General features: G+C 39.1%; 46 protein-coding genes and 22 tRNA genes (1 of these 68 running past the window's edge). 37 read left to right on the top strand and 31 right to left on the bottom strand.

Translation table 11 applies throughout. The features are described 5' to 3' along the window. The 3 genes in view from ybeY to miaB are tightly spaced (at most 50 nt apart) and all read right to left on the bottom strand, a layout consistent with a single transcriptional unit that may run on beyond the window. Positions 1 to 447, bottom strand: the 5' portion of a protein-coding gene (gene ybeY / locus QL995_RS05390) for an rRNA maturation RNase YbeY (RefSeq protein ID WP_002958542.1). 12 nt of this gene lie to the left of the window's left edge; the window shows 447 of its 459 coding nt (coding positions 1-447); it begins with the start codon at positions 445 to 447; its stop codon lies off the left edge, out of view. A gap of 4 nt (positions 448 to 451) precedes the next feature. Further along, positions 452 to 1,510 carry a PhoH family protein gene (locus QL995_RS05385; protein WP_290293551.1) on the bottom strand — a complete coding sequence of 353 codons (1,059 nt, stop codon included), beginning with the start codon at positions 1,508 to 1,510 and terminating at the stop codon, positions 452 to 454. Between the two features lie 50 nt (positions 1,511 to 1,560). Next, positions 1,561 to 3,009 carry a tRNA (N6-isopentenyl adenosine(37)-C2)-methylthiotransferase MiaB gene (gene miaB / locus QL995_RS05380; protein WP_010554713.1) on the bottom strand — a complete coding sequence of 483 codons (1,449 nt, stop codon included), beginning with the start codon at positions 3,007 to 3,009 and terminating at the stop codon, positions 1,561 to 1,563. A 169-nt stretch (positions 3,010 to 3,178) separates the two neighbouring features. On the opposite strand from miaB, the gene QL995_RS05375 reads away from it, so the two are divergent. Both QL995_RS05375 and QL995_RS05370 read left to right on the top strand, forming a co-directional pair. Beyond that, entirely contained in the window at positions 3,179 to 4,435 is a 1,257-nt protein-coding gene (locus QL995_RS05375; protein WP_290293547.1) for an FAD-dependent monooxygenase, read from the top strand. 154 nt (positions 4,436 to 4,589) lie between these two features. Continuing rightward, positions 4,590 to 6,173: a bifunctional diguanylate cyclase/phosphodiesterase gene (locus tag QL995_RS05370; protein WP_007585601.1), complete on the top strand. Its 1,584-nt coding sequence runs from the start codon at positions 4,590 to 4,592 to the stop codon at positions 6,171 to 6,173. 41 nt (positions 6,174 to 6,214) lie between these two features. On the opposite strand, the gene QL995_RS05365 is transcribed toward QL995_RS05370, so the two are convergent. From QL995_RS05365 to lolB, 16 genes are all read right to left on the bottom strand, one after another. Further along, positions 6,215 to 6,289: transfer RNA gene (locus tag QL995_RS05365), tRNA-Gln, on the bottom strand. A gap of 39 nt (positions 6,290 to 6,328) precedes the next feature. Continuing rightward, positions 6,329 to 6,413: transfer RNA gene (locus QL995_RS05360), tRNA-Leu, on the bottom strand. 71 nt (positions 6,414 to 6,484) lie between these two features. Then, positions 6,485 to 6,559 (bottom strand) — tRNA-Gln (locus QL995_RS05355). Positions 6,560 to 6,597: 38 nt separating this feature from the next. After that, a tRNA-Leu gene (locus QL995_RS05350) sits at positions 6,598 to 6,682 on the bottom strand. A 71-nt stretch (positions 6,683 to 6,753) separates the two neighbouring features. Next, positions 6,754 to 6,828 (bottom strand) — tRNA-Gln (locus tag QL995_RS05345). Between the two features lie 38 nt (positions 6,829 to 6,866). Beyond that, a tRNA-Leu gene (locus tag QL995_RS05340) sits at positions 6,867 to 6,951 on the bottom strand. A gap of 90 nt (positions 6,952 to 7,041) precedes the next feature. Then, a tRNA-Met gene (locus QL995_RS05335) sits at positions 7,042 to 7,118 on the bottom strand. Between the two features lie 5 nt (positions 7,119 to 7,123). Further along, positions 7,124 to 7,198, bottom strand: a tRNA-Gln gene (locus QL995_RS05330). Positions 7,199 to 7,237: 39 nt separating this feature from the next. Then, positions 7,238 to 7,322: transfer RNA gene (locus QL995_RS05325), tRNA-Leu, on the bottom strand. A gap of 47 nt (positions 7,323 to 7,369) precedes the next feature. Next, a tRNA-Met gene (locus QL995_RS05320) sits at positions 7,370 to 7,446 on the bottom strand. A gap of 333 nt (positions 7,447 to 7,779) precedes the next feature. Next, the gene (gene ychF, locus QL995_RS05315) at positions 7,780 to 8,871 is read right to left on the bottom strand and encodes a redox-regulated ATPase YchF (RefSeq protein ID WP_007583951.1); all 1,092 of its coding nucleotides are present in this window, start codon (positions 8,869 to 8,871) and stop codon (positions 7,780 to 7,782) included. A gap of 53 nt (positions 8,872 to 8,924) precedes the next feature. After that, positions 8,925 to 9,509: an aminoacyl-tRNA hydrolase gene (gene pth / locus QL995_RS05310; protein ID WP_007583954.1), complete on the bottom strand. Its 585-nt coding sequence runs from the start codon at positions 9,507 to 9,509 to the stop codon at positions 8,925 to 8,927. Between the two features lie 19 nt (positions 9,510 to 9,528). Then, on the bottom strand, positions 9,529 to 10,140 hold the full coding sequence (locus QL995_RS05305) for a 50S ribosomal protein L25/general stress protein Ctc (protein ID WP_008171830.1): 612 nt from the start codon (positions 10,138 to 10,140) through the stop codon (positions 9,529 to 9,531). A 149-nt stretch (positions 10,141 to 10,289) separates the two neighbouring features. Further along, a complete protein-coding gene (locus tag QL995_RS05300) occupies positions 10,290 to 11,237 on the bottom strand; it encodes a ribose-phosphate pyrophosphokinase (RefSeq protein ID WP_007583957.1) in 948 nt (315 codons plus the stop codon). Between the two features lie 88 nt (positions 11,238 to 11,325). Further along, positions 11,326 to 12,183, bottom strand: coding sequence for a 4-(cytidine 5'-diphospho)-2-C-methyl-D-erythritol kinase (ispE, locus tag QL995_RS05295; protein ID WP_165725704.1), 858 nt, complete (start codon positions 12,181 to 12,183; stop codon positions 11,326 to 11,328). 2 nt (positions 12,184 to 12,185) lie between these two features. Beyond that, positions 12,186 to 12,773: a lipoprotein insertase outer membrane protein LolB gene (lolB, locus tag QL995_RS05290; protein ID WP_290293540.1), complete on the bottom strand. Its 588-nt coding sequence runs from the start codon at positions 12,771 to 12,773 to the stop codon at positions 12,186 to 12,188. An 83-nt stretch (positions 12,774 to 12,856) separates the two neighbouring features. On the opposite strand from lolB, the gene hemA reads away from it, so the two are divergent. From hemA to QL995_RS05220, 14 genes are all read left to right on the top strand, one after another. Further along, positions 12,857 to 14,113 carry a glutamyl-tRNA reductase gene (gene hemA / locus QL995_RS05285; protein ID WP_010554718.1) on the top strand — a complete coding sequence of 419 codons (1,257 nt, stop codon included), beginning with the start codon at positions 12,857 to 12,859 and terminating at the stop codon, positions 14,111 to 14,113. 7 nt (positions 14,114 to 14,120) lie between these two features. After that, the gene (gene prfA, locus QL995_RS05280; protein WP_007583962.1) at positions 14,121 to 15,206 is read left to right on the top strand and encodes a peptide chain release factor 1; all 1,086 of its coding nucleotides are present in this window, start codon (positions 14,121 to 14,123) and stop codon (positions 15,204 to 15,206) included. 2 nt (positions 15,207 to 15,208) lie between these two features. Further along, complete coding sequence (gene prmC, locus QL995_RS05275) at positions 15,209 to 16,048, top strand: peptide chain release factor N(5)-glutamine methyltransferase (protein ID WP_010554719.1); 840 nt, start codon at positions 15,209 to 15,211, stop codon at positions 16,046 to 16,048. A gap of 54 nt (positions 16,049 to 16,102) precedes the next feature. Next, on the top strand, positions 16,103 to 17,647 hold the full coding sequence (locus QL995_RS05270) for a response regulator (protein WP_007583964.1): 1,545 nt from the start codon (positions 16,103 to 16,105) through the stop codon (positions 17,645 to 17,647). Between the two features lie 29 nt (positions 17,648 to 17,676). Further along, the gene (locus QL995_RS05265; protein ID WP_007583965.1) at positions 17,677 to 18,051 is read left to right on the top strand and encodes a SirB2 family protein; all 375 of its coding nucleotides are present in this window, start codon (positions 17,677 to 17,679) and stop codon (positions 18,049 to 18,051) included. 149 nt (positions 18,052 to 18,200) lie between these two features. Further along, the gene (locus QL995_RS05260) at positions 18,201 to 19,028 is read left to right on the top strand and encodes a tetratricopeptide repeat protein (RefSeq protein ID WP_007583966.1); all 828 of its coding nucleotides are present in this window, start codon (positions 18,201 to 18,203) and stop codon (positions 19,026 to 19,028) included. 14 nt (positions 19,029 to 19,042) lie between these two features. Further along, positions 19,043 to 20,296: a DUF819 family protein gene (locus QL995_RS05255; RefSeq protein ID WP_007583967.1), complete on the top strand. Its 1,254-nt coding sequence runs from the start codon at positions 19,043 to 19,045 to the stop codon at positions 20,294 to 20,296. A gap of 9 nt (positions 20,297 to 20,305) precedes the next feature. Continuing rightward, positions 20,306 to 21,160 (top strand): 3-deoxy-8-phosphooctulonate synthase, encoded by an 855-nt coding sequence (gene kdsA, locus QL995_RS05250; RefSeq protein WP_007583968.1) that lies wholly within the window; start codon positions 20,306 to 20,308, stop codon positions 21,158 to 21,160. Positions 21,161 to 21,281: 121 nt separating this feature from the next. Beyond that, positions 21,282 to 22,184, top strand: a complete 903-nt coding sequence (locus QL995_RS05245; RefSeq protein WP_002958561.1) for a transcriptional regulator GcvA — start codon at positions 21,282 to 21,284, stop codon at positions 22,182 to 22,184. Between the two features lie 2 nt (positions 22,185 to 22,186). Continuing rightward, positions 22,187 to 22,822, top strand: a complete 636-nt coding sequence (locus QL995_RS05240; protein ID WP_165725707.1) for an alpha/beta family hydrolase — start codon at positions 22,187 to 22,189, stop codon at positions 22,820 to 22,822. 19 nt (positions 22,823 to 22,841) lie between these two features. Continuing rightward, positions 22,842 to 23,210 (top strand): DUF423 domain-containing protein, encoded by a 369-nt coding sequence (locus QL995_RS05235; RefSeq protein ID WP_007583972.1) that lies wholly within the window; start codon positions 22,842 to 22,844, stop codon positions 23,208 to 23,210. A 17-nt stretch (positions 23,211 to 23,227) separates the two neighbouring features. Then, a complete protein-coding gene (gene rlmM, locus QL995_RS05230) occupies positions 23,228 to 24,313 on the top strand; it encodes a 23S rRNA (cytidine(2498)-2'-O)-methyltransferase RlmM (protein WP_290293513.1) in 1,086 nt (361 codons plus the stop codon). 16 nt (positions 24,314 to 24,329) lie between these two features. Then, the gene (locus QL995_RS05225; protein ID WP_290293510.1) at positions 24,330 to 27,638 is read left to right on the top strand and encodes a hypothetical protein; all 3,309 of its coding nucleotides are present in this window, start codon (positions 24,330 to 24,332) and stop codon (positions 27,636 to 27,638) included. Position 27,639: 1 nt separating this feature from the next. Then, complete coding sequence (locus tag QL995_RS05220; protein WP_197112243.1) at positions 27,640 to 28,161, top strand: hypothetical protein; 522 nt, start codon at positions 27,640 to 27,642, stop codon at positions 28,159 to 28,161. An 83-nt stretch (positions 28,162 to 28,244) separates the two neighbouring features. Here the strand turns inward: QL995_RS05220 and cysZ are convergent, their stop codons facing one another. Beyond that, positions 28,245 to 28,973 carry a sulfate transporter CysZ gene (gene cysZ, locus QL995_RS05215; RefSeq protein WP_024591607.1) on the bottom strand — a complete coding sequence of 243 codons (729 nt, stop codon included), beginning with the start codon at positions 28,971 to 28,973 and terminating at the stop codon, positions 28,245 to 28,247. 294 nt (positions 28,974 to 29,267) lie between these two features. Between cysZ and QL995_RS05210 the strand changes: the two genes are divergently transcribed. The 6 genes from QL995_RS05210 (at position 29,268) to speB (ending at position 37,350) form a co-directional block, all read left to right on the top strand. Further along, positions 29,268 to 31,520 carry an EAL domain-containing protein gene (locus tag QL995_RS05210; RefSeq protein ID WP_290293848.1) on the top strand — a complete coding sequence of 751 codons (2,253 nt, stop codon included), beginning with the start codon at positions 29,268 to 29,270 and terminating at the stop codon, positions 31,518 to 31,520. A gap of 343 nt (positions 31,521 to 31,863) precedes the next feature. After that, the gene (locus QL995_RS05205) at positions 31,864 to 32,325 is read left to right on the top strand and encodes a GNAT family N-acetyltransferase (protein WP_007583982.1); all 462 of its coding nucleotides are present in this window, start codon (positions 31,864 to 31,866) and stop codon (positions 32,323 to 32,325) included. A gap of 233 nt (positions 32,326 to 32,558) precedes the next feature. Beyond that, entirely contained in the window at positions 32,559 to 33,428 is an 870-nt protein-coding gene (locus tag QL995_RS05200; protein ID WP_007583983.1) for an MYG1 family protein, read from the top strand. A gap of 77 nt (positions 33,429 to 33,505) precedes the next feature. Then, on the top strand, positions 33,506 to 33,838 hold the full coding sequence (locus tag QL995_RS05195; protein ID WP_007378102.1) for a YnfA family protein: 333 nt from the start codon (positions 33,506 to 33,508) through the stop codon (positions 33,836 to 33,838). 671 nt (positions 33,839 to 34,509) lie between these two features. Then, the gene (gene speA, locus QL995_RS05190) at positions 34,510 to 36,423 is read left to right on the top strand and encodes a biosynthetic arginine decarboxylase (protein ID WP_290293500.1); all 1,914 of its coding nucleotides are present in this window, start codon (positions 34,510 to 34,512) and stop codon (positions 36,421 to 36,423) included. A 3-nt stretch (positions 36,424 to 36,426) separates the two neighbouring features. Then, positions 36,427 to 37,350, top strand: a complete 924-nt coding sequence (gene speB, locus QL995_RS05185; RefSeq protein ID WP_007583987.1) for an agmatinase — start codon at positions 36,427 to 36,429, stop codon at positions 37,348 to 37,350. Positions 37,351 to 37,405: 55 nt separating this feature from the next. On the opposite strand, the gene QL995_RS05180 is transcribed toward speB, so the two are convergent. The 3 genes from QL995_RS05180 to QL995_RS05170 are packed head-to-tail and all read right to left on the bottom strand — an operon-like array spanning position 37,406 to position 39,932. Further along, positions 37,406 to 37,804, bottom strand: a complete 399-nt coding sequence (locus QL995_RS05180) for a DoxX-like family protein (RefSeq protein ID WP_290293496.1) — start codon at positions 37,802 to 37,804, stop codon at positions 37,406 to 37,408. Next, a complete protein-coding gene (locus QL995_RS05175) occupies positions 37,791 to 38,813 on the bottom strand; it encodes a M48 family metallopeptidase (RefSeq protein WP_197101627.1) in 1,023 nt (340 codons plus the stop codon). The genes QL995_RS05180 and QL995_RS05175 overlap by 14 nt, the downstream gene beginning before the upstream one ends. A gap of 9 nt (positions 38,814 to 38,822) precedes the next feature. Beyond that, positions 38,823 to 39,932 (bottom strand): YjgN family protein, encoded by a 1,110-nt coding sequence (locus QL995_RS05170; RefSeq protein ID WP_165721407.1) that lies wholly within the window; start codon positions 39,930 to 39,932, stop codon positions 38,823 to 38,825. 394 nt (positions 39,933 to 40,326) lie between these two features. Between QL995_RS05170 and QL995_RS05165 the strand changes: the two genes are divergently transcribed. The 10 genes from QL995_RS05165 (at position 40,327) to msrB (ending at position 52,221) form a co-directional block, all read left to right on the top strand. After that, positions 40,327 to 40,530 carry a DUF1656 domain-containing protein gene (locus QL995_RS05165; RefSeq protein WP_008171772.1) on the top strand — a complete coding sequence of 68 codons (204 nt, stop codon included), beginning with the start codon at positions 40,327 to 40,329 and terminating at the stop codon, positions 40,528 to 40,530. Between the two features lie 5 nt (positions 40,531 to 40,535). Continuing rightward, a complete protein-coding gene (locus QL995_RS05160) occupies positions 40,536 to 41,396 on the top strand; it encodes an HlyD family secretion protein (protein ID WP_007584004.1) in 861 nt (286 codons plus the stop codon). Between the two features lie 10 nt (positions 41,397 to 41,406). After that, positions 41,407 to 43,443 carry an FUSC family protein gene (locus tag QL995_RS05155; RefSeq protein ID WP_290293482.1) on the top strand — a complete coding sequence of 679 codons (2,037 nt, stop codon included), beginning with the start codon at positions 41,407 to 41,409 and terminating at the stop codon, positions 43,441 to 43,443. A 75-nt stretch (positions 43,444 to 43,518) separates the two neighbouring features. Beyond that, a complete protein-coding gene (locus QL995_RS05150) occupies positions 43,519 to 44,250 on the top strand; it encodes an RNA methyltransferase (RefSeq protein WP_290293479.1) in 732 nt (243 codons plus the stop codon). Positions 44,251 to 44,318: 68 nt separating this feature from the next. Next, positions 44,319 to 47,720: an AAA family ATPase gene (locus QL995_RS05145; protein ID WP_290293476.1), complete on the top strand. Its 3,402-nt coding sequence runs from the start codon at positions 44,319 to 44,321 to the stop codon at positions 47,718 to 47,720. Positions 47,721 to 47,794: 74 nt separating this feature from the next. Beyond that, entirely contained in the window at positions 47,795 to 48,562 is a 768-nt protein-coding gene (gene zipA / locus QL995_RS05140) for a cell division protein ZipA (RefSeq protein ID WP_197152314.1), read from the top strand. An 80-nt stretch (positions 48,563 to 48,642) separates the two neighbouring features. Then, on the top strand, positions 48,643 to 50,661 hold the full coding sequence (ligA, locus tag QL995_RS05135; RefSeq protein WP_290293471.1) for an NAD-dependent DNA ligase LigA: 2,019 nt from the start codon (positions 48,643 to 48,645) through the stop codon (positions 50,659 to 50,661). 10 nt (positions 50,662 to 50,671) lie between these two features. After that, the gene (locus tag QL995_RS05130) at positions 50,672 to 51,190 is read left to right on the top strand and encodes a DUF2919 domain-containing protein (protein ID WP_290293469.1); all 519 of its coding nucleotides are present in this window, start codon (positions 50,672 to 50,674) and stop codon (positions 51,188 to 51,190) included. Between the two features lie 2 nt (positions 51,191 to 51,192). After that, on the top strand, positions 51,193 to 51,633 hold the full coding sequence (locus tag QL995_RS05125) for a hypothetical protein (RefSeq protein WP_007584019.1): 441 nt from the start codon (positions 51,193 to 51,195) through the stop codon (positions 51,631 to 51,633). 147 nt (positions 51,634 to 51,780) lie between these two features. Then, positions 51,781 to 52,221, top strand: a complete 441-nt coding sequence (msrB, locus tag QL995_RS05120; RefSeq protein ID WP_007584021.1) for a peptide-methionine (R)-S-oxide reductase MsrB — start codon at positions 51,781 to 51,783, stop codon at positions 52,219 to 52,221. Between the two features lie 4 nt (positions 52,222 to 52,225). On the opposite strand, the gene QL995_RS05115 is transcribed toward msrB, so the two are convergent. The 8 genes from QL995_RS05115 to QL995_RS05080 form a co-directional block, all read right to left on the bottom strand. Continuing rightward, a complete protein-coding gene (locus QL995_RS05115) occupies positions 52,226 to 53,872 on the bottom strand; it encodes a tetratricopeptide repeat-containing response regulator (RefSeq protein ID WP_024591593.1) in 1,647 nt (548 codons plus the stop codon). Positions 53,873 to 54,395: 523 nt separating this feature from the next. Then, a tRNA-Val gene (locus QL995_RS05110) sits at positions 54,396 to 54,471 on the bottom strand. A gap of 56 nt (positions 54,472 to 54,527) precedes the next feature. Further along, positions 54,528 to 54,603 (bottom strand) — tRNA-Val (locus tag QL995_RS05105). A gap of 149 nt (positions 54,604 to 54,752) precedes the next feature. Next, a tRNA-Val gene (locus tag QL995_RS05100) sits at positions 54,753 to 54,828 on the bottom strand. Between the two features lie 49 nt (positions 54,829 to 54,877). Continuing rightward, positions 54,878 to 54,953: transfer RNA gene (locus QL995_RS05095), tRNA-Val, on the bottom strand. Between the two features lie 153 nt (positions 54,954 to 55,106). Next, a tRNA-Val gene (locus QL995_RS05090) sits at positions 55,107 to 55,182 on the bottom strand. A gap of 160 nt (positions 55,183 to 55,342) precedes the next feature. Continuing rightward, a tRNA-Val gene (locus QL995_RS05085) sits at positions 55,343 to 55,418 on the bottom strand. 152 nt (positions 55,419 to 55,570) lie between these two features. Continuing rightward, positions 55,571 to 55,646 (bottom strand) — tRNA-Val (locus tag QL995_RS05080). 1,131 nt (positions 55,647 to 56,777) lie between these two features. Here QL995_RS05080 and QL995_RS05075 point away from each other — a divergent pair. From QL995_RS05075 to QL995_RS05055, 5 genes are all read left to right on the top strand, one after another. Then, positions 56,778 to 56,853: transfer RNA gene (locus QL995_RS05075), tRNA-Ala, on the top strand. A 37-nt stretch (positions 56,854 to 56,890) separates the two neighbouring features. After that, positions 56,891 to 56,966: transfer RNA gene (locus QL995_RS05070), tRNA-Glu, on the top strand. A gap of 144 nt (positions 56,967 to 57,110) precedes the next feature. Then, positions 57,111 to 57,186 (top strand) — tRNA-Glu (locus QL995_RS05065). Between the two features lie 93 nt (positions 57,187 to 57,279). Then, positions 57,280 to 57,355 (top strand) — tRNA-Glu (locus QL995_RS05060). A gap of 93 nt (positions 57,356 to 57,448) precedes the next feature. Then, positions 57,449 to 57,524: transfer RNA gene (locus tag QL995_RS05055), tRNA-Glu, on the top strand. Positions 57,525 to 57,671: the final 147 nt, after the last annotated feature.

The raw sequence follows: 57,671 nt of genomic DNA, 5'->3' as shown, positions 1-57,671 counted from the left end.
CCGGTATGGGTCTGCTATGTTTAGCTCTGCAAGTAATTGCTTTTCGATGCTTTCCATCTCTAAAGCATCGTCACTCTTTATATGGTCAAATCCAAGCAAATGCAAGCATCCGTGAATAACCATGTGAGCAAAGTGGTCATGAAATGACTTCTCTTGCTCAATTGCTTCAGCTAATACAATGGCTGGGCAAATAATTAAATCACCAACCAAAGGAATATCTATTCCTGGTGGTGCTTCAAATTCGAACGACAGTACGTTGGTCGGTTTATTTTTACCGCGATAGTCGTTATTAAGTTGTTGCGATTGCGCTTCGTCGCTAATAACGATACTGAGTTCTGACTCGTCACGGTATTGGCTAAGGGCTTTGTCGGCCCACAGTGCAAATTGCTCTTCGCTTGGGAGGTTGTCAAACTCACAGGCTATTTGTAAATCAAGTTCGGTTGTCAAAGTATTACTCTTTAGTAGTAGGCTGTTGAAGAGCAGCAAGTGCGTCTTTTGCATTTTGCTTTTCAATGCGCTTTAGTCGCTCGCTTTCGTCGTTTCGCTCGTAGGCTTCAACTATGCGTGCTACAACAGGGTGGCGTACTACGTCTTGGGCTTTAAAGTAGTTAAAGCTAATTTCGTTTACGCCATCAAGTACTTCCATTGCATGGCGAAGGCCTGAGCGTGTTCCACGAGGTAAATCGACCTGTGTTATATCGCCTGTAATAACCGCTTTTGAGTTAAACCCTATACGGGTTAAAAACATTTTCATTTGCTCAGCGGTGGTATTTTGGCTTTCATCTAAAATAATAAAGGCATCGTTTAAAGTGCGTCCGCGCATGTAAGCAAGCGGAGCGACTTCAATGATATTTTTTTCGATGAGTTTTTCTACTTTTTCAAAACCTAGCATTTCAAAAAGAGCATCGTAAAGAGGGCGCAGGTATGGGTCTATTTTTTGACTTAAATCACCGGGTAAAAAACCAAGCTTTTCGCCCGCTTCTACAGCAGGGCGCGTTAATAATATGCGGCGTATTTCTTGGCGCTCAAGGGCGTCAACGGCGGCAGCAACTGCAAGGTAGGTTTTACCAGTACCAGCAGGGCCTATACCAAAGGTAATGTCGTGGTTTAAAATATTAGCCACATAAACACCTTGGTTATCGTTACGTGGCTTAATAACACCACGGCGCGTTTTAATCACCATTTCTTTGCCGTAAGCGCTGCTTGATGCGTCTTGCTCTAGGGCTTTTGATTCGGTAATAGTTAAATGAACGGCTTCGGGTTCTATTTCGCCTAAAACACCACGAACTGGCTGAGTATCAACATAAAGGTTTTTTAAGATTTCTACAGCGCCGGCGCAGTTGTGTAGTTTACCGGTTACTTTAAAAAAGTTGTCGCGGTGAATTATTTCAACAGCCAGGTGGCGTTCAATTTGTTTGATGTTTTCGTCAAACGGGCCACATAAAGAAGAAAGGCGTTTGTTATCGGCAGGTTCTAAATAAATCTCTAATGTTTTTAACTGATTACTCAAAATTGCTTCCTATAGTACTGCGCCAGCGTTAACTGGCGCTAATAGTGTGACTAAGGAACGAAAGTAGCTACGCCAATTTCGTTAACAGTGTCTGGTTTTGGCTCTGCAGCTGCAGCTTTAGTTAAAATAGCTGAAGGAGCGATTTCACGTCGTAAGTTCATTTCTGATTCTGTACGAATTAAGTCACCACGTAAAGAGTTAGGTAGTGCTTCGGTAATACGTACGTCAACAAACTGTCCGATCACTGTGTGCGGGCCAACAAAATTTACTACACGGTTATTTTCGGTACGGCCACGTAATTCCATCGGGTTCTTTTTAGAAGGACCTTCAACAAGTATACGTTGCTCTGTATCGAACATTTGACGGCTAATTTGCTGCGCCATTTGTGTAATACGGTTTTGTAGTAAGTATAAGCGTTCTTTTTTCTCTTGCTCTGTTACGTCATCTGGCAAATCTGCCGCTGGCGTACCTGGGCGGGCACTGTAAATAAAGCTAAAGCTCATATCAAAACCAATGTCGCTAATAAGCTTCATGGTCGCTTCAAAGTCTTCTTTACTTTCGCCTGGGAAACCAATAATGAAATCTGACGACATGCTTAAGTTAGGGCGAATTTTGCGTAACTTACGAATTGTCGATTTGTATTCAATTGCCGTATGGCCACGTTTCATTAGGTTTAATATACGGTCTGAACCACTTTGTACTGGTAGGTGTAAGTGATCTACAAGCTCTGGTACATCAGCGTAAACGTCGATTATATCAGGCGTAAATTCTACCGGGTGCGATGTGGTGTAACGAATACGGTCAATACCATCAATAGCAGCAATAAGACGAATTAAATCTGAGAAGTAACATATTTCGCCATCGTGCGTGTCGCCGCGGTATGCGTTTACGTTTTGGCCTAGTAGGTTTACTTCACGTACGTTTTGCTCAGCAAGTTGTGCAATTTCAAGTAGTACGTCATCTACTGGGCGGCTAACTTCTTCGCCGCGAGTATATGGTACAACACAAAAAGTACAGTATTTAGAACAGCCTTCCATAATTGATACAAACGCAGATGGGCCATCTGCTTTTGGCTCTGGCAGGCGGTCAAACTTTTCAATCTCTGGGAATGAAATATCAACAACCGATGAGCCTTTGTTGCCTTGCACTTGTTTAATCATTTCTGGTAAACGATGCAATGTTTGCGGGCCAAAAATAACATCTACAAATGGTGCGCGTTGGCGAATAGAGTCACCTTCTTGTGAGGCAACACAACCACCTACACCAATAATTAAGTCTGGCTTGTCGTCTTTTAACAACTTCCAACGACCTAACTGGTGAAATACTTTTTCTTGTGCTTTTTCACGAATTGAACAGGTGTTAAGTAAGATTACGTCGGCATCTGTTGCATCATCAGTTAGCTGGTAGCCGTTGGTGGCATCTAAAAGTTCAGCCATTTTCTGAGAGTCGTATTCGTTCATCTGACAACCCCAGGTTTTAATATGCAGCTTTTTGCTCATTGAAATATTGCCTCGTGTTCAATTCGATAGTGGCACAAAAATGTGCTAGAAACAGGATTAAGGAGCAAGCATGCTCACTTAAAGGAGGCGTATTTTAGCTGGATACCCGCCCAGATCCAAGTATAGTTTTCATGTTTGTGATCTCAAATCAATACAGGGCGAGTTTAATGTGCTGTTAGGGATATCCTCTGGTATAAAACAAATTAATTTTGATACAATCAAAACAGACTCAAGTAATAATAAAATGATGAAAAACATGACCAAAAATAATGTGATAGTGGTTGGCGGGGGCATGGTTGGCGCGGCTATGGCGATAAAGCTGGCTCAGCAAGGCTTTGGCGTGCGCATAATTGAAAAACACCTAATAGACCCATCGCACATTCTTAGTAGCGATAAGGTGGATATTAGAGTGTCTGCTATTAATCGTTTTTCAGAAAATTTACTTGATGAATTAGGGGCAATGCCTCTTTTAAGGCAAAACCGCATAGCACCTTATCAACAATTAGAGGCTTTTGAGCGCGGTGGTGACAATTTATTATTTGATTGCGCCGACATAAACACGACACATTTAGGCCACTTGATTGAAAATAGTTTAATTCAAGCAAGTTTGTGGCAGCAATTTGGGCATTATAAGATTGAGGTTATTGAGCAATCATTGCCGGTAACTAAAATAGAGCAAACGGATGATTTAATTACGCTTGTGTATGGTGATCAAACTTATACGGCTGATTTAGTAATTGCCGCCGATGGTGGGCAATCGCAGCTGCGCGATAAGGCGAATATTGGTATTACGGGTTGGCAGTACCAACAGCATTGCATGGGGGTGTTAATTAAACTCGATGCACCGCAACAAATTAAAACATGGCAACAGTTTACACCAAGTGGGCCGTTAGCATTTTTACCAATGCAGGCACCGTACGCTAATTTAATTTGGTACGACGATGCAAATACATTGCAAGCATTTAAAGGGTTAAACCCAACTCAGTTAAAAACGCACGTACTGAATAAATTCCCAGAACTTGCTGGAGACTTTGAAGTACAAACCCATGCAGTATTTCCGCTTACTCGCCAACACGCTAATAATTATTCGCAAGGGCGCATGGTTTTAGTAGGCGATGCAGCGCATACAATTAACCCACTTGCAGGGCAGGGCGTTAATTTAGGTTTTCAGGACGTAGTGGCACTTGCTGAGGTTTTAAACGAAGCAGGAGATATAGGTTGCCCACTAAAACTTAAAGAATACGAGCGAGCTCGCCGCAGGGCTAATTTATTAATGATGAGCATGATGGACGCGTGTTACTTTGGGTTTTCTAATCAAATTACGCCACTTAAATGGGCACGCAGCCAGTTTTTAAAAATGGCTAATAATACGGGGCCGATAAAAAACTGGGTTTTAAAATACGCAATTAGTGGTGATTTAGGCTAAATTTAAAGTAGATATTAGAAAGGCTCATTTATGAGCCTTTTTTTATGTTTGTTTTTAAGTCAGCAAATAGTGACTCGGCTATATCGAACACGGTTTTAATTTAACTGGTGTTACATCACTAAATCGCAATTTAATAACTTTAAAGAGCCTGTGTGTGGATAATTTTTTTACAGTAATAATTATTTTAGGTGCGCTACTACTTGTTGCTAGCTTAAAAACAACCGTTAAAGTTTGCAAAAAAACATCGCAAAGAGCATGGAGTGTACTGCTATGCGCTATTATTTTTTTTATTATAGGGTATTGGTGGATACTTTATTATTTTTCAAACCACGACATTGCACCCGTCGTTATGAATATGGTGGCTATGTTGTTACTTGGCGGTGGTGGGTTTGTTTTTTTAGTTATTAAACTGAGCTTAAAAAGTATTCTTAAAATAGAGCAAGCAACGCAGTATCAAAAATATCAAACTGAGCACGATAACTTAACAACTCTACCTAACCGCGATAAATTTTTTAAATCTTTAAGTAAACAAGTTGAATATCCTTCCCCATTTTCACTATTTTATATCGACTTAAATAACTTTAAACAAATTAATGATGCGTTTGGGCATCAGTGTGGTGACCAACTTTTGGCTGCATTTGCCAATAAATTAAATAAAGAATTATGCGGTATTGCTAAGTTATATCGAATAGGTGGCGATGAGTTTGCTTTTTTATTGCATACCGATACAGATGAAAGCATGAATTATTGTGTAAACATTATAAACTCAGCCGTCAAAAGTCCGTTTTGTACGAATGAGCAAATGGTTAAAATACAATTAAGTATAGGCGTAAGCCGTTTTCCTGATGATAGCCGATTGCCCGATCAGCTATTAAAAAAAGCTGACTTGGCACTGCATGAAGCTAAAAAAACATTTCAACCTTTGGTAAATTACTCATCTGCAATAGGTAAACGAGCTGAGGACTTTTTTGATTTATCAGCCAAAATTAAAGTGGCATTACATAAAGATGAGTTTGAGCTTTATTTACAACCCATAATGGACTCTAAAGATCTGCAATTACATGGCCTAGAAGCGCTTATCCGATGGCCGCAAGATGATGGTAGCTTTATTAGTCCAGAAAAGTTTATAACCGTAGCTGAGCGTACAGGGCTTATTTTTCCTTTATCGAAATGGGTTGTACAAGAAGCCGTTAATCATATTAGAAAGCTCAAGCTATTTGGTTTCACCGGTACTATACATGTCAATTTATCAACGAAAGATATTGAAAGCAGCGAGTTTTACGATTTTATAATTAGTTTACTCGCAACCGACCCTACATTAAGCGACTCGTTAATTTTTGAAATTACAGAAGGTGCAATGATGACAAATATACCGGCTGCTAGAAAAATGATGCAACAGTTGAGTATGCGCGGGTTTAAATTTAGTGTTGATGACTTTGGTACTGGCTTTTCGTCACTGTCGTTATTAAGAGAGCTGCCGATTAATCAAATAAAAATTGATCAGTCGTTTGTCAAAGATATGCTTACTAACTCACCTGATTACGCCATTGTAGAATCTACATTGTTTTTAGCGAGTCGATTAAATTGCGATGTAGTTGCTGAGGGAATAGAAACTAAAGAGGTAGAACAGGCGTTGTTGAGTCTTAACTGTGATTATTTACAAGGGTATTTATATAGCAAACCAATAAATATAGATGAATTTATAAATGTTTATTTAAGTGCAGAAAAAGTAAGTTGAATTTAATGAGTATTTAGAAGTTTTAGATAGGGGAGTCAAATTGGCTGGGATACCAGGATTTGAACCTGGGAATGCCAGGATCAAAACCTGGTGCCTTACCGCTTGGCGATATCCCAACTATAAATTTGAATTAGTTTTAGTTCTTAATAAGAACATGGTGCGGAAGGAGAGACTTGAACTCTCACAACCTAAGTTACTGGAACCTAAATCCAGCGCGTCTACCAATTCCGCCACTCCCGCATCACTAAGTTGCTAATTTAAACTCTAAGCTAGAGCAATTCTTTTATCCAACTTTCCTTGGTAGAAGAAGTTGGCTGGGATACCAGGATTTGAACCTGGGAATGCCAGGATCAAAACCTGGTGCCTTACCGCTTGGCGATATCCCAACAAAGAATTCTTTATAATTTTAATTCTTATAAGAACATGGTGCGGAAAGAGAGACTTGAACTCTCACAACCGAAGTTACTGGAACCTAAATCCAGCGCGTCTACCAATTCCGCCACTCCCGCATCAACAATTTGCCAATTTAAACTCTAAGCTAGAGCAATTCTTTTATCCAACTTTCCTTGGTAGAAGAAGTTGGCTGGGATACCAGGATTTGAACCTGGGAATGCCAGGATCAAAACCTGGTGCCTTACCGCTTGGCGATATCCCAACAAAGAATTAATGATAATTTTATTTCTTATCAAGAAATGGTGCGGAAAGAGAGACTTGAACTCTCACAACCGAAGTTACTGGAACCTAAATCCAGCGCGTCTACCAATTCCGCCACTCCCGCATCGTTTGTACAATAAAGTACAGGTAGTTATTTTAAACTCTTCATTGAGCTGCAATTTAACTCTTGCAGAGCCATTTCTAAAAGAAGAAATGGTGGCTAAGACGGGATTTGAACCTGTGACCCCATCATTATGAGTGATGTGCTCTAACCAGCTGAGCTACTTAGCCATTGTTGGCTGGGATACCAGGATTTGAACCTGGGAATGCCAGGATCAAAACCTGGTGCCTTACCGCTTGGCGATATCCCAACAATAACAATTGATAGTTTTAATTCTTATCAAGAATTATGGTGCGGAAGGAGAGACTTGAACTCTCACATCCTAAGATACTGGAACCTAAATCCAGCGCGTCTACCAATTCCGCCACTCCCGCACACAAGGTAGTTATTTTAAACTCTTCATTGAGCAACAAAAAAATAATGGTGGCTAAGACGGGATTTGAACCTGTGACCCCATCATTATGAGTGATGTGCTCTAACCAGCTGAGCTACTTAGCCATCTTTTTTTTGTTAGCACTTCATCGCTGAGTGCGGGGCGTATTATGCTGATATGACCCAAATTCGTCAACACCTTTTTTGCAAAAAAACACTTAACTGTGTTTGTTTGCAGGAAAATTAAGCTAACAGGCTAAAATTTAATAAAAATGCTGTTTTTTTAGCTGCCTTTAAGGCGCGTAATCTTAATTAACCCTGTACTTCTTTAATTAAGCGATATTACAAAGATAGACTAGTTGAGGCTAATTATTATTTTTATAATGCTTAAATACAAAAAAGGCTCGTAAAAACGAGCCTTTAAAAATTATTACCAAGTTAAATTGGTTTAATTTGTACTTATACGTTGAACAAGAAGTTCATTACATCGCCATCTTTAACAATGTACTCTTTACCTTCTTGACGCATCTTACCTGCTTCTTTTGCGCCACTCTCACCTTTAAAGGCAACAAAGTCGTCAAAAGCAATAGTTTGCGCACGGATAAAGCCACGCTCGAAGTCGGTATGGATTTTACCCGCTGCTTGTGGTGCTGTTGCACCTACAGGGATTGTCCATGCGCGTACTTCTTTTACGCCAGCTGTGAAATAAGTTTGTAATTGTAGTAATTCATAACCACCACGAATAACAAGGTTAAGACCTGGCTCTTCTAGACCTAGATCAGCCATAAACTCTAGCTTGTCTTCGTCATCTAGTTCTGAAAGCTCAGACTCGATAGCGGCACATACAGGAACAACAATCGCATCTTCAGCTGCGGCAATAGCGCGTACGCGGTCAAGGTAGGGGTTATTTTCAAAACCATCTTCTGCAACGTTTGCAATATACATTGTTGGTTTAATCGTTAAGAAGTTAATAGAGCTGATTGCTGCTTTTTCTTCTTTAGTTAGTGCTAGACCACGTAAAGTTAAGCCTTCGTCAAGATGCACTTTTACTTTTTCAAGTACAGCATTTTGCTCTTTAGCGTCTTTATCGCCACCTTTTGCTTTTTTTGAATTACGGAAAAGGGCTTTTTCAGCGCTATCCATATCAGCAAGTACTAACTCAGTGTTGATTACGTCAATATCGTCAGCAGGGTCAATAGTGCCTGCTACGTGGATGATGTTTTCATCTTCAAAACAGCGAACTACGTGGCCAATTGCATCGGTTTCACGAATGTTAGCTAAAAACTGGTTACCAAGGCCTTCACCTTTAGATGCGCCTTTTACTAAGCCAGCAATGTCTACAAATTCCATACTGGTGGTAAGAACTCGTTGAGGATTAACTATTTTAGCAAGTTCGTCTAGACGAGGATCTGGCACAGGTACCACACCTGTATTAGGCTCAATGGTACAAAAAGGAAAGTTAGCGGCTTCAATACCCGCTTTAGTTAGTGCATTGAAAAGCGTTGATTTACCAACGTTAGGCAAGCCAACGATGCCACATTTAAAACCCATAGTAAGATACCTTGTTTAGAATTCGTTTAAACGGTGTACTTGGACCCAAGTTACTAGGGTTTAAACGAATGTAGTCTGTTTTGTGCTTTTAACACACCATCTTTTGCAAGTATTTCCATGCAACGAACTGCTTCATCAACAGCAGCATCCATTTTTTCTTGGTCTGCTTTGGCCGCTTTTCCAAGCACCCAACCAGTAACCATTTCACGATGCCCCGGATGACCTACACCAATGCGCAAGCGCATAAAGTCTTTTTGATTTGCCATTTTTGCAATAATGTCTTTTAAACCATTATGACCGCCATGCCCGCCGCCTTTTTTTAACTTGGCAACGCCTGGGTCTAAATCCAATTCGTCATGGGCAACTAAAATGTCCTCGACAGGGATTTTGAAAAAATTAGCTAAACTACCGACCGCTTTACCACTTAAATTCATGTAAGTAGTGGGGATCAATAATTTGAATTCTTGGCCTTGAATGATCACTTTGCCTGTAAGGCCGTGATATTTAGGATCGTATTTTAGGGTGCAGTTGTAGCGTGCAGCGATTTGCTCGATGAACCAAGCACCTGCATTGTGGCGTGTGTTTGCGTATTCGGGGCCTGGATTAGCCAGGCCCACAAGCATTTGAATAGAATTCAAGGTTGCGAGACCTTAAAAATTATTCTGCTGCTGCAGCGTCGTCTTCAACTGGAGCTGCTTTGTTTGCTTTGATAGTCAGGATAGACTGATCATGGCCTTCGCCTTTACCTAAATCTACAGAGCTAACGCCTTTAGGGAAAGTAAGGTCAGAAATATGAACAGAATCGCCAACAACAAACTTAGAAACATCTACTTCAATGAATTCTGGAAGTGCTTTTGGAAGACACGTAATTTCAACTTCAGTTAACTGGTGAACAACAGTTGCGCCAGCTTTAGTTACAATATCTTCACCGATGAAGTGAAGAGGAACTTTAGTTTGAAATTTATGAGTAGCATCTACACGTTGGAAATCAAGGTGAGTAAGCTTAGGCTTGAATGGGTGACGTTGGATATCTTTTAAGATTACTTCAACAGCTTCGCCATCTACGTTAAGCGTAAGGATATGCGTGTAAAAACCTTCGTCTTCTTGTGCTTTGATCATATCTTTATGAGCAAAAGTAAGAGATAAAGCTTCTTTGTCAGCTCCGTAAAGGATTGCAGGAACTTTGTCTTCGCGACGTAGGCGGCGGCTCGCACCAGTACCAGTTTCTACGCGAAGTTCAGCGTTATATGTATAAGTTTTGTTAGACATGATGTCTCCAGTTATTAAAATGTGTAGGGCCTTTGCGACCAAGGTCCCTAGCCAAAAGGCGCGCTATCATACCACCACGCCCAGACAAAATAAACATCGCTTACAAAAAAAGCGCCAAAAGGCGCTTTTATACTCAGGAATGTTTAATTTTAGTGTTCAAACATCGCTGAGATAGATTCTTCGTTACTAATACGACGAATAGTCTCTGCTAACATGTCAGCAAGCGTAAGTACCTTAATTTTATCAAGGGCTTTAAGCTCGTCAGATAGCGGAATTGAGTCAGTTACAATTACTTCGTCAATCATCGAGTCACGTAAGTTTTCTGCTGCTTTACCTGAAAGAATAGGGTGCGTTGCGTATGCAAATACGCGTTTAGCGCCATGTTCTTTAAGTGCTTCTGCGGCTTTACATAACGTACCACCGGTATCAATCATATCATCTACGATAATACAATCACGACCTTCAACGTCACCAATAATGTGCATAACTTGAGAAACGTTTGCTTGAGGGCGACGTTTATCAATGATTGCTAAATCGGTATCGTTTAGTAGTTTTGCAATTGCACGTGCGCGTACAACACCACCAATATCTGGAGATACAACAACGACGTCTTCAAAGTCGCGTTCTTTCATATCTTCAAGTAATACAGGGCTGCCAAATACGTTGTCTACTGGTACATCAAAGAAGCCTTGGATTTGTTCAGCGTGTAAATCAACCGTAAGAACACGGTCAACACCAACGCTTGATAAGAAATCGGCAACAACTTTAGCGGTAATTGGAACACGGGCAGAACGTACACGACGGTCTTGGCGCGCATAACCAAAATAAGGAATGACGGCAGTAATACGACCTGCAGATGCACGACGTAGAGCATCAACCATAACGATAAGTTCCATTAGGTTATCGTTTGTAGGGGCACAGGTTGATTGCAAGATAAAAACGTCCGAGCCACGAACATTTTCATTTATTTGAACACTGATCTCACCGTCGCTAAAACGGCCAACAACAGCATCGCCTAATTCAATATATAAACGTTTTGCAACTTTTTGAGCTAACTCAGGTGTTGCGTTACCAGCGAAGAGCTTCATGTCAGGCACGGTAGGGTTCCTCAGGCACTGAATATTTGGACTAACGGGCAATGATAAATACCACTGCGAGTTAACTTATGATTACTTGTACGTTACTTCATTGATCGAATATGGCGGTTAACTCCGTATGAGCAGGTGAGACATTTGCGCTTGAAGCCACAAAACCCTGCCAAGTATGGGGGAGATTTTCAAGTACATCTTGTGCTTGAACTTGACTAGCAAATTCGACAAAACAACATGAACCTGTTCCGGTCATCTTCGACGGTGCGTATTTTAGCAACCACTGGAGGGTTTTTTCAACCTCGGGGCAAAGCTTTTTAACTAAAGGCTCACAATCGTTGGCTAAAGTATGGTGTTTCCAATCGCCTATTATTTTTGGTGTGTCGCGTTTTAAATCTGGATGTGTAAATATTTTTGCGGTACTTACATGTTGATTTGGGTGTACAACGCAGTACCATTTTTGTTCAAGTTTTACCTGGTGTAATTTCTCACCAATACCATGCGCTATGGCGCTTTGCCCTTGTATGAACACCGGAACATCAGCCCCTAATTTAAGTCCTAATTGGGCTAGAATTTCTAAATTTAGTTCTAATTTCCATAATTTATTTAGGGCTAATAAAGTACTTGCGGCATCGGATGAACCACCTCCAACACCTCCGCCCATCGGTAAGCGTTTAATTAAATTTATTTTTACACCCAAAGAGGTTTTACAGTGTGTTTGTAATAATAAAGCCGCTTTATAGATGAGATTATCATTTAGGGGTATGTCTTTAGTATCACCACCGACAGAAATACCACCGTCTGTTGTTAGCTCAAAATGCAACTCATCACCAAAATTTAAAAAAGTAAATAAGGTTTCTAGTTCATGATAGCCATCTTCTCGGCGAGCATTAATATGTAAAAATAAATTGAGTTTTGCCGGAGCAATAAGTGAAAAAGAGGTTTTGTTATTCATACTTATTTAAACTGCCAATCGTAGAGTTGAATTTTTATTTTTATTTGTTGGTGCTTTAACGTCAGTTTAGTAGGTAACCAGTAACCTGCGTTTTGTACGTAAGTGCCGTAATCTATTTGCCATTTCTTGCCTGCATTATCAAACCATAATACTTGCTTAGCACGGCCTAGTTCATCAACGACTAAACTTTGATCGTCAATGGTGCCCTTAAGCCAGTTATCGGCGTTATCAACAGGGAGTGTAAAACCCGTTAAACGCTTTAAAAGCTCTGCAGCATTAGTATCAAAGTACTCATCGCCGTCAAACTCTAATTCAGCACCATTTGCTGTTTGTTTAAGCGACAAAATACGAGTACCAATAAAAGTAGTCAGTATTAAATTATTGGAATTTGTTGTTTGCTGCCAATTTAAGTTTGCAGATTGACGCTCTTCTGGGCTTATAAACGCGAGTTTACCCTCGACCTGCCAAGTTTCTTGAGCAGCTAAACGTGGCTTCCAATCATCATAAAGTGTTGTTTTTGTATCAATTTGATGGGCACAGCCACCTAATAATAAAAAAAACATGAATAAAATCAAATATTGTCGAATCAAATGTTGTTCCTTACTTTCCATATTCCGCTGATTTTTGGTAAAATTACCGCCTTTGAAGTAGGGCTCAGCAATATTTGGCAAATATGACCATAATAGCACTAGGTATAAATCACAAAACCGCATCCGTAGAATTACGTGAAAAAGTGGCTTTTTCGCCTGAGCAAATTTCAGAGGCGTTGCAACAATTAAGTGGCCATGCCGACTTTAATGAAGCGGTTATTGTGTCTACCTGTAATCGAACCGAGATCTATTGTAGCCTCGCTCAGCAAAATTCCCAAACACTGTTAACGTGGCTTGCCAGTTTCCATGGTTTGGATGAACATGAACTGAGCAGCAATATATACTGCCATGAAGGTAATGACGCCATTAACCACTTAATGCGCGTAGCGTGTGGGTTGGATTCTCTTGTGTTAGGCGAGCCGCAAATTTTAGGGCAAATAAAGCAATCGTTTTTTAGTGCTAAAACCCACGATGCAATAGGGGTTACTTTTGATAGGTTGTTCCAAAAAACCTTTTCGGTAGCAAAACAAGTTCGCACTGAAACAAATATAGGCGCAAGTGCCGTGTCGGTTGCATTTGCGGCTGTTAATTTAGCAAAACATATTTATGGCAAGCTTGATCAAACCAATGTGTTATTGATTGGTGCTGGTGAAACCATTGAACTGGTTGCTAAACATTTATATCAAAATGAGCCTAAAAAAATAACGGTAGCTAATAGAACAATTGAACGTGCTCGCAGCCTTGCTGATGAAGTGTCGGCAGATGTTATCGCACTTGCACAGTTACCAGAACGTTTACATGAAGCCGATATAGTCATTAGTTCTACCGCCAGTACTTTACCTATTATTGGTAAAGGGGTGGTTGAGCAAGCGCTTAAGCAGCGCCGTCACAAGCCTATGCTATTTATAGATATTGCGGTTCCGCGCGATATAGAAAGCCAAGTAGGTGAGCTAGATGCTGCCTATTTATATTCCGTTGATGACTTACAAACCATTGTAAGCGAGAATATGGCAGCGCGTGAGCAAGCTGCACAGCAAGCGCAAATAATTATTACTGAACGTACCAAAGAATTTGCAATGTGGATGCGCTCACTCGATTCGGTAGATTTAATCCGCCATTATCGAAATGATGTACAAACAATTAAGTCAGAACTTGTAGAGCGTGCTGTTAGTCAGCTAAATACAGGTAAAGATGCAGAAAAAATTATATTAGAGCTCGCCAATAAATTAACCAATCGCTTAATGCACGCGCCTACCCGTGCAATACAAGACGCAGCGAAAAAAGGTGAAGTGGCGCAGCTAAACCAGTTGAAAAAAATGTTAGGTATTGATCAGGAATAACCGTTAAATGAAAGAGTCTGTTTATAATAAATTAGAAACCTTAGTAGAGCGTTACGAAGAAGTACAAGCGCTGCTAAGCGACCCGTCGGTCATTAGTGATCAAAATCGTTTTCGTGGGCTTTCAAAAGAATACTCTGAGCTTGAAGAGATTGTAAAAACGTTTTTAACTTACAAAGAAACGCAAGATGATTTAGCCAGTGCAGAAGAAATGCTTAAAGATTCTGACCCTGAAATGCGTGAAATGGCGCAAGAAGAATATAAAGAAGCTAAAGCACAAATTTTGGTAATTGAAGATCAAATTCAAGTATTAATGTTGCCAAAAGATCCGCGAGATAACAATAACGTGTTTGTTGAAGTACGCGCTGGAACAGGCGGTGATGAAGCGGCTATTTTTGCTGGCGACTTATTCCGTATGTACAGCCGCTATGCAGAAACTAAAAAATGGAAAGTAGAAGTTGTGAGCACCAATGAAGGTGAGCACGGTGGCTACAAAGAAGTTATTGCAAACATTAGTGGCGAAGGCGTTTACGGTCAATTAAAGTTTGAATCAGGTGTACACCGCGTACAACGTGTGCCAGAAACTGAGTCACAAGGGCGAGTGCATACCTCTGCATGTACTGTTGCGGTAATGGCGGAAGTACCAGAGGCCGAAGCGATACAAATTAATACCGCAGATTTAAAAGTTGATACATTTCGTGCATCAGGCGCAGGTGGTCAGCACGTTAATAAAACAGATTCTGCTATTCGACTTACACATATACCTACCGGTGTTGTGGTTGAGTGTCAGGATCAGCGTTCACAGCATAAAAACCGTGCTAAAGCGATGTCAGTACTTGCAGCACGTTTGCAACAGGCTGAAGATGAAAAGCGCCATGCGGCAGAAGCATCTGAACGTCGTGACTTAGTAGGTAGTGGCGATCGTTCTGAACGTATCCGTACTTATAACTACCCACAAGGTCGTATTACCGATCACCGTATTAACTTAACACTTTATCGTTTGAATGAAGTGGTAGCGGGTGATTTAAGCTGCGTTATTGACCCATTAATGCAAGAACATCAAGCTGACTTATTAGCGGCTATGGGCGACGAGTAATCGTGAGCCAAACTCTTGAACAAGCTATTGCTGCAGGCGCTAATTTATTAGCACCTAGCAGCGAAAGTGCTAAATTAGACGCACAAGTTTTACTTCTACATATTCTTCAAAAACCTCACAGTTACCTTTTTACTTGGCCAGAGCATGCGCTTAATGCCGAACAACAACAGCAATTTAATACATTTTGCCAAAGACGTTTAAACGGTGAACCTGTTGCACATATTACGGGGCAACGTGAATTTTGGAGCTTATCGCTTGAAGTTAACGCAACAACTTTAATACCTCGACCAGATACTGAAACGTTAGTAGAACAAGCACTTGAAGTGGCTGTACCTGCTACAGCTAAAGTGCTTGATTTAGGCACGGGTACTGGTGCAATCGCACTGGCGCTTGGTAGTGAAATGCCTAATTGGCAAATTATTGCAGTAGATAGAGTAAGCGATGCAGTTGCACTTGCTACACGTAACCAGCAGCGATTGGCAATTAATAATGTACACGTTAAGCAAAGCAACTGGTTTAGCGAGTTACATGGTGAGAAATTCAACCTAATTGTCACTAACCCACCTTATATTGAAAGCAGTGATATACATTTAAATCAGGGCGATGTGCGCTTTGAGCCTTTGTCGGCATTAGTGGCTGATGATTGTGGAATGTCTGATATTAAACAAATAATTACACAATCACGTGACTATTTGTTATCTAGTGGCTATCTTTTAATAGAACACGGTTTTGAGCAAGGTGAAGCTGTTCGTCATTTTTTCAAAAAAATGGCATTTGTGAATATTAAAACAGTGAAAGACTTTGGTGATAATGACCGTGTAACGTTTGCACAGTGGCCCTAAAGAATAATAATTGCCTGCTAGTGCGTTAAATAATGCCATGAAGGAATTTCGACTATGATGGGTGATTTTTTATTTTCAGATGAGCCAGAAGAAGCAATCAATGAGATTGAACTCGGTACCTGGAAAGTATTAATCGTTGATGATGAACCTGAAGTTCATGCTGTTACAAAACTAGCGTTGAGTGATTTTGAGTTTCAAAATAAACGCCTAGAATTTATTAGTGCTTACTCAGGTGCTGAAGCAAAAGAGCTTGTGAAAGAGCATCCAGATGCAGCCATTGTACTACTTGATGTAGTAATGGAGACCGATGATGCCGGTTTGCAAGTTGCTAAGTTTATTCGTGAAGAAGCTAAAAATAATCATATTCGAATTATTTTAAGAACGGGTCAACCTGGTCAAGCACCTGAACGACAAGTAATTATTAATTATGATATTAACGATTACAAATCTAAAACAGAGCTAACGGCTCAAAAGTTATTTACTGTTATTATGTCTAGCCTGCGTTCGTATCGGGATATTATTTCGATTGAGCAGTCACGCGAAGGGCTTGAGAAAATAATTATAGCGTCCCGTGATATTTTTTCAGCGCATTCAATAGAGCACTTTATTGAAGGCGTTATGCAGCAGTTAACTTCTTTACTCGGTATTGCTGATCAAGCTATGTATGCAACTACTTTAGTTGCGCAAAATCCTGAAGCACAAAATAATAAAAAATTAATTGTTTGCTCGGGTACCGGTGACTTTGAAAAAAGTGAAGGTAAAGAGCTCGATGAGGTATTACAAGCTGAACAGTTAAGTGCATGTCATCAGGCGCTTAATGAAAAAAGCATTATTTATAAAGATAACTACTTATTTGCGTATTGTAGCAGTGAGTACAATCATAATTCGATGCTATTTATATCAGGTATTCCAAAGGATTTAACGGATACTCAGCGCCATTTAATTAAGATTTTTTCTCAAAACGTGCAACTTGCGTTTGAAAATGTACAACTTCAGTCTGAAATAGAAGCAACGCAACAAGAGCTTGTTTACAGGTTAAGTGAAGCGGTAGAGCAACGCTCAACAGAAACGGGTAATCATGTTAAGCGTGTAGCACATATTTGTCATATATTGGCACAAGGGTATGGCTTATCTAAGCATGATGCTGATTTAGTAAGGTTGGCGTCGCCTCTTCATGATGTAGGCAAAGTGGGCATTCCTGATGCGGTATTAAATAAACCAGCAAAGTTAGACGCCCAAGAATGGGAAGTGATGAAAACCCATACTGATAAAGGCTATACTATTTTAAAAGACTCGCCGCATGAGATTGTTAGTGCAGGCGCAATTATTGCAAAAGAGCATCATGAAAAATGGGATGGCTCTGGTTACCCACAAGGTTTAAGCGGAAACGCAATTAATGTATTTGGTCGTATAGTTGCACTTGCTGATGTATACGATGCACTTCGCCATAAACGATGCTATAAAGAACCTTGGACACTGCAAAACGTAGTTGATGAAATTAACGCTCAAAAAGGCACACACTTTGAACCAAAATTGGTTGAAGTATTTAACGAGAAGCTTGATGAGTTAGAAGCGGTTCTTAACCGTTTTCCTGATTAAATTTTTATAAAACAGAAGTACAGGGGCATATGGATTATTTAGCAGTAAAGCATTCACACATGGCAATTGCGATGTTGAGTGTGATTTTATTTTATGTTCGCGCATTTTCGCGAATGGGCAGTGGTAAATTAGCAAAAAATAAAGCGGTAATGATTGGTAGTCATAGTATAGATACTTTGCTATTAGTGTCTGCACTTACGCTTATATTTATGGCTAAAATTAACCCGTTTGAACAATATTGGCTATTAGAAAAAATAGTTTTAGTGGTTATATATATTGGTATTGGGGCTAAAAGCGCCAGACAAACTAAAATGACGGCTAAAGTTGCTTACGTTTTAGTTAACACTGCTGTTATTTTAGCGATAGGTTATTTAGCGACGTCTAAATCAGCTTTTTTGCTTTAAGTAATACCTGACTATTTGAGCTTTATAGTTGTTTTATAAAGCTCAAATACGACTCCCTCTCAGAAAATATTCAAAAACATCTCTATATTGGTATATAGCTTTAAAGTTAGGTAAACTACGCCTTCGTTTTCTAAAATGTTGCAGTATTAATGACTACCCTCGGGTTTGACGAACACGATGAATCTTATCTTGATGATGCTTACGATGAATTTACACCTCCAGCGATTTACCGCTGTATTAAAGCAGAGTCAAAATGGGACCCTCAGATAGATTTAACACCATGTTATGAAACTTTAACTGACTTTGAACAGCAAATTTCAGCGCTGTGTTTAAAAGTGAGTGATGAGCACGATCGCTTCGAAAAATTATTAGATATGTTTTACAGCGATTGGCTATTTAGTGCCTCAGGCTTAAAAGTGCCAGAATACAAATTAAATACATTAAGCTATACGCTTTCTATGCGTAGTGGCTCACCAACAACGCTTGCAATTATACTTTGTCACTTTTTACAACAAGCTAACTTTGATGCAAATCTTAGTCTTACGCTGGGTGATGTTGGTGTTCATGTGGCGATAAGTGATGAAGAGGGCTACATAATTGAGCCAAGCAGCGGGCAACAAAGCTGGTATATCATCCCTGAAAACGCAGATGAAGATGATGGGCAAGAACAAGAACCTTTAGAGTTAATTTTTGATGACGAAGTATATAAGCTATTTTTAGCTCAGCAAAAATGGTCTTTCATTAGCGAAAACAAATTTGGTCATGCTTTGACCTGTGTAGAGATGCTAATGGAGCTAATAGGCGACGACCCGTATGAGAGACGCGACAGAGGTTACTTATTAAATCAGCTCGGTTGCCCTAAAATGGCACGTGATGATTTACAGTTTTTTGTCGATGAGTGTCCGGACGATCCTGCAATAGAGATAATTCAACACCAAATAGAAGAACTAGAAGATAATAATAAAACGCACCATTAAGAATAGGAATAATTATGGTTGAAACTCAAAGCGCATTAATTACAAATGATGCCGTTGTGCTTGGTTTGCTTGCTATTATTTTGGGGTTTATTTTTAAAACCTCAAACAGTGAGCGTCCAGCTTTAAAACGATTTTATAAATACGTACCTGCTTTACTACTGTGTTACTTTTTACCTTCGCTATTAAATACCTTTGGTATTGTAGATGGTAATAAATCCAATGTTTATTATGTGGCTTCGCGCTACTTACTGCCAGCTTGTTTAATACTGCTTACCATTAGTATTGATTTAAAAGCTATTATTAACTTAGGCCCTAAAGCGCTGATTATGTTTTTAGTGGGTACATTGGGCATTGTTATTGGTGGGCCATTAGCTATTTTAGTCGTGAGTGCATTTGATCCAAGTATTGTTGGTGGCCATGGGCCCGATGCAGTATGGCGCGGTATGACAACCGTTGCGGGTAGCTGGATTGGCGGTGGTGCTAACCAAGCCTCAATGAAAGAGATGTTTGAAGTTGGTGGTGATATATTTTCTGTAATGATTACAGTAGATGTAATAGTCGCGAATATTTGGATGGCTGTTTTATTGTTAATGGCAGCAAACCATAAAAAGATTGATGCAGCTACGGGTGCTGATACAAGCGCAATTGAAGATTTAAAAAAACGTGTTGAAGCCTATCACGCTGAACATGCCCGAATTCCTACTCTTAACGATTATATGACGCTGCTTGCAATTGCATTTGGTATAACCGGTTTAGCGCATTTTTGTGCTGACTTTTTAGGTCCGTACTTTGGCACGACTTATGAGTGGGCAAAAGAATACAGCTTAAACAGTAAATTCTTTTGGCTAATTGTTATATCAACAACGATTGGCATAGGCTTATCGTTTACTAAAGTTAGACAAATAGAAGCGTTTGGCGCTTCAAAAGTAGCCTCTAGCTTTTTGTATATTTTAGTTGCATCGATTGGTTTGCATATGAATGTAACCGCTATTTTTAATAACCCAGGGTTATTTTTAGTTGGTGCCATTTGGATGTTAGTGCATGCAAGCATAATGTTAGTAGTAGCTAAACTAATTAAAGCACCGTTATTTTATATGGCAGTGGGCTCGCAGGCTAATGTGGGCGGTGCAGCGTCTGCACCTGTTGTAGCATCAGCATTTCACCCTTCGCTTGCGCCTGTTGGTGTCCTGTTAGCTGTACTGGGCTATGGTGTGGGTACTTATATGGCTTATATTTGTGGATTAATGATGCAAGCAGTTGCACCGTAAGGAATTTAAATGAAAGACCAAATTATTAAAATTAATGAAATTGAACTAGCAAACAACAAACCGTTTGTATTGTTTGGTGGTATTAACGTATTAGAATCTCGCGATTTAGCTATGCGTGTTGCAGAGCATTACGTAGAAGTTACGACGAAGCTCAATATTCCTTATGTATTTAAAGCGTCATTTGATAAGGCTAACCGTTCTTCAATCAATTCGTACCGTGGTCCTGGTATGGAAGAAGGTTTAAAAATATTTGAAGAGATTAAAAAGACTTTCAACATACCGCTTATTACTGATGTACATGAACCGCATCAAGCAGCACCTGTTGCTGAAGTTGTTGATGTAATTCAGTTGCCAGCCTTTTTAGCACGTCAAACTGATCTAGTTGTAGCAATGGCTAAAACAGGTGCAATTATTAACGTGAAAAAACCACAGTTTTTAGCGCCGCATGAAATGCGCCATATCATTACTAAATTTAATGAAGCGGGTAATAATAACATCGCACTTTGTGAGCGTGGTTCTAGCTTTGGTTACAACAACCTAGTGGTTGATATGCTGGGTATGGATGATATGAAAGCAATGGCGCCTGTTATTTTTGATGCAACACATGCGCTACAACGCCCTGGTGGACGAGCTGACTCTGCTGATGGTCGTCGTGCACAAGCTGCAGAGCTTGCTCGAAGTGGTATGGCGCTAGGTATTGCAGGTTTATTTATTGAGGCGCATCCAAACCCTAACGAAGCTAAATGTGATGGCCCATGTGCGCTAGCGCTTAGTAAGTTAGAAGGGTACTTAACGCAAATGAAAGCGGTTGATGATTTAATTAAAAGTTTTGCCCCACTTGATACAAGTGCAAGCGATTTATAATTAAGCATGATGTTTATTAAAAAGCGACTCAGGTCGCTTTTTTTATGCCTTTAATATACACAAACTTATATGATGTATATAATCTCACGCATAAGAAAAACTAATTCTAAGCTTGGTTATTATGTCAAGACGGGTACCTCCATTAAACGCATTAAAAGCCTTTGAAGCGGCTGCGCGTCATTTAAGTTTTACTAAGGCTGCAGAAGAGCTCTATGTAACGCAGGCGGCAGTAAGTCATCAAATAAAAACACTTGAAGAGCATTTAGGTTTAAAGTTGTTTTTACGTAAAAACCGCTCATTATTATTAACTGAAGAAGGCCAAGGCTATTTTTTAGATATAAAAGAGATTTTCACTCAGCTTATTGATGCAACTGAAAAGCTATTAGCCCGTGGTGCTAAGGGCTCATTAACAGTTAGTCTAACACCAAGTTTTGCTATTCAGTGGTTAGTGCCTCGTTTGAGTTTGTTTAATGAGTTACACCCAGAGATAGACGTGCGAATAAAAGCACAAGATCAAGATGAAAACTCACTGACTGATGACGTAGATATTGCTATTTACTATGGAAGAGGTCATTGGAATGGCGTACAAGCGTACAAACTTCATACCGAGTATTTAGTACCACTTTGTAGTCCTATGTTATTAAGCGGATTAAAGCCGCTTGATCAACCTAGTGATTTAGCGCATCACACCTTATTGCATGACACCACACGTAAAAACTGGAAAACGTGGATGAAAACTGCAGGCGTGCGTAACATTCAGGTAAATCAAGGACCTATATTTAGTCACTCATCAATGGTGTTACAAGCTGCAGTACATGGGCAAGGTGTGGCAATTGGTAATAGTGTATTAGCTAAACCCGACATAGATGCAGGGCGTTTGGTTATTCCGTTTAATCACAGTCTAGAAAGTAAAAATGCATATTACTTAGTGCTTCGCGAATCGCAAACAGAGCTTGGTAAAATAGTTTCGTTTAAAGAGTGGATGCTGAGCTTAGTAGAGCATGAGCAAGAACATGAGTATTAATAATGATTGAATGGTTTAAAAGCACCGCACAACCTGCAATTGCACAGTTTATATTTGCGCATGGTGCAGGTGCCGGTAGCGATTCTGACTTTATGCAACATATGGCAAAATTAATAAGCGAGCAAGGTGTTGATGTTGGTTTATTTGATTTTGAATATATGCAAATTGCTAAACAAACTAATAAACGTAGGCCTCCAGAGCGAGCGCCAAAGCTACTTACTTATTATGAGCAAGTGCTTGGTCAGGCGCAGCCAGATTTACCGTTATTTATAGGCGGTAAATCGATGGGCGGACGCATGGCATCAATGCTTGCGTGCAGCACAGAGCAAAGACTTTCGGGTGTTATTGCATTTGGTTATCCATTTCATCCGCCGGGTAAGCCAGAAAAGTTACGCACCGATCATTTTGCTGATATTGTTTGCCCTTTTTTAGTATTACAGGGCGAGCGAGATACATTTGGTACACGTGAAGAACTGCTTACTATGGAAATGCCAAAACAGCCTTTACTCACATGGCTGACTGATGGCGATCATTCATTAAAACCACGTAAAAAAAGTGGCGTAACTGAACTGCAAAATAGAGAAACAGCAGCGTTAAGTGCCGTTGAATTTATTAAGCAACAAGTAGAGATGTGTTAAGACTCGATTAGGGGATTAGATGATTAAATTATTTTTAATGGCCGGCAGTATTTTTTGTATGCTCTCGGTTATGTTAGGTGCATTTGCTGCCCATGGTTTAAAAAGCCGTTTATCGGAGTATTCATTAGGGGTTTTTAAAACAGCTGCTGAGTATCAAATGGTGCATGGCCTTGCACTTATTGCGGTGGCTATTTTAATTAAATGGGGCATAAACCTGAGTTGGGCTGGTGGCTTTTTTATAACGGGCACACTACTTTTTAGTGGCAGTTTATATTTACTCGCTCTAACAGATATGAAGTGGCTAGGGCCGATAACACCGCTTGGTGGATTGTGCTTTATTATTGGTTGGATTGTTATTTTAGTGCAAGTCGCACGATTTAAGTTTTAAAGAGTTTAAGGGTTAATATGTCTAGTGTTGTGATTTATTGTCGTAGTGGTTTTGAAAGCGATGCCGCTGCTGAAATAACGTTTCATGCTGCAGAGCAGGGTTTTGCAGGGTATGTAAAAGCAAAGCCAAATACAGGTTATGTTGTTTACGAATGTTTTGAAGCGCATCACAGCGACGAAATAATCAAAAAAGTCGATTTTAAAAATATGGTGTTCGCACGCCAATGGTTTGCCGGTACATTACTTGAAAACATGCCAGTACAGGACCGTGTAAGTGTAGTAGTTGAAGCTGCTAAAGATTTTACATTGTGCTCAGAGCTGCGCGTAGAAACGCCAGATACAAATGAAGGCAAAGAGCTTTTAACGTTCTGTAAAAAAATATCAACGCCGCTTAAAAAAGCCCTCGAAAAACAAAATACAGTACTGCGTGAGCCAAAAGCAAACCGCCCAGTAATGCATGTCATGTTTTTAACAAACAATACGGCTTACGTTGGTTACTCGTATAGCTTTAATAATTCTCCATTTTTCATGGGTATTTTACGCCTTCGTATGCCAAGCGATGCACCGAGTCGTTCAACGTTAAAACTCGACGAAGCGTTTAATGTATTTATTCCTGAGCAACAACGTGAATCACGCGTGGCAGCAGGTATGCGCAGTGTTGATTTAGGTGCATGCCCGGGTGGTTGGACTTATCAGCTTGTACGCCGTGGTATGTTTGTAAGTGCGATTGATAACGGCCCAATGAATGACGATTTAATGCAAACTGGTCAAGTTAAACATTTTAGAGCAGATGGTTTTAAATATCGCCCAGAAAAAAGAAATATTACTTGGTTAGTGTGCGATATGGTGGAAAAACCAACCAAAGTGACTACGCTAATGATTGACTGGGCAGTAAATGCATACGCAAAAGAGTTTATATTTAACTTAAAACTACCTATGAAAAAACGCTTTGATAGTGTTTATGAATGTCTTTCGATGATAAGAAAAGAGCTTGAGAAACATAGCATTAATTACGAGTTACAAGCTAAACATCTCTATCATGATCGTGAGGAAATAACCGTTCATTTAAACGTTACTAAGGTGCCACAAAATTTGTATAGTTAATATGTAGAGGCTAAAAGTGGTAAAAAACAATATTAATAAATGGCTAAGTTTACTTTTTTTATCACTTTTAATCACAGGTTGTGGCGGCGGCGGAGAAGGTAGTGATTCAACTACGCCCTCTGGTAACTCTGCGCCCAGTGTTACGCTCTCTGTTAGTAGTAACGTTATTGTCTCTAACCAATTGTTTACTATTACTGCGCTTGCAAGTGATAGTGACGGGCAAATAGCCAATTATCAATGGCAACAACTTAGTGGTCCTGAATTTACATTTATTGTTAATGGCAATACGCTTACAGCCACTGCACCGAGTGTAACCACTGACACGACCTTTAGTTTTTCAGTTACTGTTACTGATAATTCAGGTGCTACTGCACAACAAGTATTTTCAGGCACTATCACTTCTCAAAATAATGCACCTACAGTTAATATTACAGGCCCAAGTAGTGCACTTGCTAACACACAAGTAAGCTTAGTTGCTAACGCTCAAGATACAGACGGAACCATAAGCACTATTAGTTGGATTCAGTCTGCGGGAGATAATGTTGATTTTAGCCAATCAGATGGTGTACTTAGTTTTACTGCCCCTAATGTATCTGAAAATACAACGCTAGGCTTTAGCGTAACCGTAACTGATAATGCCGGTAAAAGCGCTCAAGCGAGTAAAACGGTTTTAATTAATCAAGTAAATAGCGCACCAACAGTCATTGTTACAGGCCCAGATGAAGCTGAAAAAGATGACAGTGTAACCCTAGTTGCAGATGCACAAGACAGCGATGGTAGTATTAATAGCATAACCTGGCAGCAAACAAGTGGCCCTGTAGTTGAACTTACCCAAACAGAAACAAGTATTAGCTTTAATGCGCCCACTGTTGCGCAAAATACCAATGTAACGTTTGTAGTAACTGTTACCGATGACGATAACGCTACAAATAACGCCCAGAAAATAGTTGTAATATTAGCCCCAAATAACCCACCTGCTGCCGATGATGTAAATATAAATGTGCAATATAACCAAGCCACAGAATTTAGTTTAGTGGTTAGCGACGCTGATAACGATAGCGTACAGATTGACTTTGGTGATGATTTAAATGGTGCGCAAATCAGTGTTATTGACGCTCAAGCCTTACGTTTTAGTTACACACCTCCTGCAAACAGTATCACTCCACAAAGCTATACGTTAACGGCGACTGATACAAAAGACACAACTGAATTTGTATTGAATGTTACCGTTGTTGATTCAACGCCCGCTACAATTAGTAATGTAACGCCCCAAAATAGTAATGAACCAGTATTTGTAGATAGCCCTGTTAGCATTACATTTTCAGATATTATGCTCGTGAGTACTTTAGCCGTTAACTCTAGTAGTGGTACTTGTACTGGAAGCGTACAAGTGTCAGCAGATAATTTTACTACTTGCTTGGCCTTAACTATTGAAAGTTTGTCGGGTACTACCAGCGACACAAGTACTTATTTTTATACTGTAAATTTAAGCGCAAGCTTTGATGAAGACACTCAATATATTGTTCGTGTTACAGCTGATTTAGCTAATTTTGATAGCACAACTATTTTGGCGCAAACTGCCACCTCGTTTACAACTTCTAGCCAAGATATAAAAATAACAGAGCTTTCATCTGTGCAATTTAGTAATGACTTACCTTGGATTGAACTTTATAACGGCACCGGTGCGACAGTAAATTTACAAGACTACTCTCTTAAAGCTCGCAGTATTAATATGTCTGATAGTACGTTGAGTGATGAGCAAATATTTACGCTGCCTAATAAAGAGCTTTTAAATGGCGCCTATATTATTTTACAAAGCCGCTTTGGCGATGATTTTTTAGCAATTGCATCATTAAATAACACTAAGCTTGTGCTTGTTGGTAGCGCGAATGACCAAATTAGGCCTTATTGGTACATAAATGGTTTTGCAGAATTACTTAATAGTGCGGGTACACAAACTATCGACTTTGTTAAGTTTGGAAATTCAACCCAAGAGCCTGTAACAGCCTCGCAGTGGCAAGGCGAAAATGCTGCACAAATACCGCCAGAGCAGGGCGCCAGCTTAAAGCGTACGCTCGGCGCAACCGATACTAACCAAAATACAGACTGGAACTACTCAGTATTCAATACTCCGGCAGGGCCTAATGATATAACTTGCTCAATAGATGATGATGAAGACGGTATTCCAGATTGCGCAGAGGTAGAGGGGGCAACATTTGGTGGGCTGCCTTTGTATGAATGGGGAGCGCGTACTTCACAAAAAGATATATTTATTGAAATAGATTATATGGATAGTAGTGATGTTGGAATAACGCCTCATCGAACTGCACTTGAAAAAATTGTTAGTGTATTTGCAAGTAAAGGCTATACCGTTCATTTTGATGTAGGTGACTTATTTGATCAAAATAGCGATATTGCGCCGCAAAACTTTGATTTAGGTGGCGGAAATGTTGTCCCTTTTAATAGTTATACTCCGTTTGAGTACGATTTAAGTAGCCCTAATTTGTTTGCTTATAAAATGGAATATACCGATATAACCCGCAGACCCATCTTTCATTACTTATTAATGGCAAGTAGTGGAAATGAAGATGGCAGTATTAGTGGGTCGGGTATTGCTGAGATCAGCGGTAATGATTTAATGGTAACTATGGGCGGCTGGGGCTTAACGCTCGATACGCAAATAGTAACCAATGTAACTTATAATTATCAAGCATCAACTATCTTTCATGAGCTAGGCCATAACTTAGGCTTATACCATGGTGGCGATGAAGAGGTTAACTTTAAGCCTAATCATTTAAGCTCTATGAATTATTTATATCAATTAGCGGGTTTATCAACAATAGGTAATAACGAAGGCGATCGTTATTATGAGCGTTTTTATCCCGGCAATGCTAGCTGCGATATTACACCAAATACTAATAGTCATTTAGGCTCTACAGATGATTTTATTATTGATTATTCAAGTGGTAGTTCAGCAGATTTAAATGAGAGCACAATACTTGAAGCACAGGGGCTAAATCGAAATGGCTCACTACCTGTTGATTTTAACTGTAATGCAATTAACACCGAAAGCTTAACCAGCTTTGATACTAACCAAGATAATACAATATCAATACTTAGTGATGTAAATGAGTGGAGCATGCTTAATTTGCAGTTTTATATGCAAAGTGCAGGTAATCGATTTGGCGTGCCAAATACTAATAATAGTAAGGTGTATAATTTACAAAGCTCACCTACTAATATTGAAACGCTGCCCAGTTATATAAAAGAAGCGCAGCCAAGTAGTGCAATTATTGCTGAGTTAAAAGCAATTAAAGAGCATTAATATGAAACTAGGGTTAAGTATTAAGTTTATTGTTTGTAGTAGTTTTTTAAGCTTACTAATAGCGTGTAGCGATACTAACAATGCACGTGAATGGTTACTAAAAAATGACAATTTATATTACAAAAATATAGCTATTGACTGGCGAGTTGAATCAGTAAAGGGCTGTAAGACATGCGTTATAAACCAAGATGTTGTTTATCAGCCTGAAGGCATTAGTAGTTATAATACGTTAATGCAGAGTCAAAATTGGGTGGCGGTACATGAGTTAAGTAAAATCAATGTTATCCGTTTAAAGATGCCAGACCAAACACCTTACTTATTCGTAGAGCGTATAAAAGGGCGAACACTAAAGCTGTTTGATCAGCAGCAAAACTACAGTATAAAAATTGGTGAAGTTACAGCCGTTAATTTTAACAATCAGCGCTTTAGTATTTTGATTAAAAAATTTGAAGAAGTAGATAAACAAAGTGTCGCATTACCAAGGCGTGCATCGCTTGAGTTTATTGCTTTAAAAATAGATTAAAAATAGATTAAAAAAGCACCTTAGGTGCTTTTTTATCTCGGGTGCGGTGACCTTTGAATATTGAAAAATCAGCAACCTCTTAATTAACTACGGTATTTTGGTCGATAATTATCTACCCACAAACGTGTTGCACCACACACAGCTACAGGCATAACTATTAAGTTTACAAAGGGTATAGCCGTTAATAACATAACAGCAAAACCAAACCCGTATGATAAACCTTGCTTAGATTTTAAATCGTCTTTCATCTGCTTAAAGCCAATTTTATGGTTATCAAACGCATAGTCTTCATACTGCACCGCGTACATCCAACAGGTAAACAAAACCCATAGTATTTGTCCAATGACAGGTAAAACCCAAAGTAGTATGAAAAAACCAATAGCGCGAGGAAGGTAATAGCACAACTTCGTCCACTCACGGGCAAGCATTCTAGGTACATCTTTAACTAATTCGGAAAAACCATCATCGTTAATTTTTTGACCCGTTAAATAAAGCTCAACTTTTTCGCTTAATAAAGCATTGAATGGGGCTGCAATAAAATTAGTGATTATAGTAAATAGCATACTGTAGCTAAATAATACGACTAATACAGCAATTGGCCACATTAGCCACTCAAGCCAGCTTAACCATTCTGGTAGCATGTTACTGATGTAGCTAAAGCTATCACTTAGCCATCCAAATAAGAAAAACAACGAACTACCAAATAGCAGAACATTAATTAAAAGCGGGATAAGTACAAAGCGCTTTAACCCTTTTTGGCTAATTAATTTAAATCCCGAAAAAAAATATTCCATACCTTGTGTGATCTGCACTGTAACCTCAAAAAATATTTACCATTAGTTATAGTATAAATAGCTTAATAATTTTGAACAGTAATTTTAAGTAACAAAGTGTTAGCTTTAATGTTGCGGTTTTGGTTATATAGTAACTACAGGTGTTTAGTAATATGCAATTATGATTAATCAATGTAGACCCGGTTAGTTTTTTATTAATAAAAGAATGAACTTACTAATCATGACTATACTGAACTTTACTACGTAGAAAAAAAGCATCTGCCAGAGGCTTTTTGTTGTATCAATATGTATAAATAATGCGAGTAAGTGAAAATGGGTACGGATAGGTTAAAAAAGTTATTATCTCACCAGCAAGGCATTTTATCTAAAATTGCATTAGGGGCACCTTTAAATGAGGTGCTTACTGAAATTTGTTTATCGATAGAACAAATTATGGATGATGAGTCTGCTAGATGCTCCATTTTATCAGTTAAAGGCCAGCAGCTTTTTCATTGCGCAGCCCCTAATATTCACCCAGAGTACTGTAGTTTGCTTAATGGAGTTCACATAGGGCCAAAAGTAGGTTCATGTGGTACTGCAGCATTTTCGAAATCGCGCATAATTGTAGAAAATATTGAAACCTCACCGCTTTGGGAGGACTTTAAAGATTTAGCGCTAAAATTTGATCTTAAGTCATGTTGGTCAACACCTATTTTTTCAACTCAAGCTGATTTGTTAGGCACCTTTGCTATTTATCACAGCACCCCTAAAGCCCCATCAGAGCAAGATTTAGAATTAATAGATTTTTTTGTGCACTTTTCAAGTATTGCTCTTGAGAAAAGTAACGAATTTGAGAAGGCAAAACAGCTTGTCTTTAATTTACAGCACAGTAATGAAAAATTTAAAGCCTTCACCAAAGTAATGCCCGATCTCATCCTTATTTTAAGTGAGGATGGCACATATACCGATGTTTATGGTACCTCTAATGAGTTACTGCTTGATTCGACCACGGATCTTATTGGCGAAAATGTTAAAGACCTACTTCCTCAAAAAGATGCGAAGATGATAATGGATGTCATCGAAACAACACTCTCGACTAACGAGATGCAAATATTTGAATATGAATTAAATGTTCCCAAAGGGGGCATAGTTTTTGAGGGACGAGCTGCCGCTTTAGATCATTACAATCCCAGTAGTCCTACAAAAAGACATGTAGTGTGGATGGCCAGAGATATTTCAATAAAGAAAAAGGCTGAGCAAGAAGTTCATAAGCTCGCATTTTACGATCCATTAACGAATCTTCCAAATAGAAGGATGCTTAGCGACAAATTAAGCCGATGTGTAGAGAGTGTTAAGCGTAACAAAAATATAGGGGCATTATTATTTTTAGACCTAGATAACTTTAAGCGTATTAATGATTCACTTGGGCACAGTGCGGGTGATGAAGTACTTGTGGAATTATCAAAAAGGTTAAGCGCAATAATAAAAGGCTCAGATACACTGGCCAGAGCGGGTGGTGATGAATTTATTATTTTGCTTAAACACATAGGGCAAAATACAAAGCAGGCAATTCTAGAATGTAAAGCCGTTGCTAAAGAAATTCAAAGAGCTTTTCATGATAAGTTTGAAGTGGGCAACCTTGCATTTCAAGTAAGCTGTAGCATCGGCATTTGCCTAATTGATAGCGTAAACGCACAGGCTGACAATATATTAAAATTTGCAGATACTGCTATGTATTGTTCTAAAAATAAAGGGGGTAATAGCAGCAGCTTTTACGACCCAGCCTTGCAAACACTACTTGAAAAGCAAACAGAGCTAGAAACCGACATAGTGAGAGCAATTGCGTCTAATGAGTTTTGTGCTTACTTTCAGCCACAAGTTAATACGCAGGGTGATGTTGTTGGTGCTGAAGCACTTATTAGGTGGAACCATCCTCAAAGAGGGCTGATAACAGCAAACGAATTTATACCTATTGCAGAGCAATACGGACTTATTCAAAAACTACAAAATATTGTTTTGCATGATATATGTATTTTAATTAATGAGCTTAAAGCAAGCGCTATCATTGACGACTCGTTTAGTGTTTCAATTAATATTAGTCAAAGTCAGTTCAATTCATCAAATTTAAAAGGTGAGCTGTTCAACACTATCAATGAATTTGATATTCGAGCATCACAAATTAAGTTAGAAATAACCGAGTCAATGCTCTCTAGTGATATAGATTATACAATTAGGCAAATGAAAGAGCTCATTGCGGCTGGCTTTTTATTTTCGATTGACGATTTTGGAACTGGATACTCTTGCTTAGCTTACTTAAGTGCGTTTCCTGTTAAAGAATTAAAAATAGATAAAAGCTTTATTGATAAAATTTTAGATAATGAGATTGGCTTTAATATCGCGCAAACAATTATCAGTTTAGGAAAAAGCTTAAACTTAGTGGTCGTTGCAGAAGGCGTAGAAACAACAGAGCAGTATGACTTACTTAAAAAAATGAATATTGACACTATGCAAGGCTACTTAGTTGCAAAGCCGATGGATAAAGAACGTTATTTAAAATGGCATAGTGCTAATAGCAATCCGCAATAATACTTAATCAATTAGAGGGATTAAATCTGGCGGTAACTGTGTTAAAAAATTCTGCCTTGTTATCGACACGATTTTCTTATCTCAAAATAGATCACTTAATTAAGCAAATTGGTACGAAATGCTCTCAGAGCTTAATTACTTAAAGGCCAATGTTTAATAATTGGTAATAACCTAACAAAAACTTCCCATATGCAAGGTCATTTTACTTTTTCTAGCTGCTAAAATTCTTCAAACTATATGCTAAATAAGGACTAAAGATTTTTTGGTTAAACAATGCTAAGCTATGCCCGCTTGAATATATTATTTAAAGCTTAATAAACTTATAACAATGAATGGAAGCTTTATGCAGTTAGTCGATTTGAACCCTAATGATCCCGATGTAGTAAATGTATTTGACGATATAGACCGACTTATAAATTCTTTATACCCTGTTGCTACAGCGCAGTCTTTGGAGTTAAACGAATTAACCTTACCTAATGTGTATGCTATTGGTTTAAAAACTGATGAAGGTATTATTGCCTGTGGTGCGATTGTAGAGAAATTTGATACTCAGCCTTATGGCGAAATAAGACGTTTATATGTAAAACCAAGTCATCGTGGTAAAGGGCTATCAAGACGTATTATGCAGATTTTATTACATCAAGCTGGCGAAAAGCAAATCCCGTTAATACGTTTAGAAACAGGTCCAAAACAAATAAAATCAATCAATTTATATGAAAACTTAGGCTTTAAACGCTGTAGCAGTTTTGGCTCATATGTAGATAATCCACAAAGTGTATTTATGGAGTTAGGGCTTAGCCAATAAGCTTATTAACGCTACGACATGTTAAAGCTTAATGTGTCGTAAATATCTGGCCTCATTATTACCTTGTAATAAAAGTCATACTCAAGCTATTAACTATAAAAGCAGCTTTTATAGTGATGAAAAAAATACTTCACTGTTTTTAACACCTGTCTTCGTATAAAATCTGCCTCGATAATTAGTGACTAACTTACAAAGCGAGAATTTTTATCTTTTCTAAAAGTAGCAATAAACAAATGAGCGAAATAACAGTAGTAACCCACAATGGTAATTTTCATGCAGATGACGTTTTTAGTATTGCGGTACTTAAACATGTTTTGCCAACGTTTAAACTGGTACGTACTCGCGATAAAGCGCTTATAGAAAGTGCCGACTTTGTAATTGATGTAGGTGGCGAATACGATCCTGAAACTAATCGCTTTGATCATCACCAACGCGGTGGTGCAGGCGAGCGAGAAAATGGCATTCCTTTTTCATCATTTGGTTTAGTGTGGAAAAAATACGGCTTAGCGCTGTGTGATGATAACCAAGCCGTGGCTGATAGAGTGGATTCAGGCTTAGTTTCAACCATTGATGCCATTGATTGTGGTCATGTTGAAGGTGTATCAAAGGGAATAAGCTTGAGCCAAACAATCTCAATGTTTAACCCTACGTGGGAAGAAGAGAGTAACTTTGATACCTGTTTTGATGAAGCTGTTGAATTTGCAGCTCGCATGCTCATTCGTTTTATCGCCTCAGCTCACGGTAGTGTAAATGCAAAGGCGATTGTTGCTAAAGCAATTGAAAATGCAGAAGATGCCAGAGTTATAGTGCTTGAAAAATACACACCGTGGAAAAAAACAGTGCATATCTTATCAAGCGATGCGCTATACATGGTTTACCCATCGCATTCTGGGCAATGGATATTACAAACAGTACCCGTTGAGCCTGGCTCGTTTGAAGATAGAAAACCGCTTCCTAAAGCATGGTCAGGTTTATCTGATCAAGCGTTTGTAGATGAAACCGGTATTGATGACGCTGTGTTCTGTCACAATGGCTTATTTATAGCGGGCACTAAGTCGTTTGAAAGCACAATGAAGCTTGCCACCATGGCGCTTAGCGAATAACAACGCAGATTCATAACGAATACTAAGCATAACAATTTATATAGATTGTTATGCTTGTTATCTTAGCGTGGAGCATTATGTTTGAACTAAAAACAATCGCACTTTTTACTATTACAGCCTTAGCTGAAATAGTGGGTTGTTATTTGCCTTACCTTTGGCTTAAGCAAGATAAAAGCATTTTACTTTTAATTCCAGCGGCTTTAAGTTTGGCACTATTTGCATGGTTGCTATCTTTACATCCTACTGCAGCAGGGCGCGTGTATGCAGCTTATGGCGGCGTATATATTTGTGTTGCGCTGTTATGGTTATGGGTTGTTGATGGCGTAAAGCTTACTATGTGGGATATTATCGGTGGTTTAGTTGCACTGCTAGGTATGGCAATAATTATGTTCGCACCAAAAAGTGCATAGCTGGCTCATACCCAATAAATAAAAAGCGCCTATTTATAGGGGGAACCACATATAGACTCTGCCTTGGCTAAAAACTAAATGCACAGCTGCAATTTCTACCTCCAAAGATAAACACGCCCTAGTGCTATTTAAAGCCCTACCTCGATTATTTTCAAACTGCCAATAAAATATAACAACTTCAGTACGACGGGTAGTACCTAACGCTACATATGTGCCAAGCAACTATTGAAGCTGGTGGATGTTATGCTGAGCGTTTTAGAAGTGCAAATTATATTCAATTTAAAAAATGCATAGGTATTACTTAAACACAGCACGCTGGCTAAACTGTGAGTAATTGAGGTGTTGAGAACGCCTTGCTCTAATCCATCAAAAGTAAATTCTGTAAACAAAATAACTCAAGATTAATTTTAGTGAATGAGCTAACTCATTTTTGCTAATAAAATTTATAATGAGTCATTTAAAAACAGCCATTTTTTACAGCTTTTCTTATCTTTAATAATCATCAAAGTCCTATTTTATATACGCTAGAGAGCAATACGTGATTGGTCGTTTTATCAACATTAAAAATCACTCGTTACGAGTAAAAATACTTGTTGGACTTGAATGTCTATTTTTCTTTTAATGCGCGGCACTAGCCGAGTCGGCATTAATTAAATAAAAGAGAAAGATAAATGAAAGAAACAACATCACTAGAACAAGCTCGTACGAGCTACAATGTTCGTCATTGGAGCCAAGGTTTTTTTGGTATTAATGATCAAGGTGATGTGTATGTTGCGCCCAAGGCTCATGCACCAGAGCAAACTATTGCATTAACAGATATCGCAAAGCAACTACAAGATAAAGGTTTAAGCTTACCTGCTTTAGTTCGTTTTCCGCAAATTTTACACCATCGTGTACACAGCTTATGCGGCGCATTTAATACTGCGATTGAAAACTATGGTTACCCTAAAGACTACTTATTAGTTTACCCAATAAAAGTAAACCAACAACGTGAAGTGGTTGAAGAAATAGTAGCAAGCCAAGCACAAGTAGAAAAAAAGCAACTTGGTTTAGAAGCAGGCAGCAAGCCTGAACTACTTACAGTACTAGCACTAGCTGAAAAAACCAGCGCCGTTATTGTATGTAATGGCTACAAAGATAAAGAATACGTACGTTTAGCACTTATTGGCGAAAAGCTAGGTCATAAAGTGTATATCGTACTTGAAAAGCTTTCTGAGCTAGACATGGTGCTTAGCCAAGCAAAAGAGCTTAACGTAAAACCACGCATTGGTATTCGTGTACGTTTAGCGTCGCAAGGTAAAGGTAAATGGCAAGCGAGTGGCGGCGAAAAATCAAAATTTGGTTTATCTGCATCGCAAGTTTTACACGTAGTTAATCGTTTAAAAGACGCAAACCAGCTTGATTTACTTCAGCTAGTACATTTTCATTTAGGCTCACAAATGGCGAACATTCGTGACGTACGTTTAGGTGTAAGCGAAGCGGCGCGTTTTTACTGTGAGCTACGTAAATTAGGCGCAGAAATTGATTGCCTTGATGTAGGTGGCGGTTTGGCTGTTGATTACGACGGCACACGTAGCCAGTCGCATAACTCTATGAATTACAGCTTAGCTGAATATGCAAATAACATTGTGTACACCATTGGTGATACATGTAAGCAATATGAGCAACCAATGCCGACTATTATTTCTGAGTCGGGTCGTGCGCTTACAGCGCATCATGCTGTGCTTATTTCTAATGTTATTGGTACTGAAAGTTACACGCCAGAAGAGTTAGTAGCGCCAGCGGCAGATGCACCACTTTTATTAAAAAACATGTGGGCATCGTTTGTACAATTAACTGATTTAACGGATGACCGTGCATTAATTGAAATTTATCACGACAGCCAAGGTGATTTAGCTGAAGCACATAACCAGTTTGCACTCGGTTTATTAGACTTATCGCAGCGTGCGTGGGCTGAACAAATTAATATTCGTATTTGTTATGAACTTAACAAGCACATGGATAACAAAAACCGTTTTCATCGTCCTATTATTGACGAGTTAAACGTACGTTTAGCCGATAAGTTTTTTGTAAACTTCTCGTTATTTCAATCGCTTCCAGATGCATGGGGCATTGATCAAGTGTTTCCGGTATTGCCATTAAGTGGCTTAACTGAAGCACCAAAAAAACGTGCTGTATTACTTGATATAACCTGTGATTCAGATGGCGCACTTGAGCATTACGTAGATGGACAAGGCATTGAAAGCACATTACCTGTACCAGAGTTTAGTGCCGATAGACCTTATTTAATGGGCTTTTTCTTGGTGGGTGCTTATCAAGAAATTTTAGGTGACATGCATAACTTGTTTGGCGATACGCACAGCGCAATTGTTAATATGGATGAGCAAGGCGTTGCAAGTATTACCGAGATAAACCAAGGCGACACTGTTGCCGATATGATGCGCTATGTACATTTAGATGTTGAAAGTTTTCAGCAATCATACGAGCAGTTAGTAAGCACTAAAATTGAAAAACACGAACAGCAAAGCGTTTTAGACGAGTTGCAAAGCGGCCTTGATGGCTACACTTATTTAGAAGAGTTATAAGCAATGTCGACTTTGTTTGGTCACGCAGATCACTCATTGTACTCAAATGGGATGACGTTTTTACGTCGTCCTATGGTGCAAAATATTAATGCAATTGATGCAGACGTAGTCGTTTTAGGCTTACCGTTTGATTTAGCGACATCGGGTCGCCCTGGTGCACGCTTAGGTCCTGATGCGATTCGTCGTGCGTCGGTTCATTTAGCATGGGAAGACACTAAGTACCCGTGGACGTTCCCGTTGTTTGAGCGTTTAAAAGTGGCAGACGCAGGGGACTTTACTTACCCTGTTGGCGATCCTGAGTATTTTACTGCGCAACTAGAAATGGCTGCTGAGCAAATACTTCGCCAAGGTAAAACGCTATTAGGTTTAGGGGGCGATCACTTTGTGACGCTTCCGCTATTACGTGCTCATGCAAAAATACATGGCAAAATGGCATTAGTACATTTTGATGCGCACACCGATACCTATAGCAATGGCTCGCGTTTTGATCACGGCACTATGTTTTATCATGCACCAATGGAAGGGCTGATTGATGTTGAGCACAGTATACAAATAGGTATTCGTACCGACTTTGATCAAAGTAAACATGAGTTTGCTGTGATTGATGCAATGCAAGCCAACGATTTACATGCAAATGATATTGCAGCGCAAATACTTGAACGAGTAGGTGACCTACCTGTTTACTTAACGTTTGATATAGATTGTTTAGACCCTGCGTTTGCGCCTGGTACAGGCACTCCTGTGTGCGGTGGTTTAACGTCAGATAAAGTACTTAAAGTACTGCGTGCGCTAAAAGGCATAAACATGGTAGGTATGGATGTGGTAGAAGTATCACCTTCGTACGACCAAAGCGAGCTTACCGCTATTGCCGCAGCAACAATTGCTAGCGAATTACTGCATTTGTGGACACATAAAAATAAGTATTAATTTTACAAATTAAATACTACAAAAAAAGGGTATGCGCAGGCATACCCTTTTTTATTTAGAGGTATCGATTATTCAGCAGCTTAATTTCCTTTAACCAAATAACGCTTAGCCCAATAAGAGGCAAATTAGTAGTTACAGGGTTAAATGCTTCAATAAGCAATTGTGGCTGCATTACAACTACAGCGAGTAGAAGGCCAATTAACGCTAAAATATTTAAAATTACTAAGTGTTTATTGTTATAAAACACAAATAAACACAATCCAAATATAATTTCGCCAAAACCCGCCGAACGTGTAATTAAGTCAGACACTTCTGCTGAAAAACCAGCACTGCCAGTCATTAATTTTTCAAGTGGTGCAATATGATAAAGCTTTGGAAAAAAGCCATGATATATCCAACTTAAACTCACTATGTAGCGAGCAAGTTGAATATAACCGCGATTATTTCCTAGCATTGTCAATACGCTCTTGTGCACTTGGGTGGCTAGATAAGTACTCTAAAAAGTCATTTACTTTTTCGAGGTGTTCGTTTTCGCTGGTATGGCTTTCTTGTAGGGCTTCTATTGCATCAGCAAAGTCATTACTCGAATACCCAAGCGACTCTAATTGAGTGAGTGCAAAGGTATCTGCCTCGCGTTCCATATCTCGTGAAAACCCTTGCTGAGCAAACGATGCACCTGTACCTAATGCAACCTCTGCAACCCCTTCTAAATCACCAAATACAACCGCTAGCACAATCGTACTTGCGGCAGATTGTGCTGTAATACGTACGCTATGCTGGTGGACTACATGGCCCATTTCGTGTAGCAATACCGCTTTTAGTGCATTGGGTTTATCGGCAAGTAAATTTGCTAAATCATCTGTGACCACGATACGGCCATGGGGTAGTGCAAACGCGTTAGCACCAAAGCTGTCTGATTTATAAAACGATAATCTATAAACCGATTGATCAAGCGATAACGCATTAAGCATATTTGTAAAATGTGTTTGTACTTTAGTTTGCTGCTCTGCGGGCAGCTCACTTGGGTCAAGCGCAATCTTTTTAATAAGTGTAAAGCTTTGCTCCCCCATTTGTTCCACAACATTACGTGGCAGGGTATCAACACTGTAAACAGCAATAGCCGGTACCGCTTTATAAAGTACTAACCACATAAAAAGTGGTGTAAATATGACTGCGGCTAAAATTGCCCATTTACTTTTTTCAAGGCGCTCCATTATGTGATGGTTATTTTCTTTAAATGGCCATCTGTAACTTACATCTTGAGGAATAAAACGACTGCCATCTTCAAAGTTTAGTTCGTCAGCAAGTCCTGCCATCCCCGAACTTAATTTTAGACTTGAGATTGCGTGGCGAGCTATAACGTGTTCATCGTTAATAACTTCAATGTGTGTGTCGCTAATAGTTGCAACACACACTTGATAGTTACTCGATGCGATGGGGAAAAAATGTCCCTTTACATGCATAGTGAGCTCTTAAGTTAGAGAAAGGTCAATATCAAATACGTTTGCAGCTTCTTCAGCAAATGATGATTGCTGTTCTTGCGCGGTATCAATTAGGTTTAATGCACCAGGATAAATAGTGACGTTAGTTACATCAGCGAGCATTTTTGATGTACGTACTTTTGTCCATGGGTATGCAAGGCCTAAAGAAAATACAATAGCCAACATATTAGTGAGTAGTAAAACAGCGAAAGGAATTGGTTTTAGCTCAGATTTAAATGTAGCAACGCCTTCAAAATGGCTGTTATCAAAAATGTGATTTCTAATAGCGGCGTGCCATACAGCAGAAACAATGGCAATCATTAGCACATAGGCAATCATCATAAAGATAGGAAGCATAACCATAGCTGCAGAATTTTCTAAATTTTGTTGGTTTTCAATATCTACTAAGTTGAGGCCAAATAATCCTAAAATCCCCATAAATACCACCATGGTGATAGAGCTCACTACAAAGCAAATAAGCGCTGTTAAGTAATAGGTTTCGCCTTTTAGATTTACAGTAAGCGGTTTGTCACCGTAACTAATATTGCTATGGATATAGCTATCAATACGTTTTATAACGTAAGGCATTAATAAATAAAGCGTAAATATGCTGGCAATAGGTAAAAGTATAAAGTTAACAAAGGCTTCGCCATAGCTGCCTTTAAAAGCAAAGCGAACATTACGATGGCGGGTCATACGCAGATTAAAACGTAAACCTTGGTTAATAATCCATGGCATTAAAAAGATAAAACCAAGAGCAATAAACAGGCCTAAAATAGGCATAAAGCTAATAGAAAATGTATAAATAAAAAATACAATAACCGCTAAAATCCGACCTTTTAAAATTTGTATTGGCGTTGCTAGGTAGTCAAAGCTATGACCATCTATACGGGTGTGGCCGTAAAAATAGCGATGCGTACGTACTTTAGCCCACGCTGAGTATATGCCAAGCGTAATAACGCTAAGTAATATATTTACAATCCAAATTCCAAAAAACTCACCGCCTTTACCACTAAACTGCACTTTTCCGCTAAAAATTGGTTCAGCAGGCTCATTTATTGGTGGGGTTGTTTCAGAGGGGGTAGGGTGTATTGATTCCATTAAAATTATATCCATGTTGTTTTTTTGTTAATTTACCCATTTTTAGTGCAAAATTCAATGTTTATAATTATCTCACCCTTCTGTAAACAGCTATAAATAGGCGTTTTAAGTATTGAGTTAAATACTCTAATACTTTTTTATAAATAAACCTCGCTGGTTTTATTTATTTGGCTGGTAACTGGGATCTTTAGCTTTTTAATATGCGATTTAGCTACTATACATAGTTAATGCTGCTTAAATGTAATGGCATTAATTATGTATTAAGCACACCTACGTACAATTAAGCTAATTGATTTATATGCCAAAATAATAGATTGTAAGAGTAGTAGGGATGTAAATTTATTTAGGTTTTACAGCTTTTATCACCGCTTTAAATAACATTAGGATATTTATTATGTTTCAAGCAGTCGTGCTAGGGGGATTAGAATTTAGCCCGCTGATTGTTTATTTCCCAATTGCGTTTATTTTAACAGCGCTGACTCGTTTTGCTTTGCATCGACTAGATTGGCATGACCGTATTTGGAAAGTGGCTTGGTTTGAAGTGTCACTATTTGTTTGTTACTTGGCACTGGCCGTCTATTTACTAAGTGGAAGATAAATTGAATGATTAAATATCTGCGTATTACTTTTACTATCTTGGTTGTTATAGCTGCGGTTTTTGCTGGGCGTTGGGTATGGACTGACTACATGCATACTCCTTGGACGCGCGATGGTCGCATTCGAGCAGACATAGTTACAGTTGCTCCAGACGTGTCGGGTTGGGTGACTGCTTTAAACATTAAAGATGGTCAAAACGTACAAAAAGGCGAAGTACTTTTTAATGTTGATCAAAAGCGTTACCAAGCAGCGCTTGATAAAAGTAAAGCCAATACAGAAAATACGCTATATACATGGGAGCTTGCTAAACATAAATACGAAAGACGTGTTGAGCTAAACACTCAACAGGCAATAAGTGAAGAAACGCTAGAATCAACACGTATCAATACTAAAATTGCTGAGGCAAATTATAACCTAGCTAAAACAGAGCAAACAATTGCGCAATTAAATGTTGATAGAACTAAAATTGTTGCGCCTGCATCGGGACAAATAATTAATCTGAATTTACGCCAAGGTAACTATGTAGCTCAAGGAACACCTGTGTTTGCTATCGTGCAGTCAGATTCATTTTACGTAACGGGTTACTTTGAAGAGAGTAAAATACCGCTTATTTATCCTGATCAAAAAGCTAAAATAGCGCTTCTAAGCGGTGGTAAGCAATTAACAGGGCATGTAGTGAGTGTAGGTAAAGCAATTGCAAATACGAATACACAAAGTAACGGACAACTTTTACCGCAAGTGCAACAAACATTTAATTGGGTACGTTTATCGCAACGTATTCCTGTTGATATTAAGTTAGATTCATTGCCCGAAGATACACAGTTAAGCGCAGGAATGACCGCCACAATACATCTCGCTACACGTTAAGGGGAAGACAGTGGGCGTTGTATTACAAAATTTGTTTTTTCCTAAAAAACAGGCAATTATTTTTGCGACTAAGGGCGTTATAGCCATGGTAATGGCGCTTACTATTGCTATGTGGCTTAATCTTGAAAGACCTTATTGGGCGTTAGTCTCGGCTATATTTTTGCAATTACGCCCGCAAAGCGGATTAGTTATTGAAAAAGCAATTTGCCAAATAATAGGCACCATAGTGGGTGGTTTATTTGGCATATTGCTTTTAACTCAGTTAATTCTCTACCCTTATTTAGCGCTCGGTGCACTTGCATTATGGTTGGGGGTAAACTCTGCGTTATCGGCAATGGTACGCCAAGCAAACTTTGTTTATGCGTTTGCTATGGCAGGTGTAACAGCCGCTATTATTGTACTTTTAGTCATGGTTACTCCGGCAATGGTGAGCAGTCAAAGTATATTTGATATAGCACAAGCGCGCGTGAGTGAAATAGTAATAGGCTCAATATGTGCAGGCCTTGTGAGCCATTTGTTTTGGCCTGTAAAAGTTAAACACTTACTACAAGTACAAGCGCGGTCGGTTATAAACCAAACGTTAGATTATTTAGTAACTGAGCTTGATTCTAAAGGCTCGCACGAAAATCGCCATCAACAAATAGATGGCATTATGGCAACGTTAGGATCTATAAACGAAGACTCCAGCGCAGTAAGGTACGAAGGACCAAAAGGTCCAGGGCGCTCACGTGCTGCAAATCAATTGTCGCAAAAAGTGCTTTCTTTACTGGCTTCAATTCAAATAATTGGTCGCCTGCAACGAAACCACGCAGATCTCATTACTCCCACATTAGACAAATTAATAAGTAAACTTAAACACGTATTCGCGCAAATTAAAGAATCTGACGATTTTGATTACTGCGCCGAACAAGTTAAAACACTGCGTAAAGAGCTAACCGACTATAGAGCAAATACGGTGTGTGATTCGCCATTTGAATCTCACATGCTCAATGTGAGCTTAGAAGTGGCAGCCGACTTAACAATTTTACTACGCGCATACAGAGCTTTAGAACAACGCGATAAAACATTATTAAATGCACCCAGTATGCTTACATATCGCGACCCATTAGCTGGCATTATTGTTGGATTTAGAACTGCTTTGGTGTTTTCTATCGGCGCATTTATTTGGATTAATACAGGTTCTTCAGCTGCATTATTAATTATGATATTACCGGTCATATTTTCGATAATGCTGTCGAGAATACCCTTGGCTATTTTACAGGTTGTAATTAAACGTTTATTGGCAGGTATAATTGTTGCTACTTTTGTAACTATTTTTTATGCGTTAAATTTACTGTCGCAAAGTGGAGGGCAATTAGAAATATTATTGCTTGTATTAGCTGGTCCGTATTTTTTGGGTTTGCTGTTACTCGCTGATCAACAAACGCTGCCATACGGCTTAGGGTTTTGTATTCCATTTACTATTTTGGTTAGACCCAGCATGGATATGAGCCTAGCATTTTCAATTGATTATACACTCAGCTCTGCAATCGCTATTTTTGCTGGCGTGAGTATTTTATTTTGGATTTTTCAGTTATTTACAGGACCAAGTGTTCAGTTACTTGTTCATCGTGTTTTTAAGGCTACCTATAAAGATTTACTCGAAATAAATACCCATCAAACTCCGAGTATTTGGTACAACCGCCGCATGGCAGATAGGTTAATCCGCTTAACTAATTACGATCAGGGCTCACACTCACGCGCTATTACCGATATGGCTCTTACCGGTCTAAACTTAGGACATGCTTCAGTGCGATTAAACTCAATTTGCGAAAACCTTGCTGGTGACACAAAGCTAAAATACTTAAATGAGTGGCAACGCATGTTGGCTGATGCATTTATGCTGGCTACCAAAGGTAAGTTTGATGAAAACTTTAAGCAAGCGTCTGATAATCTTTATAACGAATTAGCCGCATCTGTTGGTGATTCAAACCAATTAGAGGCAATAAAAGGGATGTTTATTCGCATTAATCTGACCTTTGAAAGAAGTGCCAGCAAGATAAATTAACCCCATTCGCTGCTTTCGAGTTCAGATGTTATAACGAAATCTGTTATACTTGATGGACAATTTTATGGGGCTGTTATGATTTCAAAAAACCAACTCAAACTTATTCGCCAACTTGGCCAAAAAAAGTACCGAAAGCAATATAATCAATACCTTGTACAAGGTGAAAAAAACGTACTTGAGTTATTAAACAGCCCATTAAATGCGGTTAATATTTTTGCTACAAACGAATTTATAAATGCGTACCAAAGTGAGTATCAGCACGCTAATTTTATTGAAGCGGATGAAGAAACCCTCACTAAAGCGAGCACGCTAGTTAGCAATAATGCAGCCATTGCTATTGTTGATATGCCAAAGGCAGCTTTACCACAATCAAATGGCTTAATACTCGCGCTTGATGGCGTATCTGACCCTGGTAATTTAGGTACAATAATTAGAGTAGCTGATTGGTACGGTATTAAACATATAGTAACTAGCACCGACAGCGCAGACGCTTACAACCCTAAAACAATTAGCGCCACAATGGGCTCGTTTGTAAGGGTATCGGTAAGCCAAGTAGATTTACCTGATTACTTACAGTCTTTAAATTTACCTGTTTACGGTGCTTTTTTAGATGGACAAAGTGTACATAAAACCCAATTTACGGGCTCAGGCGTTTTGCTAATGGGCAGTGAGTCGCATGGTATACGCGAGACATGTGCAAAGTTAGTGACCAATAAAATCACCATTCCCGCTTTTGGTGGAGCAGAGTCACTTAATGTTGCAATGGCGACCGGTATTATTTTAGATAACTTTAAACGACAAGCTTAATCTATTAGTAAATTATGGGTTAAATTGTTTATGACAAATAACAATAATAAATTGGTAATAACAATAAGATGCGCTTAAGCACTATTAAATTAGCGGGCTTTAAATCGTTTGTAGAGCCCACTAAAATTCCATTTCCTGATCAAATGACATGTGTTGTAGGCCCTAATGGCTGTGGCAAATCTAACGTTATTGATGCAGTACGATGGGTGCTAGGTGAAAGCTCTGCTAAAAACCTGCGTGGCGATGCCATGACCGACGTTATTTTTAATGGCTCAACTAATCGTAAAGCCATATCACAAGCTTCTGTAGAGCTTGTTTTTGATAACGATAAAGGTAGTCCTTCAAACACATTTGCCGATCGAAACCAAATTGCAATTAAACGCTTAGTAACGCGCGACGGGCTATCGCTGTACTTTTTAAATGGCAGTAAATGCCGTAAGCGTGATATTACCGATATATTTTTAGGTACAGGTCTTGGTCCGCGTAGTTACGCAATTATTGAGCAAGGGATGATCTCGCGCTTAATAGAAAGTAAACCACAAGAATTACGCGTATTTTTAGAAGAAGCCGCTGGCGTTTCTAAGTACAAAGAGCGCCGACGCGAAACACAAACTCGTATAAAAAGCACCCGCGAAAACCTTGAACGTTTGTTAGATGTGCGTAAAGAGCTGCAAAGCCAGTTAGATAAATTGGCTGTGCAGTCGGTTGATGCAAAAAAATACCGCGAATTAAAAGCACAAGAACGTACGCTAAAAGGCCAAATTGCCGTTTTAAAATGGCAAAAGTTACATCAGCAGCAACTTGAAAAAAGTGCCCAAATTAAAAAACTTAATGATCAAATTTCGTTTTTTAAAACCGCTAACTCAGGGCATGACGATGTACTTGCAAGCCTAGAGGGGCAAGTACAAGCCCAGCAAGATAAACTAAGCGATGCACAGCATCAGCAACATGTTATACACACCGAGCTTACTCGCGCTGAGCAACAACAAATAAATGTAAAGCAGCAAACCCAAACGCTTAAACAAAGTTTAATTAAATTACAGCAACGCCAAATTCAAAGTGCTGAGGTAAAATCGCAGCAGCAAATTGTGTGCGAGCAACTAAATGAAGCCCTGCAAGAGGCAAGTGAAAACGCGTTAATGTGCGAAGAGCAAGTTAGGAAGTTAACGCATGAGCTTGAGGAATTATTAGCACTGAAGCAGCGCCACAATACACACTGGCAAACTTTGTGTGAGCAACAGCAACAACTTAATAATAATGCGCAACTGCATAGCAGTCACATTAAACAAACTCAGCAGCAAATAAGCCACGTTAACGAGCAACTTAATCAGTTAAATGCGCAGCTTACTGACTTACAAAGTAGCGATGTAGAACAACAATTAACGCAGCAAACACAGCAAACACAAACATTAACCCAAGAACTTGCCGCTAAACAAACAGCGCACACGCAGTGCAGTGCTAAGCTTGAAGTGCAAAATGAGCGTGTTAATAACTCACAAAAGCAATATTCGACGCTTACTCAAACAATAAATGAGTTAAAAGCCAGTATAACGGGGCTTAAAAGTACATTAGGGCTTGATGAAGAAAGTGAAAGTACTAATGGTTTGTTTAATCAGCTAAGTGTTAAAGAAGGCTTTGAGCCCTTAATAGAGCAAGCACTTAAATCGCTAGAGCACTTAAATGTAAGTGAGCAGCAAGCTGATAATAGTGTGTGGCCAATTAGTGGTAAGCACATTGCTGAAAATAGCTTAGCGGCATTCATAGCAAGTGGCGTGTACCCAGATCATTTAACGCGTATTGCTTATAGTGAGAGCGGTGATCTAACGCTGTTAAAAGATGCTTATTATACAGCCGTTATGGATAAAAACGGTGCTTTATATGGTCGTAACTGGCATGTAAGTGCTGATCGTAACGCAGAAAACTCATTGCTTTTAAAACATAAGCAATTGCAGGATAAAGCTCAGCAGTTAACCAATGCCGAGGATGAGCTAAAACAAGTAACACACACTCGTGATGAACATACAGCTGATCAAATAAAGTTAATTAACGAGCAAAGCGAGCTAAAAGAAGCCATACATGAGCTTGCGCAAAATATAGCAGTAGCCGGTACACGCAGCGATATGCTCAAACAGCAAGTAGCGCACTTTAAGCTTCAACTAGAAAAGCTACAGCAACAAAAACAGCAATTAACCACTGCGCTTTTGCAATTAAATAACGTGCTTGATGAGCAAACAGAGCAATTTGACGTTTTTAATGAGCAGCAACTTAATTTAGCGGATGAGCTAGACGCTGCAAATAGCTTACGCTCACAAAGTGATAAAAGTTATAGCGAAGCATTAAGCATGCTTGAGCAATATAAAACACAAGCGCATAAGGCAACGCTCTCAGAGCAAAAGGCACGTAGTGAATGGCAGTTAAGCCAAACCAAATTGAGCCATGCAGAGCAAGAGCACGTTAGTGCATCTGAAGGTGCGCAAGAATTACTCAATGAAATAGAAGAACTGCTGATACCAGAGCAAGAACTTGGCGATAAAATAACGCAGTTTTTAGCGCAGCATCAAAAAGGCGAGCAGGCACTGGTAGTGCTACAAAAAGAATTATCTCACGCTAAAGAAAGTTTAAACACCAAGCAAGCAAGTCTTAAAAACTCACAAGGTGAGCTGGTGGGCTTGCAAGAGCAGCATCAAAAGCTAACAATTGAAGAGCAAAGCTTACTAATAAAAGCGCAAGTTGCGCTCGAACCATTAGAAGAGCTAAAGCAAAGCTTAAAAGCAATACTTGATGAATTACCTGATTCATTGAATTTAAGTGCAGCGCAAAATCAGTTAACCGGATTTACTAATCAGTTAGATAAATTAGGTGCAGTAAACTTAGCGGCAATAGAAGAGTTTGATTTAGCTAAAGCTCGTAGTGACTATCTTGATAATCAATTAGATGATTTAACAAAAGCGTTAAGTACCCTTGAAGGTGCAATTCGTAAAATTGATAGTGAGACCAAAACACGCTTTAAAGCGACGTTCGATCAAGTTAACGAAGACTTTGCAGAGCTATTTCCTAAAGTTTTTGGTGGTGGTAGTGCGTATTTAGAATTAACCAGTGACGATTTACTCGAAAGTGGTGTTAGTATAATGGCACGACCACCGGGTAAGAAAAATTCAACAATTCATTTGTTAAGTGGTGGAGAAAAAGCGCTGACCGCATTATCATTAGTGTTTTCTATATTCAGGCTCAATCCAGCTCCTTTCTGTATGCTGGACGAAGTAGATGCACCATTGGATGATGCCAACGTTGTGCGTTTTTGCCGTTTGGTTGAAGAAATGTCACAATCAGTGCAGTTTATTTATATTAGTCATAATAAAATTGCGATGGAAATGGCTGGTAGATTAACAGGTGTTACTATGGCAGAACCTGGCGTATCGCGTATGGTTGCTGTAGATATAGAGCAAGCTGTGCAACTTGCACATGCATAAATTTTTATAACAAGTGTATTAGTTTTTAATTAATATACAGGTTTTAGGCATATCAAATAATAAAAGGTGAGGGGATGGCCGAACAATTAAGATGGGTTTTAATCATTATCAGTGTAGTTGTCATTGGTGGTTTATTAATACATGGATTGTGGTCTGTGAGAAAAAAAGACCGCCCAGAAGTATCTGATAACGAGCGAGTTGAGCCATTACAAGAAAGCGCATCAGCTTCATCTAAACCGTTTCGAGCTGAGGCTGAACCAAAAGAGCCAATGCAAGACGAACGTGATGAGCCACAGTTTGGCGAGCTTAACTTTGATGCAAATGAGCCGCAAATAGATACAAGCGTGCCAGAAGTGCCGATTGAAGATGACCTAGAAATAGTTGATGACCTAGAAGCAAAAGAGCAAAGCGCTGAAGAAGCACCTGCTCAAATGTCTGACTTTGTTATCGTACATATTCAAATGCCAGAAGAGCTTAGCATGCAGGGCAGTAAATTATTGCCAGCAGTTAACACTTTAGGTTTTAAATATTCTGAGGAAGGCTTTTTTAATCGCCACTTAGATCCGGCTGGCCAAGGCCCTGTTTTATTTAGATTAGTAAATATGTACAACCCAGGTACGTTTGATATTGATAATATGGAACAGTTTAGTACCGCTGGGGTAAGCTTATTTATGACATTACCGTGCGACGGCGATGGTCTAGCTGCATTTAATATGTTGCACAGCGCAGCTAAAAAGTTAGCGGATGAATTTGGTGCGCAAATTTTAGATGCTGAGCGAAATGAAATGACAGTAGATCGCGTAAGACAATATGTTGAGCAGGTTCGTTCTTTTTCAGCGTAAATAACGCATACATTATATTTTTATAAGCCACTGGACGGTGAATCGTCAAAGTGGCTTTTTTTATGTTTATTGAGGTTTAAATGTCTAGCAGCATTAGTGAGCAAGTTAATCATCTTCGTACTACATTAGAGCAACACAACTATAATTATTATGTGCTCGACACCCCCAGTATTCCTGATTCTGAATACGATAGGTTATTACGCGAACTAAGCGCACTTGAAACCGAGCATCCTGAATTTTTAACCGCCGACTCACCTACACAAAAAGTAGGCGGTGCAGCACTTAGTAAATTTGAACAAGTAGCGCACCAAGTACCCATGCTCTCACTTGATAACGCCTTTAGTGAAGAAGAATTCACTGCGTTTAATCGCCGTATAAAAGAGCGTTTAATGAGTACTGATGAGCTTACTTTTTGTTGTGAGCCAAAACTTGATGGTTTAGCTGTATCAATTATTTATCGCGATGGTGTGCTTGTACAAGCGGCTACTCGAGGTGATGGTTTTACCGGTGAAAACATTACTCAAAATGTTAAAACCATTCGTAATGTACCGCTCAAGCTCCGTGGTGATTACCCAAAAGAGCTTGAAGTTCGCGGCGAAGTATTTATGGACAGCGCTGGCTTTGATAAATTGAATACTGAGGCAGAAAAACGCGGTGAAAAAGTATTTGTTAACCCGCGTAATGCAGCGGCGGGGAGTTTGCGTCAACTCGACTCTAAAATTACCGCTAAACGCCCACTCATGTTTTATGCGTACAGCACCGGGCTTGTTGCTGATGGCAGCATTCCTGAGGATCACTATCAGCAATTAGAAAAGCTGACTGATTGGGGACTACCTTTGTGCCCAGAAACAAAATTAGTTGAAGGTCCAAAAGCCGCGCTCGATTACTACAGCGATATTTTAACGCGCCGTGGTGAGCTTAAATATGAAATTGATGGCGTAGTAATAAAAATAAATAAAAAGACCTTACAAGAGCGCTTAGGCTTTGTGGCACGTGCTCCTCGTTGGGCTATTGCGTATAAGTTTCCGGCGCAAGAGGAAATAACCCAACTACTTGATGTTGATTTTCAAGTCGGTCGTACTGGCGCCATTACACCTGTTGCACGTTTGAAGCCTGTTTTTGTGGGTGGCGTTACCGTATCAAATGCAACGCTTCATAACAGTGATGAAGTTGCACGTTTAGGCGTAAAAGTAGGCGATACAGTTATTATTCGCCGTGCTGGAGACGTAATCCCACAAATAACTCAAGTTGTACTTGAACGCAGACCTGATGATGCCAGAGATATCGAATTCCCGACGACTTGCCCAATCTGTGATTCTCATGTTGAAAAGGTTGAAGGCGAAGCTGTAGCCCGTTGTACGGGTGGACTTGTATGTCCTGCACAGCGTAAGCAAGCTATTAAGCACTTTGCTTCGCGCAAAGCGCTGGATATAGATGGTCTTGGCGATAAGATTGTTGATCAGTTAGTCGATAGAGAACTTATAAAAACGCCTGCTGATTTGTTTATTTTAAAACAGGGGCATTTTGAGTCACTTGAACGTATGGGACCTAAGTCAGCTAAAAACTTAGTAACAGCACTTGAAGAGGCTAAAGGCACTACGCTTGCTAAGTTTTTATATTCATTAGGTATTCGAGAAGCCGGGGAGGCGACAGCACAAAATTTAGCTAATCACTTTCTAACCCTTGAAAATGTAATAAATGCCAGCATTGATAGTTTAACGCAAGTAAGTGATGTAGGCGAAATAGTAGCTGCTCATGTTCGTGGCTTTTTTGATGAAGAGCATAATTTAGCAGTTGTTAATGCGCTGATAGATCAAGGTGTAAACTGGCCAGCGTTGAGCGCACCTTCTGAGGAAGAACAGCCGCTCGCTGGGCTTACATATGTACTTACAGGTACGCTTAATACACTTAATCGCAATGATGCAAAAGCACGATTACAAAAACTTGGTGCCAAGGTGTCTGGTAGCGTATCGGCTAAAACAGATGCGTTAGTGGCGGGTGAAAAAGCAGGTTCAAAACTAACAAAAGCACAAGACCTAGGCATAGACATACTAACTGAAGATGAATTAATTGAGTTGCTTATAAAGCATAACGGTTAGGAAAATGACAATGAGCCGATATGGGCCAGAATACTGGGATAAGTACGGAAGTTACCGTACGCCTATTGCATTTCATTTAAGTGTGCTTGTGCTATTACGCAGTTATTTTATTTGGGTTATTGCGGCTTTAAGCCGCAGGCCTGAACTAGATTTAATGTCGTTATTTTTTAAAAATAAAAATGATTTTTTTATCGCAATAACGATTGGAAGTATTGCAATAATACCGACTATTTTATTTTGTTTACGCAGACCACGAGATTCACACAGTGTAAGCAACAGGTTAGCAAGAATATGGCGACATATGCGCTGGCCTCTTATTTTATGTGCAGTTGTTGATTTAACATGGTTAAGTGTTCAAGCAGCACATAGCCATTATCGATTTTCATCATTTTTAGCAGTACAAATAATGATTGTTTTATGGGTATTATGGTATTTGGTGAAAAGCCGCTATTTAACTGTTTTCTTTAATGATTGGCCTGAGCCGACAGAAAAGGCATCAGAAGAAAAGAAGCGACTTAAAAGGGATTAGTTGTGGACGCCGTAAATAAAAAAATAGCGATAGCTATATCGATAATAGGCTTTGTGCTTATTATTTTAATGATTAGCACTGAGCTTTTAGAGTTTATGTGGTTTAAAGCGTTATTTGGGTTATGGGTATTTGTTTTTTGCTCAAGCGTTTATAGGTTAACGCCTTTATTTAAATCAAGAAACAGGTTAGAGGATTTTATTCAGCGAGATGCCCAACACTTATTACTTTTTAGTTTGATGGGATTTTTTGATAAAAAGCACGGTCCAGATTGGTTAGTTATTGAGAGTATTGAACGTATAACGACAAAGGATGATGAGCTAATAATTTACAGTAATAACGAGCGCCAAATGAGTGTTAGTTTACCTGTAAAAAAAGCAGAGCTAGATAGTTTTATTAAACGAATACTTACCGACTCAGAAAAACAAAATATTACCTTTAGCTAAGAAAATTACCTTTAAGGTTGAACGAGTTTTAGTCTTAAACGGTCAACACTCCTTAGCTGATCTTTAGTGTATTAAATAACGTAATAATTAGCCGTACTTTTTATGACTTTATAAAGTATAGCTAATCAACTATTCAATGAGGCTATTATGTTGAAGTGGAATGATGTTATTAACTTTGCCACCAATGGCAATCCTACCCCAAGTAAAAAAGTAGTCAAAACTGACGAGCAGTGGCGGATGCAACTATCAGAAGATGAATATTACGTAACACGTAAAAAGGGAACAGAGCGCCCAGGTAGCTCGGGTAGTTGTACATTACTCGAACCTGGCAAGTATGTGTGTATTTGTTGTGATAATCTATTGTTTGATGCTGATGAGAAGTTTGATAGTGGTACTGGTTGGCCGTCATTTACGCAACCTGCGACAATTGAAGCGATTGGCTATGTAAGCGATACAAGTCATGGTATGGAGCGCATAGAGGTGGTTTGTAACGTGTGCGATTCGCACTTAGGTCATATTTTTCCAGATGGCCCATTACCAACGGGTTTACGTTATTGCGTTAATGCCGCATCAATGAAAAAGCTCTAATATTTTATTTACTAGCGCTTTGAATATCTAAATTCATTTCTTTTGCTATGTGCAAAATCTTATCTAAACGCTGCGTCTGATCTGCTTGTAATTTAGTTTTATCAAGAAGGGCGTAGCACCTTCTAGCAAGATCCATATTAAATGAGCTGCCAGATTGCTTAGTTGAATCAAATAGGCACTGTAATAAATTAAGTGCGATACTTTGATTACGAGGCATGACTCTAAACGCTTGTGTAAAAGCTTCCAACGCAGTATTTAATTGGCCTTTATTAAATTGACTAACGGCATGGTTGTTAAGCTCTTTTGGACCCATTTTAATATCGCGTCGCTCACTTTGTTGCTGCTGAATATAACGTAAGTAAGTTGTGTCGCTAACTGCGGGATGTCTTTCACAGTGGCTAATTATTTGTGTGAATAAGGTTTGCGCCTTTTGATGAAACCCCAGTTCATGAAATGCTTTTGCTTTATCAAGTGCGCCATCAACCGATCGGATATGAGTATCGTCATCATCAAGTTGTTCAATTAGCTTTTTAGCTTTTTGATGCTCGTCTTTTAAGTAATGGAGTCGTGCATTAAGTACATCAATTTGAGCTTGATTTGTATTATTAGGAAACTGTTTTTTTAAATCATTAATGTACTGATTGGTTTGCCTAGAAATTCGTTGAATTTGATCGGTTTGATCAGTCGTTAGCGCAAAGTCGATACCTGCACGTGCTGCATTCAAATATACATCGGGGTGGTCATGTATTGAGTGTTTTGCAAAGGTGGCTATATCTTTTTGAGTTAAATAGCTTTTTTCGTAGTCGTGATTAATTAGCGACACATTACTTAGCGATTTTTGGCGTGTGATATTTCGCGGTGCAATTTCTGCAGCTTGGCTTAAAAAGCTTTGTGCTAGCTCAAATTGATTTAGCTTTATTTCTAATCTGCCCAACAAATCAAGGGCTACTAAACGAGTTTCTTGGCGCTCTAACATTGTTTTGAGCATTCGCTGCGCCAAAATATGTTCGTTATTCGCTATAAGTGCTTCTACTAAGCCTACTTTTGCCCAAGCAAATTTTTGAATGTCGAGAACAGACTTAAAAAAGTCTTTCGCATCTTGAGCGCGCTTTAAGCGAAGTAAGGCATCACCTTTTAAGCGAAGTAGGATAGGGCTGTAATTATTATTTTTTTTATCCAGAGCGGTATCAATAAACTTAATAGCTTTTGAATCGTTACCATCATCAATTAATGAATACACTGTTTGTAAGTCGTGTTTACGCTTTAAGATTCGTTCAATGCGTATTTTAAGCTCTTGTACTGTAAAAGGTTTAACTAAAAAGTCATCAGGTTGCAGCTCAAGAACACTATGAACGAGTGAGCCACTTGTTTCTGCTGAGATAAAAATAAAGCCAGTCGAGCTTTTTATGAGTTGCTTTACACGTAGCTCTTCATAAAGCTGGTAGCCATCTTGGTGTTTATTTAAGTTGAATGAGCAAACGATTAGATCAAATTCTTCACTTAAACACTGCTCTTTTGCAGAATTTGCATGATCAGCAAAGCGCAACTGCCGAAAGCCAAGCCTTTCTAACGATTGTTTCATATAGCTTTGAGCAAGTGGCTGCTCCTCTACTATAAGTATTTTGGCTTTTGAATAGATCTTAGTTGGCATTGGCTTAAGCGTAATTGTATTTAACACAGACTATAATCAACAGTTTAACTCCTTACAAGGGAATTTAAATGATAGCTGTATTTATTAGGTACTTAACTTTGCCTAATACGTTTATCTAACTACGAAGGTACTGAGCCGAATAACATAATTAAAAACTAAATAAGTAAAATTGATAACGCTATATTTGATGAGTGCTTTGATATGGAAATTTAGATTTTAATAAAAATATGAAATGTATTTAAGGTAAAAAGAGGAGTTAAACGTATTTAATATGGGAAAAGAGTTATTACTAGAGAAGTTGTCATTTAAAGAGTTGTCTGATGGTATTTATATGTGGTGGGTGATTACTTGGCTTGATACCAGTGACCCTCGCCATTATTTGTAAAGGGTGGCGATGCTCTTTTTCTTACGGCTAAGTTAATTACATACGATTTATATATTGAGTTTTTATAAAATTCTTAAATGTATTTAATATGAGAAGGAAGAGTTATTACTAGAGAAGTTGTCTGATGGCATTTATATGTGGTGAGTGATACTGGACTTGAACCAGTGACCCTCGCCTTGTAAGGGCGATGCTCTCCCAACTGAGCTAATCACCCACATATAAAATAGGTATAACGCTTAATTAAATGCTTTAAACATTTAAGCTGTAATTTGGTGGGTGATACTGGACTTGAACCAGTGACCCTCGCCTTGTAAGGGCGATGCTCTCCCAACTGAGCTAATCACCCAAATTACATTATTAACTATCAAGGGTGATAGTTAATGCTGGACTTTAACCAGTAATCCTCGCCATTATTTGCAAAAGGCGGTGATGCTTTCTTCTTTTGTAACTGAGCTAATCACCCAAATTACATTTTAATATGCACCATTCTAGGAATGGTGGGTCGTACTGGACTTGAACCAGTGACCCTCGCCTTGTAAGGGCGATGCTCTCCCAACTGAGCTAACGACCCATATTAAATTTTAAAACGCGACTATTAACATAATAATAGGCTTTATATGTGGTGGGTGATACTGGACTTGAACCAGTGACCCTCGCCTTGTAAGGGCGATGCTCTCCCAACTGAGCTAATCACCCACATATAAATTAAAACGCTACTATTGAAATAAATAGTACTGGACTTTAACCAGTGAACCTCGCCGTTACTTGTAAATAGCGGTAATGTTCTCTTTTTTCTAACTGAGCTAACGACCCATTTAGATTTTCTTGTAATATGCACCATTCTAAGAATGGTGGGTCGTACTGGACTTGAACCAGTGACCCTCGCCTTGTAAGGGCGATGCTCTCCCAACTGAGCTAACGACCCATATTACATGCTACTACCTATATAGATAGTACTGGACTTTAACCAGTGAACTTCGCCATCTTTTATAAAAGGCGGTGATGCTCTCTTTTCTTGTAACTGAGCTAACGACCCATATTACAATTTTAAAACACGACTATTATATAATAATAGGTTTTATATGTGGTGGGTGATACTGGACTTGAACCAGTGACCCTCGCCTTGTAAGGGCGATGCTCTCCCAACTGAGCTAATCACCCACATATAAATTAAAACGCTACTATTAAAAAAATAGTACTGGACTTTAACCAGTGAACTTCGCCGTTACTTGTAAGTAGCGGTAATGCTCTCTATTTTCTAATTGAGCTTAGGACCCATATAGAATTTAGATGTGAACACTTTAATTAAAAAGTGGTGGGTGATACTGGACTTGAACCAGTGACCCTCGCCTTGTAAGGGCGATGCTCTCCCAACTGAGCTAATCACCCACATCTAAACAACATTGCATTGCTGCGTTGTTGTGGGGCGCTATTATAGATAGAGTTGGAAATGTGTCAACACTTGAATGATAAAAATGTGCTGAATGAAGGTTTTATAAACAATAGGATATGGTTGAAGTCTATTTTATCATCAAATTTGATATTGCAGTTCAATTAAGCACCTAATAAGCTCACTAAAAGTGAGTAGGGAATTGTATTTTATTAATCTTAAATTTAGCTTCACGATACTTATTGTTTTTTTACTGGAGTCGTTTTTATGATTATGAGCAAGATGGATTAATATTAGGGCGAGTTATTTAGTGAATAGAGCGATCCTTTAAAAATGAATTTAATCTAAACTTCCCAAAAAAATGCTATTTTCAGCATTCTAAACTCTATTTTTGTACTTACTTTATTTTTATAAGCCAACCTAGCCAAATCGTAAATACTCATACTTCACTAATAGCCTTCGGATTAAGACTAAATAGATCACATATAACTAGTGCGTGTTGACCTTTGTGGATTGAACCCAAAGGGCAGCGCATGTTTGGACTTTATGCGGCGTTATCGCCTATTCATGGGTAATAACCAAACATACTGCTGCAAATTCACCCACCAAAGATCAACACGCCCTAAAGTTTTGTACATAGCATTACGAAGCTACAATGCTATGTACAAAATGTTCTTCAAACAATAATCGAGTTTTTAGTACGAGTTACGCTGGTTATTAAGCAAGTAAAGGCTGCGGGTACTCATCCACATTTAAGTTTTGGTTATTATAAGCAATTGTAACTTTTAAAAGATTAAGGCGATTGGCGGGGCCTTAATTGGTCGTTTTTAGATAAGTTCAATTTGCATATAAATGTATACCTTTGCTTTGATGCAATTTTGTTGCATTAAATAGGGGAGTAGGGTGTTGTTAAGTATTCGCTGCGATATAGTGATGTTATTATAAGCAGTAGGGCTAGAAACTTATTCAAATTGTATTTTTTAGCACGCTTGATAGCCAGTTTGTTGAAAATTAAACCATTTAAATAAAGCTAGGTAAAAAACTGTTGACTTTATTTTGGGTGGTGCATAGAATGCGCCCCGCACTAAGCGATACACGATGTGTTTATCACGACGGGTATTGATTAAGTTGGGGCCATAGCTCAGCTGGGAGAGCGCTTCGCTGGCAGTGAAGAGGTCTGCGGTTCGATCCCGCATGGCTCCACCAAAAATTAGTGTTTTGTCCTAGGGTAGCAGTTTTCTGTGTCCCCATCGTCTAGAGGCCTAGGACACCGCCCTTTCACGGCGGTAACAGGGGTTCGAATCCCCTTGGGGACGCCACTTAACTTTTATTAGTTAAAGGCGGTTTTACCGAGAAAATAGCGTCACAATTAAAGCTCGAGTCTTTACTTGTATTAAACGCAATTACCTTAAAGCTCATGATGTGAGTTAAACTTATCAACTGTCCTAGTGACACATTTATGTGTCCCCATCGTCTAGAGGCCTAGGACACCGCCCTTTCACGGCGGTAACAGGGGTTCGAATCCCCTTGGGGACGCCACTTACTTATTTTCAATAGGGAAGTGAAGTGTTATTAAGAAAGCTCGCCTGAAACGAGTCTAAAAATTCAGTTGTCCTAGTGACACATTTATGTGTCCCCATCGTCTAGAGGCCTAGGACACCGCCCTTTCACGGCGGTAACAGGGGTTCGAATCCCCTTGGGGACGCCACTTACTTATTTTTAATAGGGAAGTGAAGTGTTATTAAGAAAGCTCGTCTGAAACGAGTCTAAAAATTCAGTTGTCCTAGTGACACATTTATGTGTCCCCATCGTCTAGAGGCCTAGGACACCGCCCTTTCACGGCGGTAACAGGGGTTCGAATCCCCTTGGGGACGCCACTTACTTATTTTTAATAGGGAAGTGAAGTGTTATTAAGAAAGCTCGCCTGAAACGAGTCTAAAAATTCAGTTGTCCTAGTGACACATTTATGTGTCCCCATCGTCTAGAGGCCTAGGACACCGCCCTTTCACGGCGGTAACAGGGGT

The sequence above is a fragment of the Pseudoalteromonas sp. APC 3358 genome, assembly GCF_030408075.1.
Classification (GTDB): Bacteria; Pseudomonadota; Gammaproteobacteria; order Enterobacterales; family Alteromonadaceae; genus Pseudoalteromonas; species Pseudoalteromonas arctica.
Note: the sequence above shows the minus strand (reverse complement) of the source record. Positions and strands in the feature narration are given on the sequence as shown.

Coding starts and splice junctions, on each gene's coding strand:
- miaB (WP_010554713.1), bottom strand. CDS start 3,009: ATGAGCAAAAAGCTGCATATTAAAACCTGGGGTTGTCAGATGAACGAA.
- ychF (WP_007583951.1), bottom strand. CDS start 8,871: ATGGGTTTTAAATGTGGCATCGTTGGCTTGCCTAACGTTGGTAAATCA.
- QL995_RS05305 (WP_008171830.1), bottom strand. CDS start 10,140: ATGTCTAACAAAACTTATACATATAACGCTGAACTTCGCGTAGAAACT.
- ispE (WP_165725704.1), bottom strand. CDS start 12,183: ATGAATAACAAAACCTCTTTTTCACTTATTGCTCCGGCAAAACTCAAT.
- hemA (WP_010554718.1), top strand. CDS start 12,857: ATGACCATAATAGCACTAGGTATAAATCACAAAACCGCATCCGTAGAA.
- prfA (WP_007583962.1), top strand. CDS start 14,121: ATGAAAGAGTCTGTTTATAATAAATTAGAAACCTTAGTAGAGCGTTAC.
- QL995_RS05270 (WP_007583964.1), top strand. CDS start 16,103: ATGATGGGTGATTTTTTATTTTCAGATGAGCCAGAAGAAGCAATCAAT.
- QL995_RS05265 (WP_007583965.1), top strand. CDS start 17,677: ATGGATTATTTAGCAGTAAAGCATTCACACATGGCAATTGCGATGTTG.
- QL995_RS05260 (WP_007583966.1), top strand. CDS start 18,201: ATGACTACCCTCGGGTTTGACGAACACGATGAATCTTATCTTGATGAT.
- QL995_RS05255 (WP_007583967.1), top strand. CDS start 19,043: ATGGTTGAAACTCAAAGCGCATTAATTACAAATGATGCCGTTGTGCTT.
- kdsA (WP_007583968.1), top strand. CDS start 20,306: ATGAAAGACCAAATTATTAAAATTAATGAAATTGAACTAGCAAACAAC.
- QL995_RS05245 (WP_002958561.1), top strand. CDS start 21,282: ATGTCAAGACGGGTACCTCCATTAAACGCATTAAAAGCCTTTGAAGCG.
- QL995_RS05240 (WP_165725707.1), top strand. CDS start 22,187: ATGATTGAATGGTTTAAAAGCACCGCACAACCTGCAATTGCACAGTTT.
- QL995_RS05235 (WP_007583972.1), top strand. CDS start 22,842: ATGATTAAATTATTTTTAATGGCCGGCAGTATTTTTTGTATGCTCTCG.
- rlmM (WP_290293513.1), top strand. CDS start 23,228: ATGTCTAGTGTTGTGATTTATTGTCGTAGTGGTTTTGAAAGCGATGCC.
- QL995_RS05220 (WP_197112243.1), top strand. CDS start 27,640: ATGAAACTAGGGTTAAGTATTAAGTTTATTGTTTGTAGTAGTTTTTTA.
- QL995_RS05210 (WP_290293848.1), top strand. CDS start 29,268: ATGGGTACGGATAGGTTAAAAAAGTTATTATCTCACCAGCAAGGCATT.
- QL995_RS05205 (WP_007583982.1), top strand. CDS start 31,864: ATGCAGTTAGTCGATTTGAACCCTAATGATCCCGATGTAGTAAATGTA.
- QL995_RS05200 (WP_007583983.1), top strand. CDS start 32,559: ATGAGCGAAATAACAGTAGTAACCCACAATGGTAATTTTCATGCAGAT.
- QL995_RS05195 (WP_007378102.1), top strand. CDS start 33,506: ATGTTTGAACTAAAAACAATCGCACTTTTTACTATTACAGCCTTAGCT.
- speA (WP_290293500.1), top strand. CDS start 34,510: ATGAAAGAAACAACATCACTAGAACAAGCTCGTACGAGCTACAATGTT.
- speB (WP_007583987.1), top strand. CDS start 36,427: ATGTCGACTTTGTTTGGTCACGCAGATCACTCATTGTACTCAAATGGG.
- QL995_RS05180 (WP_290293496.1), bottom strand. CDS start 37,804: ATGCTAGGAAATAATCGCGGTTATATTCAACTTGCTCGCTACATAGTG.
- QL995_RS05175 (WP_197101627.1), bottom strand. CDS start 38,813: ATGCATGTAAAGGGACATTTTTTCCCCATCGCATCGAGTAACTATCAA.
- QL995_RS05170 (WP_165721407.1), bottom strand. CDS start 39,932: ATGGAATCAATACACCCTACCCCCTCTGAAACAACCCCACCAATAAAT.
- QL995_RS05165 (WP_008171772.1), top strand. CDS start 40,327: ATGTTTCAAGCAGTCGTGCTAGGGGGATTAGAATTTAGCCCGCTGATT.
- QL995_RS05160 (WP_007584004.1), top strand. CDS start 40,536: ATGATTAAATATCTGCGTATTACTTTTACTATCTTGGTTGTTATAGCT.
- QL995_RS05150 (WP_290293479.1), top strand. CDS start 43,519: ATGATTTCAAAAAACCAACTCAAACTTATTCGCCAACTTGGCCAAAAA.
- QL995_RS05145 (WP_290293476.1), top strand. CDS start 44,319: ATGCGCTTAAGCACTATTAAATTAGCGGGCTTTAAATCGTTTGTAGAG.
- zipA (WP_197152314.1), top strand. CDS start 47,795: ATGGCCGAACAATTAAGATGGGTTTTAATCATTATCAGTGTAGTTGTC.
- ligA (WP_290293471.1), top strand. CDS start 48,643: ATGTCTAGCAGCATTAGTGAGCAAGTTAATCATCTTCGTACTACATTA.
- QL995_RS05130 (WP_290293469.1), top strand. CDS start 50,672: ATGAGCCGATATGGGCCAGAATACTGGGATAAGTACGGAAGTTACCGT.
- msrB (WP_007584021.1), top strand. CDS start 51,781: ATGTTGAAGTGGAATGATGTTATTAACTTTGCCACCAATGGCAATCCT.
- QL995_RS05115 (WP_024591593.1), bottom strand. CDS start 53,872: ATGCCAACTAAGATCTATTCAAAAGCCAAAATACTTATAGTAGAGGAG.